At 73.0% G+C, this 53,196-nt stretch carries 60 protein-coding genes, 1 tRNA gene and 1 pseudogene (1 of these 62 only partly in view); 29 read left to right on the top strand and 33 right to left on the bottom strand.

Annotation, left to right across the window (positions count from 1 at the left end):
• On the top strand, positions 1-249 hold the 3' end of the coding sequence (locus AB0C17_RS23510) for a MarR family transcriptional regulator (protein ID WP_357480490.1). It extends 267 nt beyond the left edge of the window; the window shows 249 of its 516 coding nt (coding positions 268-516); the start codon falls outside the window, past its left edge; it ends in the stop codon at positions 247-249.
• A gap of 1 nt (position 250) precedes the next feature.
• Here the strand turns inward: AB0C17_RS23510 and AB0C17_RS23505 are convergent, their stop codons facing one another.
• From AB0C17_RS23505 to AB0C17_RS23495, 3 genes are all read right to left on the bottom strand, one after another.
• The gene (locus AB0C17_RS23505; protein ID WP_357480487.1) at positions 251-1,258 is read right to left on the bottom strand and encodes a cobalamin-dependent protein; all 1,008 of its coding nucleotides are present in this window, start codon (positions 1,256-1,258) and stop codon (positions 251-253) included.
• Positions 1,255-2,976, bottom strand: coding sequence for a PP2C family protein-serine/threonine phosphatase (locus tag AB0C17_RS23500; RefSeq protein ID WP_357480484.1), 1,722 nt, complete (start codon positions 2,974-2,976; stop codon positions 1,255-1,257). The genes AB0C17_RS23505 and AB0C17_RS23500 overlap by 4 nt, the downstream gene beginning before the upstream one ends.
• 78 nt (positions 2,977-3,054) lie before the next feature.
• The gene (locus AB0C17_RS23495; RefSeq protein WP_357480481.1) at positions 3,055-4,314 is read right to left on the bottom strand and encodes an ROK family protein; all 1,260 of its coding nucleotides are present in this window, start codon (positions 4,312-4,314) and stop codon (positions 3,055-3,057) included.
• A gap of 53 nt (positions 4,315-4,367) precedes the next feature.
• Between AB0C17_RS23495 and xylA the strand changes: the two genes are divergently transcribed.
• From xylA to AB0C17_RS23480, 3 genes are all read left to right on the top strand, one after another.
• Positions 4,368-5,555, top strand: coding sequence for a xylose isomerase (gene xylA, locus AB0C17_RS23490; RefSeq protein ID WP_357386182.1), 1,188 nt, complete (start codon positions 4,368-4,370; stop codon positions 5,553-5,555).
• Positions 5,556-5,566: 11 nt separating this feature from the next.
• Positions 5,567-7,012 (top strand): xylulokinase, encoded by a 1,446-nt coding sequence (xylB, locus tag AB0C17_RS23485; RefSeq protein WP_357386183.1) that lies wholly within the window; start codon positions 5,567-5,569, stop codon positions 7,010-7,012.
• 109 nt (positions 7,013-7,121) lie between these two features.
• Positions 7,122-8,555 (top strand): MFS transporter, encoded by a 1,434-nt coding sequence (locus tag AB0C17_RS23480; RefSeq protein WP_357386185.1) that lies wholly within the window; start codon positions 7,122-7,124, stop codon positions 8,553-8,555.
• Between the two features lie 45 nt (positions 8,556-8,600).
• On the opposite strand, the gene AB0C17_RS23475 is transcribed toward AB0C17_RS23480, so the two are convergent.
• From AB0C17_RS23475 to AB0C17_RS23455, 5 genes are all read right to left on the bottom strand, one after another.
• The gene (locus tag AB0C17_RS23475; protein WP_357480555.1) at positions 8,601-10,244 is read right to left on the bottom strand and encodes a glycoside hydrolase family 13 protein; all 1,644 of its coding nucleotides are present in this window, start codon (positions 10,242-10,244) and stop codon (positions 8,601-8,603) included.
• Positions 10,245-10,285: 41 nt separating this feature from the next.
• Positions 10,286-11,356 (bottom strand): LacI family DNA-binding transcriptional regulator, encoded by a 1,071-nt coding sequence (locus AB0C17_RS23470; RefSeq protein ID WP_357386187.1) that lies wholly within the window; start codon positions 11,354-11,356, stop codon positions 10,286-10,288.
• 60 nt (positions 11,357-11,416) lie between these two features.
• Positions 11,417-12,376: a carbohydrate ABC transporter permease gene (locus AB0C17_RS23465; RefSeq protein ID WP_357480478.1), complete on the bottom strand. Its 960-nt coding sequence runs from the start codon at positions 12,374-12,376 to the stop codon at positions 11,417-11,419.
• 1 nt (position 12,377) lies between these two features.
• Positions 12,378-13,427 (bottom strand): sugar ABC transporter permease, encoded by a 1,050-nt coding sequence (locus tag AB0C17_RS23460; RefSeq protein ID WP_357386190.1) that lies wholly within the window; start codon positions 13,425-13,427, stop codon positions 12,378-12,380.
• Between the two features lie 71 nt (positions 13,428-13,498).
• The gene (locus AB0C17_RS23455) at positions 13,499-14,839 is read right to left on the bottom strand and encodes an ABC transporter substrate-binding protein (protein WP_357386192.1); all 1,341 of its coding nucleotides are present in this window, start codon (positions 14,837-14,839) and stop codon (positions 13,499-13,501) included.
• Between the two features lie 235 nt (positions 14,840-15,074).
• On the opposite strand from AB0C17_RS23455, the gene AB0C17_RS23450 reads away from it, so the two are divergent.
• Positions 15,075-15,851, top strand: a complete 777-nt coding sequence (locus AB0C17_RS23450) for a peptidoglycan DD-metalloendopeptidase family protein (RefSeq protein WP_357386194.1) — start codon at positions 15,075-15,077, stop codon at positions 15,849-15,851.
• Between the two features lie 44 nt (positions 15,852-15,895).
• Here the strand turns inward: AB0C17_RS23450 and AB0C17_RS23445 are convergent, their stop codons facing one another.
• From AB0C17_RS23445 to AB0C17_RS23425, 5 genes are all read right to left on the bottom strand, one after another.
• On the bottom strand, positions 15,896-16,393 hold the full coding sequence (locus AB0C17_RS23445; protein ID WP_357480475.1) for a TspO/MBR family protein: 498 nt from the start codon (positions 16,391-16,393) through the stop codon (positions 15,896-15,898).
• 158 nt (positions 16,394-16,551) lie between these two features.
• The gene (locus AB0C17_RS23440; protein WP_013288160.1) at positions 16,552-16,698 is read right to left on the bottom strand and encodes a GPGG-motif small membrane protein; all 147 of its coding nucleotides are present in this window, start codon (positions 16,696-16,698) and stop codon (positions 16,552-16,554) included.
• Positions 16,699-16,740: 42 nt separating this feature from the next.
• Complete coding sequence (locus tag AB0C17_RS23435; protein ID WP_357480472.1) at positions 16,741-17,469, bottom strand: metallophosphoesterase; 729 nt, start codon at positions 17,467-17,469, stop codon at positions 16,741-16,743.
• Between the two features lie 10 nt (positions 17,470-17,479).
• On the bottom strand, positions 17,480-17,689 hold the full coding sequence (locus AB0C17_RS23430) for a hypothetical protein (RefSeq protein WP_225853111.1): 210 nt from the start codon (positions 17,687-17,689) through the stop codon (positions 17,480-17,482).
• 56 nt (positions 17,690-17,745) lie between these two features.
• Positions 17,746-18,327 (bottom strand): nucleotidyltransferase, encoded by a 582-nt coding sequence (locus AB0C17_RS23425; protein WP_357386198.1) that lies wholly within the window; start codon positions 18,325-18,327, stop codon positions 17,746-17,748.
• Positions 18,328-18,474: 147 nt separating this feature from the next.
• Here AB0C17_RS23425 and AB0C17_RS23420 point away from each other — a divergent pair, with 147 nt between their 5' ends.
• The gene (locus AB0C17_RS23420) at positions 18,475-19,233 is read left to right on the top strand and encodes a dTMP kinase (RefSeq protein WP_357386200.1); all 759 of its coding nucleotides are present in this window, start codon (positions 18,475-18,477) and stop codon (positions 19,231-19,233) included.
• Here the strand turns inward: AB0C17_RS23420 and AB0C17_RS23415 are convergent.
• A complete protein-coding gene (locus tag AB0C17_RS23415) occupies positions 19,218-19,895 on the bottom strand; it encodes an SDR family NAD(P)-dependent oxidoreductase (protein WP_357386202.1) in 678 nt (225 codons plus the stop codon). The genes AB0C17_RS23420 and AB0C17_RS23415 overlap by 16 nt on opposite strands.
• A gap of 265 nt (positions 19,896-20,160) precedes the next feature.
• Here AB0C17_RS23415 and AB0C17_RS23410 point away from each other — a divergent pair, with 265 nt between their 5' ends.
• The 3 genes from AB0C17_RS23410 to AB0C17_RS23400 all read left to right on the top strand — a co-directional run bounded on the left by AB0C17_RS23410 (position 20,161) and on the right by AB0C17_RS23400 (position 23,473).
• Positions 20,161-21,075, top strand: coding sequence for a MurR/RpiR family transcriptional regulator (locus AB0C17_RS23410; RefSeq protein WP_174533806.1), 915 nt, complete (start codon positions 20,161-20,163; stop codon positions 21,073-21,075).
• Complete coding sequence (locus AB0C17_RS23405) at positions 21,072-22,019, top strand: N-acetylmuramic acid 6-phosphate etherase (RefSeq protein ID WP_357386204.1); 948 nt, start codon at positions 21,072-21,074, stop codon at positions 22,017-22,019. The genes AB0C17_RS23410 and AB0C17_RS23405 overlap by 4 nt, the downstream gene beginning before the upstream one ends.
• A 464-nt stretch (positions 22,020-22,483) precedes the next feature.
• On the top strand, positions 22,484-23,473 hold the full coding sequence (locus tag AB0C17_RS23400; protein ID WP_357386370.1) for a sigma-70 family RNA polymerase sigma factor: 990 nt from the start codon (positions 22,484-22,486) through the stop codon (positions 23,471-23,473).
• Positions 23,474-23,546: 73 nt separating this feature from the next.
• On the opposite strand, the gene AB0C17_RS23395 is transcribed toward AB0C17_RS23400, so the two are convergent.
• Positions 23,547-24,512, bottom strand: coding sequence for an NlpC/P60 family protein (locus AB0C17_RS23395; RefSeq protein WP_357386206.1), 966 nt, complete (start codon positions 24,510-24,512; stop codon positions 23,547-23,549).
• 415 nt (positions 24,513-24,927) lie between these two features.
• Here AB0C17_RS23395 and AB0C17_RS23390 point away from each other — a divergent pair, with 415 nt between their 5' ends.
• Positions 24,928-25,446 (top strand): DUF6232 family protein, encoded by a 519-nt coding sequence (locus AB0C17_RS23390; protein WP_357386208.1) that lies wholly within the window; start codon positions 24,928-24,930, stop codon positions 25,444-25,446.
• Between the two features lie 7 nt (positions 25,447-25,453).
• On the opposite strand, the gene AB0C17_RS23385 is transcribed toward AB0C17_RS23390, so the two are convergent.
• A complete protein-coding gene (locus AB0C17_RS23385; RefSeq protein ID WP_357386210.1) occupies positions 25,454-25,783 on the bottom strand; it encodes a DUF3817 domain-containing protein in 330 nt (109 codons plus the stop codon).
• A gap of 25 nt (positions 25,784-25,808) precedes the next feature.
• Positions 25,809-26,282 carry a hypothetical protein gene (locus AB0C17_RS23380; RefSeq protein ID WP_357386212.1) on the bottom strand — a complete coding sequence of 158 codons (474 nt, stop codon included), beginning with the start codon at positions 26,280-26,282 and terminating at the stop codon, positions 25,809-25,811.
• 124 nt (positions 26,283-26,406) lie between these two features.
• Here AB0C17_RS23380 and AB0C17_RS23375 point away from each other — a divergent pair, with 124 nt between their 5' ends.
• Genes AB0C17_RS23375 through AB0C17_RS23365 form a run of 3 tightly spaced genes read left to right on the top strand, consistent with a single transcriptional unit; the run spans position 26,407 to position 27,594 of the window.
• Entirely contained in the window at positions 26,407-26,700 is a 294-nt protein-coding gene (locus AB0C17_RS23375; protein ID WP_357386213.1) for a DUF6158 family protein, read from the top strand.
• A complete protein-coding gene (locus tag AB0C17_RS23370) occupies positions 26,700-27,017 on the top strand; it encodes an SRPBCC family protein (protein ID WP_030502250.1) in 318 nt (105 codons plus the stop codon). Before AB0C17_RS23375 ends, AB0C17_RS23370 begins: the two co-directional genes overlap by 1 nt.
• 34 nt (positions 27,018-27,051) lie before the next feature.
• Positions 27,052-27,594: a DUF1360 domain-containing protein gene (locus AB0C17_RS23365; RefSeq protein ID WP_357386216.1), complete on the top strand. Its 543-nt coding sequence runs from the start codon at positions 27,052-27,054 to the stop codon at positions 27,592-27,594.
• 61 nt (positions 27,595-27,655) lie between these two features.
• Here the strand turns inward: AB0C17_RS23365 and AB0C17_RS23360 are convergent, their stop codons facing one another.
• From AB0C17_RS23360 to AB0C17_RS23350, 3 genes are read right to left on the bottom strand one after another with little or no spacing between them, the layout of a single operon-like run.
• On the bottom strand, positions 27,656-27,865 hold the full coding sequence (locus AB0C17_RS23360) for a hypothetical protein (RefSeq protein WP_354871007.1): 210 nt from the start codon (positions 27,863-27,865) through the stop codon (positions 27,656-27,658).
• A 25-nt stretch (positions 27,866-27,890) separates the two neighbouring features.
• The gene (locus AB0C17_RS23355) at positions 27,891-28,115 is read right to left on the bottom strand and encodes a hypothetical protein (RefSeq protein ID WP_269704453.1); all 225 of its coding nucleotides are present in this window, start codon (positions 28,113-28,115) and stop codon (positions 27,891-27,893) included.
• 49 nt (positions 28,116-28,164) lie between these two features.
• Positions 28,165-29,265 (bottom strand): 3-deoxy-7-phosphoheptulonate synthase, encoded by a 1,101-nt coding sequence (locus AB0C17_RS23350; protein ID WP_357386372.1) that lies wholly within the window; start codon positions 29,263-29,265, stop codon positions 28,165-28,167.
• A gap of 252 nt (positions 29,266-29,517) precedes the next feature.
• Here AB0C17_RS23350 and AB0C17_RS23345 point away from each other — a divergent pair, with 252 nt between their 5' ends.
• Positions 29,518-29,739, top strand: a complete 222-nt coding sequence (locus tag AB0C17_RS23345) for a hypothetical protein (protein WP_357480469.1) — start codon at positions 29,518-29,520, stop codon at positions 29,737-29,739.
• Here AB0C17_RS23345 and AB0C17_RS23340 read toward each other — a convergent pair.
• Positions 29,714-30,427, bottom strand: a complete 714-nt coding sequence (locus AB0C17_RS23340; RefSeq protein WP_357480466.1) for a phosphodiesterase — start codon at positions 30,425-30,427, stop codon at positions 29,714-29,716. The two genes, AB0C17_RS23345 and AB0C17_RS23340, sit on opposite strands and share 26 nt — an antisense overlap.
• A gap of 85 nt (positions 30,428-30,512) precedes the next feature.
• Between AB0C17_RS23340 and AB0C17_RS23335 the strand changes: the two genes are divergently transcribed.
• From AB0C17_RS23335 to AB0C17_RS23310, 6 genes are all read left to right on the top strand, one after another.
• Positions 30,513-31,802 carry a pitrilysin family protein gene (locus tag AB0C17_RS23335; protein WP_357480463.1) on the top strand — a complete coding sequence of 430 codons (1,290 nt, stop codon included), beginning with the start codon at positions 30,513-30,515 and terminating at the stop codon, positions 31,800-31,802.
• Positions 31,802-33,145, top strand: coding sequence for a pitrilysin family protein (locus AB0C17_RS23330; RefSeq protein ID WP_357480460.1), 1,344 nt, complete (start codon positions 31,802-31,804; stop codon positions 33,143-33,145). The genes AB0C17_RS23335 and AB0C17_RS23330 overlap by 1 nt, the downstream gene beginning before the upstream one ends.
• 97 nt (positions 33,146-33,242) lie before the next feature.
• The gene (locus tag AB0C17_RS23325) at positions 33,243-34,265 is read left to right on the top strand and encodes an aspartate-semialdehyde dehydrogenase (protein WP_357480457.1); all 1,023 of its coding nucleotides are present in this window, start codon (positions 33,243-33,245) and stop codon (positions 34,263-34,265) included.
• Positions 34,266-34,346: 81 nt separating this feature from the next.
• Positions 34,347-34,763, top strand: a complete 417-nt coding sequence (locus AB0C17_RS23320) for a CBS domain-containing protein (protein ID WP_357480454.1) — start codon at positions 34,347-34,349, stop codon at positions 34,761-34,763.
• Between the two features lie 160 nt (positions 34,764-34,923).
• Positions 34,924-35,295 carry an SCP2 sterol-binding domain-containing protein gene (locus tag AB0C17_RS23315; protein ID WP_357473331.1) on the top strand — a complete coding sequence of 124 codons (372 nt, stop codon included), beginning with the start codon at positions 34,924-34,926 and terminating at the stop codon, positions 35,293-35,295.
• Positions 35,295-37,355 carry a glycogen debranching N-terminal domain-containing protein gene (locus AB0C17_RS23310; RefSeq protein ID WP_357480451.1) on the top strand — a complete coding sequence of 687 codons (2,061 nt, stop codon included), beginning with the start codon at positions 35,295-35,297 and terminating at the stop codon, positions 37,353-37,355. The genes AB0C17_RS23315 and AB0C17_RS23310 overlap by 1 nt, the downstream gene beginning before the upstream one ends.
• 47 nt (positions 37,356-37,402) lie before the next feature.
• Here AB0C17_RS23310 and AB0C17_RS23305 read toward each other — a convergent pair whose 3' ends face one another.
• Positions 37,403-37,792 (bottom strand): VOC family protein, encoded by a 390-nt coding sequence (locus AB0C17_RS23305; protein ID WP_357386232.1) that lies wholly within the window; start codon positions 37,790-37,792, stop codon positions 37,403-37,405.
• A gap of 77 nt (positions 37,793-37,869) precedes the next feature.
• Here AB0C17_RS23305 and AB0C17_RS23300 point away from each other — a divergent pair, with 77 nt between their 5' ends.
• On the top strand, positions 37,870-38,622 hold the full coding sequence (locus AB0C17_RS23300) for a lysophospholipid acyltransferase family protein (RefSeq protein WP_357480448.1): 753 nt from the start codon (positions 37,870-37,872) through the stop codon (positions 38,620-38,622).
• Between the two features lie 40 nt (positions 38,623-38,662).
• Here AB0C17_RS23300 and AB0C17_RS23295 read toward each other — a convergent pair whose 3' ends face one another.
• The 4 genes from AB0C17_RS23295 to AB0C17_RS23280 form a co-directional block, all read right to left on the bottom strand.
• Positions 38,663-39,406, bottom strand: coding sequence for a hypothetical protein (locus AB0C17_RS23295; RefSeq protein ID WP_357480445.1), 744 nt, complete (start codon positions 39,404-39,406; stop codon positions 38,663-38,665).
• Positions 39,407-39,480: 74 nt separating this feature from the next.
• A complete protein-coding gene (locus AB0C17_RS23290) occupies positions 39,481-40,197 on the bottom strand; it encodes a response regulator transcription factor (protein WP_357386238.1) in 717 nt (238 codons plus the stop codon).
• Positions 40,167-41,321, bottom strand: a complete 1,155-nt coding sequence (locus tag AB0C17_RS23285) for a hypothetical protein (RefSeq protein WP_357480552.1) — start codon at positions 41,319-41,321, stop codon at positions 40,167-40,169. Before AB0C17_RS23285 ends, AB0C17_RS23290 begins: the two co-directional genes overlap by 31 nt.
• 31 nt (positions 41,322-41,352) lie before the next feature.
• Positions 41,353-42,528 carry an ATP-binding protein gene (locus AB0C17_RS23280; RefSeq protein ID WP_357386240.1) on the bottom strand — a complete coding sequence of 392 codons (1,176 nt, stop codon included), beginning with the start codon at positions 42,526-42,528 and terminating at the stop codon, positions 41,353-41,355.
• A 257-nt stretch (positions 42,529-42,785) separates the two neighbouring features.
• On the opposite strand from AB0C17_RS23280, the gene AB0C17_RS23275 reads away from it, so the two are divergent.
• The 3 genes from AB0C17_RS23275 (at position 42,786) to AB0C17_RS23265 (ending at position 44,584) form a co-directional block, all read left to right on the top strand.
• Positions 42,786-43,226 carry a hypothetical protein gene (locus AB0C17_RS23275; protein ID WP_357480442.1) on the top strand — a complete coding sequence of 147 codons (441 nt, stop codon included), beginning with the start codon at positions 42,786-42,788 and terminating at the stop codon, positions 43,224-43,226.
• Positions 43,223-43,624, top strand: coding sequence for a pyridoxamine 5'-phosphate oxidase family protein (locus tag AB0C17_RS23270; RefSeq protein WP_357480439.1), 402 nt, complete (start codon positions 43,223-43,225; stop codon positions 43,622-43,624). The genes AB0C17_RS23275 and AB0C17_RS23270 overlap by 4 nt, the downstream gene beginning before the upstream one ends.
• Positions 43,625-43,732: 108 nt before the next feature.
• Complete coding sequence (locus AB0C17_RS23265) at positions 43,733-44,584, top strand: aminopeptidase (RefSeq protein WP_357386246.1); 852 nt, start codon at positions 43,733-43,735, stop codon at positions 44,582-44,584.
• Positions 44,585-44,612: 28 nt separating this feature from the next.
• Here the strand turns inward: AB0C17_RS23265 and AB0C17_RS23260 are convergent, their stop codons facing one another.
• Positions 44,613-44,972: a MerR family transcriptional regulator gene (locus AB0C17_RS23260; protein WP_357386248.1), complete on the bottom strand. Its 360-nt coding sequence runs from the start codon at positions 44,970-44,972 to the stop codon at positions 44,613-44,615.
• Between the two features lie 74 nt (positions 44,973-45,046).
• Here AB0C17_RS23260 and AB0C17_RS23255 point away from each other — a divergent pair, with 74 nt between their 5' ends.
• Complete coding sequence (locus tag AB0C17_RS23255; RefSeq protein ID WP_357386250.1) at positions 45,047-45,775, top strand: SDR family oxidoreductase; 729 nt, start codon at positions 45,047-45,049, stop codon at positions 45,773-45,775.
• Between the two features lie 31 nt (positions 45,776-45,806).
• Here the strand turns inward: AB0C17_RS23255 and AB0C17_RS23250 are convergent, their stop codons facing one another.
• Positions 45,807-46,304: a hypothetical protein gene (locus tag AB0C17_RS23250; protein ID WP_357386252.1), complete on the bottom strand. Its 498-nt coding sequence runs from the start codon at positions 46,302-46,304 to the stop codon at positions 45,807-45,809.
• A 172-nt stretch (positions 46,305-46,476) separates the two neighbouring features.
• Between AB0C17_RS23250 and AB0C17_RS23245 the strand changes: the two genes are divergently transcribed.
• On the top strand, positions 46,477-46,899 hold the full coding sequence (locus AB0C17_RS23245; RefSeq protein ID WP_357386253.1) for an Imm10 family immunity protein: 423 nt from the start codon (positions 46,477-46,479) through the stop codon (positions 46,897-46,899).
• Positions 46,900-46,985: 86 nt separating this feature from the next.
• Here the strand turns inward: AB0C17_RS23245 and AB0C17_RS23240 are convergent.
• Positions 46,986-47,058 (bottom strand) — tRNA-Arg (locus AB0C17_RS23240).
• Between the two features lie 171 nt (positions 47,059-47,229).
• On the opposite strand from AB0C17_RS23240, the gene AB0C17_RS23235 reads away from it, so the two are divergent.
• Entirely contained in the window at positions 47,230-47,964 is a 735-nt protein-coding gene (locus tag AB0C17_RS23235; RefSeq protein ID WP_357386255.1) for a hypothetical protein, read from the top strand.
• Between the two features lie 64 nt (positions 47,965-48,028).
• Here AB0C17_RS23235 and AB0C17_RS23230 read toward each other — a convergent pair whose 3' ends face one another.
• Together AB0C17_RS23230 and AB0C17_RS23225 are read right to left on the bottom strand one after the other, a co-directional pair.
• Positions 48,029-49,045, bottom strand: a complete 1,017-nt coding sequence (locus AB0C17_RS23230; RefSeq protein WP_357386257.1) for an alpha/beta hydrolase — start codon at positions 49,043-49,045, stop codon at positions 48,029-48,031.
• Positions 49,046-49,202: 157 nt separating this feature from the next.
• The gene (locus AB0C17_RS23225) at positions 49,203-49,613 is read right to left on the bottom strand and encodes an HPF/RaiA family ribosome-associated protein (RefSeq protein ID WP_357386259.1); all 411 of its coding nucleotides are present in this window, start codon (positions 49,611-49,613) and stop codon (positions 49,203-49,205) included.
• 285 nt (positions 49,614-49,898) lie between these two features.
• On the opposite strand from AB0C17_RS23225, the pseudogene AB0C17_RS23220 reads away from it, so the two are divergent.
• Positions 49,899-50,063 (top strand): annotated as a pseudogene (locus AB0C17_RS23220) (single-stranded DNA-binding protein); the annotation flags it as partial.
• Positions 50,064-50,085: 22 nt separating this feature from the next.
• Complete coding sequence (locus AB0C17_RS23215; protein ID WP_357480434.1) at positions 50,086-51,636, top strand: recombinase family protein; 1,551 nt, start codon at positions 50,086-50,088, stop codon at positions 51,634-51,636.
• 132 nt (positions 51,637-51,768) lie between these two features.
• On the opposite strand, the gene AB0C17_RS23210 is transcribed toward AB0C17_RS23215, so the two are convergent.
• Complete coding sequence (locus AB0C17_RS23210) at positions 51,769-52,206, bottom strand: hypothetical protein (RefSeq protein WP_357480431.1); 438 nt, start codon at positions 52,204-52,206, stop codon at positions 51,769-51,771.
• Between the two features lie 67 nt (positions 52,207-52,273).
• Complete coding sequence (locus AB0C17_RS23205) at positions 52,274-52,735, bottom strand: hypothetical protein (RefSeq protein ID WP_357480428.1); 462 nt, start codon at positions 52,733-52,735, stop codon at positions 52,274-52,276.
• Positions 52,736-53,196 lie beyond the last annotated feature (461 nt).

Genomic DNA, 53,196 nt, shown 5'->3' with positions numbered 1-53,196 from the left:
ACGCCCGCCGCCATCCGGCTCCTCGCCGAGCTGCGCGCCGACCGGCGGCACCGGCTGGAGCGGATCCTGGCCGGGATGAGCCCGGAGGGCCGGCTCGCGCTGGTGCGCGGCATGCGCGAGTTCGACGAGGTGGGCCGGCGCGGGGAGGCCATGGTGGCGGACGGCTGGCCGATGCTGCAACCCTCCGGGGAACGGATCGGCGACCCGGCCCGGCCGTCCGGCGAGCCCTCGGTGGCCCGTACCGCCTGACTCAGCCGGCGTGGGCGGAACCGCCCGGCGTGCCCTCGCGGGCGGCCCGCAACCGCGCCGCCACCCGGGGATGCTCGGTCAACGCCCGTTCCAGCGTGTCGAGCACCTCGTCCAGCAGCGCCCGGCCGCCCCGGGATGTGAGCGCCTCCTCCTGCCACCCGACGAAGTCGCGCAGCAGCCGGTCGTCGTCCACCCGTACGGCCGCGATCAGCGCGTCCACCAGGTGCGCGATGCCGGCGGCGACGTCCTCGGCGGTCTCCTGTGGTGGGTTCACAGTGGACAGGGCGAGCCGGACCAGCTCACGCCGCCGGTGCAGCACCGCCACGTACGAGTCGTCGGGCGGGGGCGGCGGCGCACCGGTGTCCGTTGCCGAGCGTGGCCGGTCCAGCAGCGTGACCGCGTCCCGGGCGCTGGCGCCCCAGGCCGCCGCGCCGATCGTGGTGGCCCACCGGCCGTCCGAGCCGAAGCCGGGGCCACCGGCGAGCACCGGCACCCCGGCCGCGCGGCTGGCCTCCACCATCCGTGCCGCCCGGACCAGCCGGTTCGGCTGCACGCAGCTCAGCAGCACCGCGTCCGGGCCGGTCTGGTGCAGGTAGGTGACCAGGTGCCGGGCCGGCACGCTGGCCCCGAGGAACGTCACCCGCCAGCCGGCCGCCCGGACCACCTCGGCGACGATGCGGGCGGCCAGCGCGTGCCACTCGCCCTCGACGCAGGCCATCACGACGTGCCCGCGTCGCGGTGCGCCGATCGTCGCGCTCACCGCGTCCACCACCTGCTCGCTGACGTGGGTGGCGGCGTGTTCCTGGGCGACGCTCCACGACCCGGCCAGCCAGCGCCGGCCGATCTCCCGCTGCGCCACCGCGACCAGGTCGACCAGGACGTCCGCGACCGAGAAGCCGTCGGCCAGCAGGCCGCGCGCCAGTGCCACCGCACCGGCCCGGTCGGCGGCGTCCAGATGATCGAGGTACGCGGTGAGCGCCTCCGGCCCGATCCGGCGCTCGGCGCTCACCCGGCCGCCACGGCCAGCATGGCGATGTCGTCGTGGGGTTGCCCGTCCAGCCACTCGTCGACGAGCTGGAGCACTCGCTCGACGAGCGCGGCGGGCGGAAGCCCGGCACCGGTGGCGAGGGCCTGCCGCAACCGGGCGTCGCCGAACATGGCCGGCTCGGTCGGGCCGCCACGGGCCTCGGTCACCCCGTCGGTGTACGCCAGCAGCAGGTCGCCCGGCGCCAGCCGTACCTCGGTGCCGGCGATCCGGGCATCGGTGAGCGCGCCCACCGGCATGCCGCCCACCCGGACCGTCTCGACCTCGCCGCCGACACGGACGACGAGCGGTGAGGGGTGCCCGCCACCTGCGAGCCGGACCAGCAGCCCGCCGTCGGGTTCGCGGCGTAGCGCGCCGAGCAGGAGCGTGGTGAACTGGGCCCGGCGGGCCGCGTCGGGGGCGTCCAGCAGCGCCCGGTTGAGCAGCGCCAGCAGCTCCCGGGGGCGCTGCTCGACCAGGCGCAGGGTCTGCAACGACTGCCGCACCCGTCCGGTCAGCACCGCCGCGCCGACGCCCTTGCCGCAGACGTCGCCGAGCGCGAACAGGCCGCCCTCGCCGGTGGGGAACAGGTCGTAGAAGTCGCCGCCGATGCGCAGGCTGTCACCGGCGGCGCGATAACCGCCGGCGAGCGTCATCCCGGGCAGGCGGGGCAGCTCCGGCGGGAGCAGGCTGTTCTGCAGCACCCGGGCCAGGTGGGCCTGTTCGCCGTACAGCTCGGCGGCGGCCAGCGCGGCGCCGGCCCGGCCGGCGAACTCCCGGGCCAGGGCGATCTCACGCTTGTCGAAACCGGGCCGCTCCGGGCGGCGGGCCAGCACCAGCGCGCCGGCCGGACCACCGGCGCTGGGCATCGGGCTGATCAGCACGGTGCCGGGGCGGCCGAACCCGGCGGGCAGCACCTCGGCCAGGTCGGCCAGTTCGGCGTCCAGCCAGGGACTCGGTTCGGTGAGGTCGCCGTCGAGCGCCTCGACCAGGCCGGGCACGGACTCCACAGTGGGCCAGCCGGCCAGGCCGGCGACCGGGCCGGGGTCGCCGGTGGCGTACCGGATCCAGTGGGGTTGGTCCTCGGCGGGCGGCGGCGGGCGGTGCACCACCACGGCGGCGTCGGCCAGGTAGGGCACCGGCAGCGTCACCGCGGTACGCAGCGTCTGCTCCCGGTGCAGGGACAGCCCGAGCCGGCTGCCCGCCTCGGCGAGGAACGCGGTGCGGGACCGTTCGGCGAGCAGCGCGTCGGTGCGCGCGTGTTCCTCGGTGACGTCGCGGACGTACCAGGCGTTGCGGTCGTCGGCCAGGGGGCGCCGCAGGCCGCGCAGCCGCCGGCCGTGGTGGTCGGTCTCGAACGCGTCCGACCCGGCGACCGCCGCGTCGGCCAGGGCCGGCACCCGGCACGCGGCCAGGTCGACGCCGGGCGTCACCTCGGGGAGCAGGTCGGTGGCCATCGCGTTGACGAGCGTGACCACGCCGGCGTGGTCGATAGTCACGACCGCCTCGGCGAGCCCGTCCAGCAGCTCCCGGGCCAGATGGCCGTCAGCCGGGAGCGCGGCCTCGGCAAGCCGCCGGGGCCGTCTCCGCGGGGTGTGTCCGCCGCCGCTGACCGGCCCCGCGACACCGCCCCGGCGCGCGGCGGTCACCTCCGGTGGCCGGGCGCTTCGGTCGGTCGACCCCTGCGCATGCTGTCGGTGCACCCCTCGCTCGTGGACACGTTGCCTGGCGGCAAGCGTACCGAGCGCGGGCACGGAATGCCCGTCCAGGATCATCCAAGGTCAGGCGGCCCGTGCCAGCCATCCCACCGGCCGGTCGACGATCCGGCGCACCACCGAGCCGGCCCCGCCGACCGCCGCCGACTGCGCCCCGAGCACGGCCGGGCGTACCGTCACCGGCGCCCAGGCGGCGGTGAGCACCCGCTGGGAGACCTCCGCCTCCACCGGCGGCCGCAGCCAGGGCGCGAGCCGGGCATATCCGCCCCCGAGCACCACGGTGTCCAGATCCAGCAGGTTCACCACGCCCGCCACCGCGATTCCGAGGGCGGCGCCGGCGTCGGTCAGGGCGGTCAGCGTGGCCGCGTCGCCGGCCCCGGCCAGGTCGGCGAGCCGGGCGGCGGCGGTGTCGGCAGGCAGTTCCGCGCCGGGCAGCCCGGCGGCGGCCAGGATCGCCTCCTGGCCCGCGTACCGCTCCAGGCAACCCTGGCCACCGCAGCGGCACGGGCGCCCCTGCGGCTGCACCGGGAAGTGACCGATCTCTCCGCTCCAGCCGCGTGCGCCCCGGTAGAGCGAGCCGTCGAGCACGATGCCGGCGCCGATGCCGATCTCGCCGGTGACGTGCAGGAAGCTGCGCGGGCCGGCCGGGCCGGCGTACAGCTCGCCGAGCGCCGCCAGGTTGGCCTCGTTGTCGACCACCAGCGGCGGCACGCCGTCGACCGGCTCGGCCAGCGGGTGCCCGGCGAGCAGCGCCGGCACGTCCACGTCCCGCCAGCCCAGGTTCGGCGCGAGCCGGACCAGGCCGCCGTCGCCCACCAGGCCCGGCACGGCGAGCGCCGCGCCGGCCAGGGTCAACCCGTCGCGTACGGCGGCGGCGCGCGCCTCGGCGGCCAGCGCGGCGAGCCGGGCGAGCGCGTCAGCGGGGGAGACCGGGCGCAGGTCGGCGCGGCGGACCAGGTGGTGCCGGACGGCGCCGGTCAGGTCGACGACGCAGGCCGCCAGGTAGTCGACGTTCACCTCCAGGCCGAGCCCGGCCGGGCCGTCGGAGGCGAGCACCAGGCCGCGGGCCGGGCGGCCCGCCCCGGTACGCGGCTCCGGCTCCGCCTCGGCGACCAGCCGGCCCGCGATGAGGTCGTCCACGACTGCGGAGACGGTGGCCCGGGTCAGGCCGGTGTCGGCGGCGATCCCGGCGCGCGAGGGCGGTCGATCGGCGGCGGCGATCCGCCGGAGCACCACCGCGAGGTTCAACTCGCGCAGGCTGCCCTGCCGGACCGCCCCGGCGATGCTGGTGCTTGTCACCTCTTGACACTGCCACATTGCCGCCATTTAATTCAACCGCTGAACAAATCGCGGAAGACGCCACCACCTGGAGGTCTGCCATGGCACCCCGCCCCACCCCCGCGGACAAGTTCTCCTTCGGCCTCTGGACGGTGGGCTGGCCCGCCCGTGACCCGTTCGGCGACGCCACCCGGCCCGAGCTGGACGCCGTCGAGGCGGTGCACCGGCTCGCCGAGCTGGGCGCGTACGGCATCACCTTCCACGACGACGACCTGGTCCCGTTCGGCGCGGACGCGGCCACCCGCGACGCCCGGCTGAGCCGCTTCCGCAAGGCGCTCGACGAGACCGGCATGGTCGTGCCGATGGTCACCACCAACCTGTTCAACCACCCGGTGTTCAAGGACGGCGGCTTCACCAGCAACGACCGCGACGTACGCCGGTACGCGCTGCGCAAGGTGCTGCGCAACATCGACCTGGCCGCCGAGATGGGCGCGAAGACCTTCGTCATGTGGGGCGGCCGGGAGGGCGCCGAGTACGACGTCGCGAAGGACGTCCAGGCCGCGCTGGACCGCTACCGCGAGGCCGTCGACCTGCTCTGCGAGTACGTCGTCGACAACGGCTACGACCTGCGCTTCGCCCTGGAGCCCAAGCCGAACGAGCCGCGTGGCGACATCCTGCTGCCCACCGTCGGCCACGCGCTCGGCTTCATCTCCACCCTGGCCCGCCCGGAGATGGTCGGGCTCAACCCGGAGGTCGGCCACGAGCAGATGGCCGGGCTGAACTTCGCCCACGGCATCGCCCAGGCGCTCTGGCAGGGCAAGCTGTTCCACATCGACCTCAACGGCCAGCGCGGCATCAAGTACGACCAGGACCTCGTCTTCGGCCACGGCGACCTGCTCAACGCGTTCGCCCTGGTCGACCTGCTGGAGCACGGCGGCCCGAACGGCGGCCCGGCCTACGACGGCCCGCGTCACTTCGACTACAAGCCGTCCCGCACCGAGGACATGACCGGCGTGTGGGCCTCCGCCGAGGCGAACATGCGCACGTACCTGCTGCTCAAGGAGCGGGCCGCAGCGTTCCGCGCCGACCCGGAGGTGATCGAGGCGCTCGCCGTCGCCCGGGTGGCCGAGCTGGCCACCCCGACGCTCAACCCCGGCGAGGGCTACCGCGAGCTGCTGGCCGACCGGACCGCGTTCGAGGAGTTCGACCCGGAGGCCACCGGGGCGAAGGGCTTCGGCTTCGTCCGGCTCAACCAGCTCGCCGTCGAGCACGTGCTCGGCGCGCGCTGAGGCGGGCCGCCATGCCGCTCGTCGCGGGGGTCGACTCGTCGACCCAGTCCTGCAAGGTGGTCGTCCGGGACGCGGAGACCGGCGCGCTGGTCCGGCAGGGCCGCGCGCCGCACCCGCCCGGCACCGAGGTCGACCCGTACGCCTGGTGGGAGGCGCTGCGGGCGGCGGTGGCCGAGGCCGGCGGCCTGGCCGACGTGGCAGCCGTCTCGGTCGGCGGCCAGCAGCACGGCATGGTCTGCCTGGACACCTCCGGTGAGGTGGTCCGACCTGCGCTGCTGTGGAACGACACCCGGTCCGCCGACGCGGCCCGGGACCTGGTCGAGGAGGCCGGCGGCGGGGAGACCGGCCGCCGGTTCTGGGCCGAGGCGACCGGCGCGGTGCCGGTGGCCAGCTTCACCGCGACGAAGCTGCGCTGGCTGGCCCGGCACGAGCCGGACAACGCCGACCGGGTCGCCGCCGTCTGCCTGCCGCACGACTGGCTCACCTGGCGGCTCGCCGGCGCTCAGGGCCTGGACGCGCTGCGCACCGACCGGGGCGACGCCAGCGGCACCGGCTACTGGTCGCCGCGCACCGGCGAGTACCGGCTGGACCTGCTGGAACGGGCGTTCGGCCGCCGCCCGGAGGTGCCGGTCGTGCTCGGCCCGGCCGAGGTGGCCGGGCACCTGGACCCGGCGGCGCTCGGCGACGGCGCGGCCGGTCCGTCCGGAGGCCCGGGCGCCGGCGGCCGGATGCTCCTCGGCCCCGGCACCGGGGACAACGCCGCCGCGGCGCTCGGCGCCGGCGCCGGACCGGGCGACGTGGTCGTCTCGATCGGCACCTCCGGCACCGTCTTCGCGGTGGCCGACACCCCGGCCGCCGACTCCAGCGGCGCGGTGGCCGGGTTCGCCGACGCCACCGGCCGGTTCCTGCCGCTGGTGTGCACGCTCAACGCGGCCCGGGTGCTGGACGCCACCGCGACCCTGCTCGGCGTCGACCTCGACACGCTCGGCGAGCTGGCCCTGTCCGCCCCGCCCGGCGCGGACGGGCTGGTGCTGGTGCCGTACCTGGAGGGGGAGCGGACGCCGGACCGGCCGCACGCCACCGGCGAGCTGAAGGGCCTGACGCTGCGCACGTCGACCCCGGCGCACCTGGCCCGGGCCGCGGTCGAAGGCATGCTCTGCGGGCTGGCCGACGGCCTGGACGCGCTGATCGCGCAGGGCGCCCGCGCCGACCGGATCATCCTGGTCGGCGGCGGCGCCCGGTCCGCCGCGGTACGCCGGATCGCGCCGCAGGTCTTCGGCCGCCCGGTGGTGGTGCCGCCGCCGGGCGAGTACGTGGCCGACGGCGCGGCCCGGCAGGCCGCCTGGGTGGCGCTGGGTGGCGACACCCCGCCCGCCTGGTCGATCGGCGACACCGAGGAGTACACGGGTGAGGCGGTCCCCGCCATCCGCGAGCGCTACGCCCACGCCCGGGGGTAAGGAAGGGCCCCTTCTTAACGCCTGCGGTAGAGGAGGGGCCCCTTCTTAACACGCGCGCCGGCCGGGGGCGGTGTCCCGGATCCGGCCCGCACCTGATTGGCTGCCCTGCATGAAGGGCACCAGGATCTCCCGGCGCGGGAACACGGCACACCGGTTCTACAGCGTCGTGGTCTTCGTGGTGCTCGCCTCGCTGGACAACGTGGCGATCGGCCTGGTGCCCCCGCTGTACGGGCCGATCTCCACCGCCCTCGACGTGCCCCAGCGGATGCTCGGCCTGGTCACCGCCGTCAGCTTTCTGGTCAGCGCGGTGGCGGCGGTGGGCTGGGCGTACGTCGGCGACCGCACCAACCGCAAGCCGCTGCTCATGGTCGGCACGCTGCTCTGGGCCGCCGGCACCGGGGGCAGCGCGCTCGCCGGGGGGTACGTGACGTTCCTGGCCGCGCAGTTCGTCGGCGCTGTCGGCCTCGGCGCGGTGGGGTCTGTCGGTTTCTCGGTGGTCACCGACCTGATCTCGCCGCGCCGTCGCGGCCTGGTGATGAGTTTCTGGGGGCTGTCCCAGGGCGTCGGCACGCTGGCCGGGACGCTGCTCGGCGGCCTGATCGGCGCGACCGACTGGCGGCGGCCGTTTCTGCTGCTGACCGGCGTGGGCCTGGCCGCCACGGTGGCGTACCTGTTCACCTACGACATCCGGCGCGGGCAGAGCGAACCGGAGCTGGCCGGGGCGATCGACGCCGGGAACGAGTACGACTACCGGATCAGCCGCGCCGACCTGCCCCGGATCCTGGCCCGCCGGACCAACCGCTGGCTGATCCTGCAGGGGCTGACCGCGCAGGCCGCGTTCGGCTCGCTGGTCTGGCTGCCGGTGCTGTTCAGCCAGCGGGCCGAGGCGCAGGGCTACTCGCCCGCGACGGCAGTGGTGGTGGGCAGCGTCTTCGCCACCCTGTTCCAGCTCGGCGGCGTGCTGTCCATCGTGGGTGGCCTGGTGGGCGACGCGCTGCAACGGCGTACGCCCAGTGGCCGGGCCATGGTCGCGGCCGTGGGCATCCTCGCGGCGCTGCCGTTCTACCTGGTCCTGTTCTTCGTGCCGATCCGGATCGACGTGCCGGACGGCGCCGGTGCCGGCGCGGTGGTGACGGCCGTGCTCGCCAGCGTGCTGACCGAGCCGTCGGTGGGGCTGAGCCTGCTCACCGCGGTGGTGGCGCTGGCGCTGACGTCGGCGAACTCGCCGAACTGGTTCGCGTTGATCGCCGACGTCAACCCGCCCGAGCACCGGGGCACCGTCTACAGCCTGGGCAACCTGGTGAACGGCGTCGGCCGGGCGGCCGGCAACGGGCTGGTCGGGGTGGCGTTCGCCGGGCTGCGGGCGGCCTTCCCGCCGCCGCTGAACTACGCCGTCGGGCTGGCCGCGTTCCAGCTCTTCTTCATCCCGACCGGGATCATGTACTGGCTGGCCGCGCGTACGTCGCCCCGGGACATCGCGCAGGTGCACGACCTGCTGCACGCCCGCGCCGAGCGTTTGGAAGAGGGAAGGGCCCCTCGTTAACAAGGGGCCCTTCCTCTACCGCAGGCGTTAATAAGGGGCCCTTCCTTACACCCGGAACCAGACCGTCACGTCGGTCGGCACCACGTCGCCGTCCAGCGGCGCGCTCGACACCAGCACCGCGGCGCCGGCCGGCAACGGTGCCGCGTCCGCGCCGAAGTTGGTGAGCACAGTGACGTCGCCGTTCGTGAACGTGAGCACCTCGTCGCCGGAGGACAGGAACCGCAGCGGTCCCCGGGCCAGCGCGTGCTCGCGGCGCAGCCGCAGCGCGGTCCGGTACAGCTCGTACGTCGAGCCGGGCACGCCGCGCTGCCGGTCCAGCGCGTACTCGGCCCACACGGGCGGCTGGGGCAGCCAGCTCGCGTCGGTCGGCCCGAAGCCGTACGACGGGGCGTCGGCCTCCCACGGGATCGGCACCCGGCAGCCGTCCCGGCCGCGCTCGGTGTGCCCGCTGCGCTTCCAGGTCGGGTCCTGCCGGGCCTCGTCGGGCAGCGTGGTGTGCTCCGGCAGCCCCAGCTCCTCACCCTGGTAGAGGTAGGCGGAACCGGGCAGCGCGAGCATCAGCAGGCTGGCCGCGCGGGCCCGGCGCAGGCCCAGCGCGGCGTCCGGCTGCGGGTCGTCCACGCCGACGCCGTTGGCCCGGCCGCCGCCGCTGCCGAGGCCGAGCCGGGAGGCGTGCCGGACCACGTCGTGGTTGGACAGCACCCAGGTGGTGGGAGCGCCGACCGAGTCGGTGGCCTCCAGCGAACGGGTGATCACCGCGTACTGGGCCGGTGCGGTCCAGGCGGCCATCAGGTACTCGAAGTTGAACGCCTGGTGCATCTCGTCCGGGCGCACGTACCGGGCCAGCCGCTCGGCCGGCTCCACCCACGCCTCGGCGACGAGGATCCGCTCACCGGGGTACGAGTCGAGCACCCGCCGCCACTCCCGGTAGATCTCGTGCACGCCGTCCTGGTCCCACATGGGCGGGCGCGGCTTGTCCACCTCGCTGCCGGAGAGGATCTCCTGCGGCTCCTGCCAGTCGGCCAGGTCGGCCTGCTTGATCAGGCCGTGCGCCACGTCCACCCGGAAGCCGTCCACGCCCCGGTCCAGCCAGAAGCGCAGCACGTCGAGGAACTCGGCGCGCACCTCCGGGTTGTCCCAGTTGAGGTCGGGCTGGCCCGCGTCGAACAGGTGCAGGTACCACTGTCCGTCGGGCAGCCGCGTCCAGGCGGGGCCGCCGAACACGCTCACCCAGTCGTTCGGCGGCTCGGCGCCGTCCGGGCCCTTGCCGTCGCGGATCACGTAGCGCTGCCGTTCCGGGCTGCCCGGCGCGGCGGCGACGGCCTCGGTGAACCAGCGGTGCGCGGAGGAGGTGTGGTTGGGCACCAGGTCGACGATCACCCGCAGCCCGCGGGACTTCGCCTCGGCGATCAGCTTGTCGGCGTCGGCGAGCGTGCCGAACAGCGGGTCGACGTCGCGGTAGTCGGACACGTCGTACCCGGCGTCGGCCTGCGGAGACGGGTAGAACGGGGACAGCCAGACCGCGTCGACTCCCAGCTCGGCGAGGTGGTCGAGCCGGGACGTGATGCCCGGCAGGTCGCCGATCCCGTCGCCGTCGGAGTCGGCGAACGAGCGCGGGTAGACCTGGTAGATGACCGCCTCGGTCCACCAGCCGGTGCCCGGGGCCTGCTGCGTCGCGTCGGTGTTCAGCGCCTTACTCCTGTCTGGGTGGTGCGGGACGAGCGAGTTATTCAGTGTGCCCGGGGCGGCGCCGTCGATTCGCGCACCACCAGGCGAGTGGGCAGGATCACCGGGGGCGGCGTCCCGTCGCCCGTGTCGGCGCCGCGCGGCGTGGGCACCAGGCCGGGGTACGGCTCGGTGACCCGCACCCCCAGCGGGTCGAGCAGGATGCGGGCGGCGAGCACTCCCTGGTCGGCGGCGGGCTGGGCGATGGTGCTCAGGCCGAGCACGCCGGCCACGTCGTGGTCGTCGATGCCCATCACGCTCACGTCCTGCGGCACCCGAAGCCCGGCGTCGCGCAGCGCGGTGATCGCACCCATCGCCATCTCGTCGCAGGCGGCGAAGATGGCAGTCGGCGGCTCGCCCCGGGCCAGCAGCTCCGCCGTGGCCCGGGCGCCCCCGTCGATGGTGAACCGGGACTCGACGTCGAGGCTCGGGTCGGGTCGCAGCCCGGCGGCCCGCAGCGCCTCCTGGTAGCCGCGCCGCCGGTCCAGGTGGGTGGTGAAGGCCAGTTCGTCGTCCGGGTCGCCGGAGATGTGCGCGATCCTGGTGTGGCCGAGGTCGAGCAGGTGGCGGGTGGCGGTCCGGGCGGCGGCCACGTCGTCGATCCGGACACAGGGCCACCCGGGCACCTGGCCGCCGGAGCTGATCGTCACGCCCGGCAGGCCCAGCTTCGTCAGCGTGTGCACGTCGGCCGCCCGCAGCGGCGTGGCGACCAGGATGATCGCGTCCACGCGTTTGTGCAGGCTGGCCGTGCGCAGCACCCGCTGGCGGGTCCGTTCCCGGCCGCCGAGGTTGTAGAGCAGCAGGTCGTAGCCGCTGTCCTGGAGGAACTCCTCGACCGCCTCGACCACGGTGCCGAAGAACCATCTGGTGATCCGGGGCACCACCACCGCCACCGTGCCGGTCCGGCCACCGGCCAGCCGGCTCGCGCTGGGCGACACCGCGTACTGGAGCTGTTCGGCGGCGGCGAGCACCCGGCGGCGGGTCGCGGCCGAGACCGTCGGCAGGCCGCGCAGCGCCCGGGAGACGGTGGCCGTGGACACCCCGGCCAGTCGGGCGACGTCGTCAATCCTGGTCATCCTGGACTCCCCGCACTGACCCGGTCCCGCCGCCGGCACTGCCGGCGGCGGGACGCCGGATCAACCCTTGACGCTGCCGGCGAGCAGACCTCGCACGAAGAAGCGCTGGAGGGACAGGAACACGATCAGCGGTACGACGATCGACACGAACGCGCCGGCCGTCAGCCGCTGCCACTCGTTGCCCCGGGTGCCGGCCAGCTCGGCGAGCCGGACGGTCAGCGGGGCGGTCTCGTCGCCGCCGCCCGCGAAGATCAGCGCGACCAGCAGGTCGTTCCAGACCCAGAGGAACTGGAAGATGCCGAACGCCGCCAGCGCGGGCATGATCAGCGGCAGCACGATGGTGCGGAAGATCTTCGGGTGGGTGGCCCCGTCGACCCGGGCCGCCTCCATCAGGTCGCCGGGGAGCTGCGAGATGAAGTTGTGCAGCAGGAACACGGCGAACGGAAGCGCGAAGCAGGTGTGCGCGAACCACACCTGGGCGAACTTCTGCTCGTCGACCAGGTCCCACGCGGGGAGGATCTGCACGCCGGCGACTGTGACGCCGGTGGAGAAGAACCGCAGCAGCGGCACCAGGGCCATCTGCAGCGGCACGATCTGCAGCGCGAAGATCCCGATGTAGACCCAGTCCCGGCCCTTGAAGTTCATCCACGCCAGCGCGTACGCGGCGAGCGACGCGAAGGCCAGCGGGAACAGCACCGAGGGGATGGTGATCGCCAGCGAGTTGATGAAGTAGCTGGCGAGCTGCCCGGAGGAGCCGGAGCTGAACAGCACCTCCTGGTAGTTCTCCAGGGTGAACTGCGGTTTGCTGAAGAACGTCCACCAGCCGGTGGTCTTGATCTCGTTCTCCGGTCGGATCGAGGAGATGAACAGGCCGAAGGTCGGGATCGTCCAGAGCATCGCGATGACGATCGACACGAGCGTGGCGGTACGGCTGTTCAGGCGCTTGCGCACCCGGGCGCCCCGGGTGGTCGGCTCGGTGGCCTGGGCGCCGACTCCGACGGTGGGCGTGGCGGTGGTCATCTCAGCCCTCCCGCTGCTTGCGCAGGTTGCGGATCTGGTAGATCACGATCGGGATCACCAGGACGAACAGGAACACCGCCAGCGCCGAGCCCTGGCCGTTCTCCTGGTAGCGGAACGCCTGGTTGTACATCTCGGTCGCGATCACGTTCGTGTCGTAGTTGCCGTTCGTGGCGGTCCGGACGATGTCGAAGACCTTGAGCGTGGCGATCGAGATCGTCACCACCACGACGATCAGCGCCGGCCGGATGCTCGGAATGGTGATCCGCCAGAACATCTGCCACGCGGTGGTGCCGTCCAGCCGGGCCGCCTCGACGATGTCGGCCGGGATGGCCTTGATCGCGGCGGAGAGCACCACCATGGCGAAACCGGCCTGGATCCACACCATGATCACAATGAGCAGGAACGTGTTGAGCGGCGAGTCCAGCAGCCACTGCTTCGGTTCTCCGCCCAGGCTCACCACGATCTGGTTGAGCAGGCCGATCTGGTCGCCCTCACCCCGGTAGGCGTAGACGAACCGCCAGATGATGGAGGCGCCGACGAACGAGATCGCCATCGGCAGGAAGATCAGGGACTTGGCGACCGCCTCGAACCGCGCCTTGTCCACCAGGACCGCGTAGATCAGGCCGAACGCGGTGGCGACCAGCGGCACCAGCAGCACCCAGATCAGCGTGTTGATCAGGACCCGGACGATCGAGTCCTCGGCGAACATCCACCGGTAGTTGTCCAGGCCCACCCAGTTGCTGCTGCTGGAGTCCATGAAGGAGAGCAGCGTGGTGCGGACGGCGGGGACCACCAGCCCGACGGCGAGCAGCAGCAGCGTCGGCAGCAGGAAGAAGAACGCGAACGCGCCCTCGCGCTGCTGTGCGCGCCGGCGGGGCAGCGGCGCGCCGCTCGCCGAGGCCGCGACCAGCTGCGCCTCCCGGCGTCGGGCGAAGTACGAGGGCACCACGTCGAGGAGCAGGAGCAGTCCGCCCACCACCGCGACGAAGGCGATCAGCCCGTACATCAGCATGAGGAACTTCGGCTGCTCCGCCGCGAAGTCGAACTCCATCGACCCTCCTTCAAGGGCTCGGTTGCCAGAGGTGGCCCGGTCCGCGGACGCGGACCGGGCCACCTGCTAGATCACTTCCAGCTGCCCTCGATGTCGTTCAGGACGGAGGTGGTGTCCTTGCCGTTGATCCAGGCCACCATGCCCTTCCAGAAGGTGCCGGCGCCGACCGCGGCCGGCATCAGGTCCGAGCCGTCGAAGCGGAAGACCGTCTTCTCGTCCTGGAGGATGCCCACGGAGAGCTTGTCCACCGGGTTCGGGACGTTGTTGATGTCCAGCTTCTTGTTCGCGGACACCCAGTCACCGATCTTGGCGCGGCTGTTGGCGTACTCGCCGGAGGCCAGGTAGGTCTGCACCGCCTGGACCTCGGGCCGGTCGGCGAAGGCGCCGACGAACTCGCCGCCACCCAGCACCGGCTTGCCCTTGGCCGGGTCGATGGCCGGGAAGTAGAACGCGAAGACGTCGCCGTCCTCGGCCACCGTTGTGCCCTTGGGCCACTGGTTGGCGTAGAAGGACGCCTGGCGGTGCAGCGCGCACTTGCCGGTGGTGATCGGCGTGCCGCCCTCCTGGAAGGCGGTGGTGGAGATGCTCTTGACGCCGCCGAAGCCGCCGTTCATGTACTTCTCGTTCTTCAGGATGGTGCCGGCCCGGTTGAGCGCGTCGGCCACCTGCGGGTCGTTGAACGGGATCTGGTGGGTGGTCCACTTGTCGTAGACCTCCGGGCCGCCGGTGCGCAGCAGCACGTCCTCGATCCAGTCGGTGGCCGGCCAGCCGGTGGCGTCACCGGACTCGATGCCGGCGCACCACGGCTTGGTGCCGCTGGCCGCGATCTGGTCGGAGAGCTTGATCATGTCGTCCCACGAGGTGGGGACGGTCCAGCCCTTCTCCTTGAAGGTCTTCGGCGAGTACCACACGAAGGACTTCACGTTGGAGCCGAGCGGGGCGCCGTAGAGCTGGCCGTTGACGGTGCTGTACTTCAGCCAGTCGGGGGAGTAGTTCTGCTCGGCCATCGCCTTGGTGTCGGCGCCGACCGGCTTGAGCTTGCCCGAGTCGACGAAGCGCTTGAGCAGGCCCGGCTGCGGGATGAAGGCGAGGTCGGGAGCGTTGCCGCCGTCGACCCGGACCGGGAGCTGCGCCTCGAACTCGGCGTTGCCCTCGTGGTCGATCTCGATGCCGGTGCAGTCCTCGAACTCCTTCCAGGACTGGTCGAGGCGGTCGGCCTCGATCTCCCGGATGGAGGAGTAGATGGTCACCTTCTTGCCGTCGTGACCGTCGTACTTCTCGTATGCGGCGCACTCGGCCGATCCGGCCTTGTCGCTCTTCTTGTCGTCGCCGGTGCCACAGGCGGCGACGCCGAGCGCCAGCCCCAGGACGCCGGCGACCGCGAGCGTCTGGCGCGATCTGGCAAACGCCATGCCGATCTCCTTCCTTGCCGGCGCGTGGGGGGATCGAACCCGCGCCGGTCCGATGTCGTCCTCACATGTAAGCGCTTGCATCGTGTCGGGTCCACCCCTGGCCGGACACGGCCCGGTAACAATCCCGAAACCCTGAGCCGGGGGGTGGGCGCGCTCCCACGAATCTTCCCGGGAACGGAACTTTCTGTCAGGATGTCCTCAACATATTGAAGACTTTCAACATGGGAGGCAGTGGATGCGGAAGCGATGGCTCGCCCTCGGGGCGAGTGCGGCGGTCCTGGCGGCGACTCTCGTGCCGGCCGCGCCGGCGATGGCCGCGCCGACGTTCAAGGTCCCGTTCCCGTGCAACCAGTCCTGGTCCGGCCAGACCCGGACGAACCACAGCCCGGCGAACGCGATCGACTTCAACCGCACGGACGACGTCGGCGACCCGGTGGTCGCCAGCGCGCCCGGCACCGTCGACGTGGTCACCAACCTCGGCGACACCAGCTACGGCAAGTACGTCCGGATCAACCACGGCGGCGGCCACACCACCTACTACGCCCACCTGAGCGCCTTCAACGTCTCCGTCGGGCAGACCGTCGGCTACGGCCGTGTGATCGGGTACGTCGGCACGACGGGCGGCTCCACCGGCCCGCACCTGCACTACGAGCAGCGCGTCGACGGCAGCTCGGTGAAGATCAAGTTCAACGGGGTGCAGGCTCTCTACTGGGGCACCAAGACCTACACCAGCGACAACGGCTGCGGCGGGACGAACACCGGCGAGGGCACCGTGAACACGGCCGGCTCCCCGCTCACAGTCCGCTCGGGCCCCGGCACCGGCTACAGCTCGGTCGGCACGGTCGCCGACGGGGCGAAGGTGACGATCCAGTGCCAGACCAGCGGCACCAGCGTCAGCGGCACGTACGGCACCAGCTCGATCTGGGACCGGATCGGCTCCGGCCGGTTCATCTCCGACGCCTACGTCTACACCGGGTACGACGGCTACATCCCCGGCGTACCCCGCTGCTGAGCCCGGCGGGCGCGGGGGCGACCGGCCTTCGCGCCCGTAACCGGTCAGGAGTTCAGCCGCCACACCGCGAAGTTCAGCGCGGACGCGAACGTCACCCAGGCCCAGTACGGCAGCATCAGCAGCGTGGCCGGCCGGGAGACGCGCCGGAACAGGGCCACCGTCACGCCGATCGCCAGCCACATCAGCACGATCTCGGCGAAGGCCAGCCCGTACGCCCCGGCGCCGAAGAACAGCGGCGTCCAGATCGCGTTGAGCACGAGCTGCGCGACCCAGGCCCACAGCGCGGGGCCGAAACCAGCCCGGCGCCAGACCAGCCAGCCGGCGATCGCGATGAGCGCGTAGAGCACGGTCCAGACCGGGCCGAACAGCCACGACGGCGGCGCCCAGGCGGGCTGCTCCAGGCCCTGGTACTCGGCGGAGGTGCCCTGGACCCCCAGCCCGCCGATCGCGGCGGCGGCGAACGTGGCGGCGCCGAAGCCGAGCAGCGCCCACCATCTGCGGGCTCCGGTGGTGCGCCGGGCGACACTCTGCGACGTCTCCATCGTCGAGATGTTTCCGCTCGGCGGGCCCGGCAAACGCGGCACGGCCGCCGGGCCGCCGCCGGACACGGAAAAGGCCGGAGTCACCCGGCCCGGACGTTCGGCGTCCGGCAGGACGGAACGCCCGGGCCCGGCGACCCCGGCGGGTACGGGAACCTCGGTTACGTGTTGAAGATGCTGACGCCACCCGGGCCGACCAACAGGCCGACGACGATGAGGACGATGCCCCAGAGGATCTGCCGGCGGAACAGGGCGAGAATTCCGGCGACCACCAGTACGACTGCGAGAATCCAGAGAATCAGCTCCATGTCGGCTGAATACCCGGGCGCACGATCCCGGAAACCTCGCGCTCAGTCGAGCTGATCACCGCCCAGGTGGAAGACGCTGTACGCCTGCTTGATCACCGGGTGCGCCACGTTGCGGACCCGTACGCCGCCCGGCGTGGTGCCGCGCTCGGTGCCGTGGTGGGCGTGCCCGTGCAGCGCCAGCGCGGTGGGGGCGGAGTCGACCGCCTGGCCGAGCTGGTAGCAGCCGAGGAACGGGTAGATCTCCAGCGGCTCGCCGGCGAGCGTGTCCGGGACGGGGGAGTAGTGGGTGAGCGCGACGAGCGCGTCGCAGTCGAGCGAGAGCAACGCGTCGGCGAGCGCGTCGGCGGCCTCCCGGGTGGTGCGCACGAACGCCTTCATCTCCGGCTCGCCGAAGTCGCTGGCGCAGCGCCCGGCGAACCCGCCGCCGAACCCCTTCACGCCGGCCACCCCGAGCCGTCCGCCGGGGGTGTCCACCACGGTGCCCGTGCCCTCCAGCACGGTGATCCCGGCATCCTCCAGCACCTTCACCACCTGCGGCACCTCGTCGCACTGGTGGTCGTGGTTGCCGAGCACGGTGATCACCGGTACGCCGAGACCGCCGAACTCCTGGGCCACGCACCGCGCCTCGGCCTCGGTGCCGTGCCGGGTCAGGTCACCGGCGAGCAGCAGCGCGTCGGCGCGGCCGGGCAGTTCCTCCAGCGCCGGGCGGAACCGGCCCACCACGTCCTCGTCCAGATGCACGTCGCCCACGGCGGCGATCCGGATCACCATCGAACCTCCCTCACGGCAACTCCTCGACCTGGGTGGGCGCCTGGGTGCGGATCACCCCGATGTCGCTGGTCACGGGCGTGTCCGGGAAGCGCTCGGCCACCCGCCGCAGGATCTCCTCCCGCCGGTGCGGGCTCTCCACCTCGCCGTAGAGCACCAGCCCGTTCTCCCGCCGCACCACGGTGATGCCCTGTTCGGCCACGGTCGGGTCCTCGGCCAGCATGCTCTGGATCTCCGCCTCGACGTACTCGTCGGGGGGAACGTCGCCGGACAGTCCGGTCACAGGGTCTCCCTTCCGCCGGGCGTGCCGCCGGGCAGCACGTCCAGCCGGTCCAGCAGCACCAGGAACGCCTCCGCGTACGGCGAGTGCTGCGTCTCCTTCCGTACCCGTTCCCAGTCGATCTGTTCCCGCAGCGAGCGGGCCAGCGGCAGGGCGCGGGCGAAGTCGCAGTAGTGCTGGGAGAAGCTCAGCAGCTTGTGCACCATGAGCTGGCTGGCCGAGAGCACCGGCATGTGGATCGCGTCGACCGGGCGCACGATGGTGTCGGCGAACGTCTCCTCGGTGACCGGCGTCTCCACCGGCCGGTGGATCAGGTCCACCATCCGGTCCTCGTCGTAGACCTTCACCAGCCAGTCCTCCGGCGGGCGCTCGGCGGTGAAGCCGGCCTCGACGAGTGCCTCCAGCGCCCGGTCCACGTCCGCCTCGCGGAGCAGGAAGTCCACGTCGTGGTCGCTGGAGTGGCCGCCGTGGGCGTACACCGCGAAGCTGCCGCCGAGCGCGAACGGGATCTCGGACTGTTTGAGCACGGCGGCGACCTTCTTCAGCGTGTGCACCAGGGTCTCGTCCCCGCGCTCGGCCATCTGCGGCTCCCTCGTCGTATGGGCGGTGGGACCACGATGCGTACCCGGTGGACGCTTTGGTCACACCTGTCGCGGCGCGATCCGTGCGCCGGGGCAGCAAAGCGACGAACGGGGCCGGGCGAGCATCGGTCGGATAACCTCGGGAGGGTGGCCAGCTCACTGCGGACGCGGCGGGGCGGGGCCCGGCCGCGCATCGTCGCCCTGATCGGCATCGACGGCTCAGGCAAGACCACCCAGGCCCACCGGCTGGCCCAGGCGCTCACCGCCGCCGGTATCCCCGCCACCTACCACCGCAACGCCGGTGGCCGCCGCTGGCTCGGCCGGCTCGCCCAGCGGGTGGGCCGCCCGGACGCGCAGCGGCTCGTCGGGCGCGGCGGCCTGCTCGCTGTCGAGTCGGTGCTGCGGTGGCTGGCCATCGCGCTCGCCCTGCTCAGTTGCCTGGTGACCGGCCGGACCGCGGTGATGGACAGGTGGTCCGCCTGCCAGTACGCCAGCATCCGCGCGCACGGTGGGCAGCGGTGGGAGCGGTGGGCCCGGGCCGGCTACCGGATCTTCCCGGCGCCTCAAGTCACGTTCCTGCTCACCGTCGACCCCGCCGAGGCGTTCCGCCGGATCGAGCGGCGCGGCACCGACCACGAGAGCATGGCGTGGCTGACCGCCGCGGACGCCGCGTACCGGGCGCTACCCGAGTACGGCGGCTTCGTGGTGGTGGACGGCAACGGCCCGCCGGAGGACGTCGCCCGCCGGATCCGGGCACACCTGAGCGAGTGGCTGCCCGGCGACCCGTCCGCCGGCCCCGGCCCCGCGCCGGCCGGCCCGCGACGCCCGGCCGGCGGCACGGACCCGTCCGGTCCGGCCGGTGGCGCCGGACGGGACGGGCCGGTGCCGGTTCAGGCCCGCCCGTAGACCGGGATGCTCGCGCCGCTCGTGGGCGCGGACTCGGGGGAGGCCAGGAAGCGGACGACCTCGGCGATCTCGGCCGGCGGCACCCAGCGCCCGTGATCGGCGCCGGGCTGGGCGGCGCGGTTGGCCGGGGTGTCGATGACGCTCGGCAGCACCGTGTTGCACCGCACGCCGCGCTGCCGGTACTCGACCGCCACCGTCTCGGCGAACGCGCGCACCGCTGCCTTGGCGGTGACGTAACCGGAGGCGCCGGGGAACGGCGAGACCGCCGCCCGGGCCGAGACGCAGACCACCGCGCCGTCGCCGGACGCCATGAGGTGCGGCAGCGCCGCGTGGGTGACCAGGTACGTCGGGCGGAGGTTGAGCCGTAGCATCCGCTCGAAGTCCTCGACCGGGGTCTCGTGCACCAGCCCGCCGGCGGCGTACCCACCGACGAGGTTGACCACCGCGCGCAGCGGTGCGGCCGGCTCGTCGGTCGCGGCCTGGACCGCCCGCGCGGCCCCCTCCGGGGTCAGCAGGTCGGCCACGACCCGGACCGGGCCGTCGTCGGTCCCGGGCTCCCGCTGGGGTACGACCACCCGCCAGCCGGCGTCGAGGAAGGTGGCGGTGACCGCGCGGCCGAGCCCGCCCGTGCCTCCGGTCACCAGCACCGTGCGTCGCGTCATGGACACACGCTAGCCAACCGCCGTGCCCGGCCGACCGGTGACCCGCACCGGCCGTCCGGTCTGCCCGGTCGAGGCCGACCAGGCAGGCCGGGCGGCACGACGGGGGACCGGTCTGCCAGGCGGCAGGAGTGACTCGGCCGGACCGGATGAGGCGGTGGGGCTGGGAGAATGGGATCCTTGGCCCGGGCGGACACGGAAGACGGTAAATTTCCCGATACGCGGTGTCATGGTTGACGCTCACGCCTGGTGAAAGTAAGTTTCATCCGTGGCGAAGAGTCCGAAGATTTCTGCGAGTCACGAGCCCGGTGGACTGATCGTCCACATCAGCGGCCTGCTGCCCTCGCTGTCCCCGGCCGAACAGCGGGTGGCCCGGCTGGTCGTCGCCGATCCGGCGGACGCGGCCCGGCGTACGATCACCGACCTCGCCACCGCCGCGGAGACGTCCGAGGCGACAGTGATCCGCTTCTGCCGCTCGGTGGGCATGGACGGCTACCCCCAACTGCGGATCCGGCTCGCCGCCGAGGCCGCCCGCCGGGTCGAGCCGCCGGACGCGCGGGTGGTCGGCGGCGACATCCCGCCGGGCGCGGACCTCGCCCAGATCATCGCCACCATCGCGTTCAACGACGCCCGGGCCGTCGAGGAGACCGCCGAGCAACTCGACCCGGCGGTCTGCGAGCAGGTCGTCGAGGCGATCGGCGCGGCCGGCCGGATCGACGTCTACGGCGCGGGTGCCAGCGGTTTCGTCGCCTCGGACTTCCAGCAGAAGCTGCACCGCATCGGCCGCATCGCGTTCTACTTCCCGGACGTGCACACCGCGCTCACCTCCGCCGCCCTGCTGGGCCGGGGCGACGTCGCGGTCGGCATCTCGCACACCGGCACCACCTCCGACGTCATCGAGGTGCTGGAGCAGGCGCGGGCACGCGGCGCCACCACCGTGGCGCTGACCAACTTCCCCCGCTCGCCGATCACCGAGGTCGCCGACCACGTGCTCACCACCGCCGCGCGCGAGACGACGTACCGCTCCGGCGCGACGGCGAGCCGGCTGGCCCAGCTCACCGTGGTCGACTGCCTCTTCGTCGGCGTGGCCGCCCGCAGCCGGGCCCGGACGAAGAAGGCCCTGGAGGCCACCGCCGAGGCGGTCAAGTCGCGCCGGGTCGGTCCCGGGCGGAGGCGGGGATGACGGCGGGCCGGGTGGAGCGCGACGGCGTGGCGGCGATCCGGCCGGTGGTGCGCGTCGGCGCACCGACCGAGCGCCGCAACCCGCACAGCGTCGACCTCGACCTGATGTCCACCCGGGACGTGCTCACCGTGATCAACGAGGCGGACCGCCGGGTGCCGGCCGCTGTCGCCGCCGTGCTGGACGAGATCGCCGAGACCGTCGACCTGGCCGTGGCCGCGCTGCGCGACGGGCACCGCGTGCACTACTTCGGGGCCGGCACCTCCGGTCGGCTCGGCGTGCTGGACGCGGCCGAGCTGGCGCCCACGTTCAACTCGCCGCGGCACTGGTTCTGCTCGCACCTGGCCGGCGGCCCGGAGGCGATGTGGCGGGCGGTCGAGGACGCCGAGGACGACGAGCGCGGTGGCGCCGCCGAGGCCGCCGAGTGCGTACGCCCCGGCGACCTCGTGGTCGGCCTGGCCGCCAGCGGGCGCACGCCGTACGTCCTCGGGGCGCTCGCCGCGTCCCGGGCGCAGGACGCCGGTACGGTGCTGCTCTGCGCGAATCCGGAGGCCGAGGCCGCCGCGTCGGTGGACGTCTTCATCGGGGTGGACACCGGGCCGGAGGTGGTCACCGGGTCGACCCGGATGAAGGCGGGCACGGCGCAGAAGCTGGTGCTCAACACGTTCTCCACGGCCGTGATGGTGCGTCTGGGCCGGGTCTACTCGAACCTGATGATCGACATGGTGGCCACGAACGCCAAGCTGCGCGGCCGCATGATCTCGATCCTCGTGGACGCCACCGGCTGCGCCGAGGAGGTGTGCCGGGTCGCCCTGCGGGAGGCCGACGGCGACCTCAAGACCGCGCTCGTCGCGCTGGTGTCCGGCGCCGAGGTGCCGGCCGCCCGGGCCGCGCTGGCCCGCTCCGCCCACCAGGTACGCGGCGCGCTCGCCCTGCTCGCCTCCTGACCGTCCCCGCCCGCCCGATCGATCCACCCGCCGGCGCATCCGCCCGGCGGGTGCGACGCGTATCACGTGCGGGGAGGGGACGACCCCTCCCGCACGGATTGTTCAACGAGGCGGAGGGTAATCCTTGAGCATGGCTGAACCGGCCGGTCCGCAGCCGCGTATCTCGCAGTGAGCAGGATCGCAACGACCCGGTGACGCGGCTCGCTGTGTTCATGGAAGAGACAATGGTGCCATTCCATGGGCGAACGGTGATTCCGCGACTCCGGTATGCGTCGAAATCGGCGGCCGGGAGCCCCGGAACCGGGCCGGTAACAGGAAACATGGACCGGGCTCTCAGCTACTACTCAGGCATTCGTGACAGTTTCGACTCACGACATGGAATCCCCGACGCGTCACATCTGTTGTGTAGGTGTCAGCACCTACGGGCACAGCGGAGGTTACGGGGAGGGCTGATGAACGTGGGGATGGCAAGGAACCGGGCAACCGGCGCGAGCGAGGGGACCGTGGCAATCGTGGACAAGAACATCGGCATGCGTACCGACGAGGTCGCCGAGGAGCGGGACCTGGTCGGCGTCTACCTGCACGAGATCTCCCGGACGCCGCTGCTCGACGCCGCCCGGGAGGTCGACCTCTCCAAGGCGATCGAGGCGGGCCTCTACGCCGAGCACCTGCTCGACGAGGGGCGCATCCCCGACGGCGCCGACCGGGAGGACCTGGAACGGCTGGTCATCGAGGGCGAGCGCGCGAAGGACCTGTTCATCCGCGCGAACCTGCGACTGGTCGTGTCGATCGCCCGGCGCTACGTGCGCTCCGGCATGCCCATGCTGGACCTGATCCAGGAGGGCAACACCGGCCTGGTCCGGGCGGTCGAGAAGTTCGACTACGAGCGGGGCTTCAAGTTCTCCACCTACGCGACCTGGTGGATCCGTCAGGCCATCAGCCGGGCGATCGCCCAGCAGGAGCGGACCGTACGGCTGCCCGTGCACCTGGTCGAGGACGTCAACCGGATGCGCAACGTGGCCCGGCAGCTCACCCGCGAGCTGGGCAGCGACCCGGAGCCGGAGCAGATCGCGACCGCGCTCGGCGTGACCGTCGAGCGGGTGAACGAGCTGGTCCGCTGGTCGCAGGACACCGTCTCGCTGGACACCCCGGTCGGTGACGACGGCGACACCAACCTCGGTGACCTGGTCGCCGACAGTGACGCCCCGTCGCCCGAGGAGATCGTGCTGACCGGCCTGGAGCGGCAGCGGATCGAGGGCCTGCTCAACCACCTCGACGACCGCTCCGCGGGCATCATGCGGGCCCGGTACGGCCTGGAGGACGGGCGTGAGCACTCGCTGACCGAGGTCGCGTCGCGGTTCTCGCTGTCCCGCGAGCGCATCCGCCAGCTGGAGATCCAGGCTCTCGGCCGGCTGCGTGAGCTGGCTCGCGCGGAGGGGCTCCAGGCGGCCTGACCTGGTAACAATTGACGGCGAACGGCCGGCGTCCGACAGGGGGACGCCGGCCGTTCGCCGTCTTGCGGGCCGGTCAGACCCGCCCGTAGCCCTGGATCGACATGATGTTCATGCCGCGCTTGCTGACGTTGCGTCCGGCGCTCGGCGCGTCGATGATCTGGCCGTTGCCGACGTAGAGCGCCACGTGCCCGAGCCCGGAGTAGAACACCAGGTCACCCGGTTGCAGCTGGCTGCGGCTGATCCGGGTGGTGGCCTCCCACTGCCGCGCCGCGCTGTGCGGCAGCGACTTCCCGGCCGCCCGCCAGGCGGCGAGCGTCAGGCCGGAGCAGTCGTAGCTGCCGGGGCCGTCCTGGGCGTAGCCGTAGGGCTTGCCGACCGCGCCGTAGGCGTACCGCACGGCGGTGCCGGCGTCACCGGAGACGGCGGGCGGCTTGCCCGCCGAACTCGACTTGGCGGGTGCCTCGGTGGCCCGCCCGTACGCCTTGCGCCGCATCTCGTAGAGGCCGGACAGGTCCGCCTCGATCCGCGTCTTCGCGGACTTGAGTTGCCTGGCCTGCGCGGCCTCCCGGGCGAGCGTGACGTCCAGCCGGGTCTTCTGGTCGATCAGCCGCTGCTGATCGGCGGTGAAGCTGTTGATGGTGCGCTGCCGCTGGCGGGTGAGCTGGTCGAGCGTGCCCAGCCGCTCCGGCAGTGTGGCCTGGCCGCCCGGGTCCAGCAGGGCCGCCGCGGTGCGCATGCCACCGGTCTTGTACGCCGTCGCGGCCAGCACGCCCACGTCGGCGCGGCTGCGTTCGGCCTGTTCCTGCAACGGCCCGATCTGGGCCTCCAACTTGGCCGCGGTGGCCTTGTTGGCCTTGATGTCCTCGTTGAGCTTGTTGTAGGACTCGACGATTCGCTCCAGCTCAGTCGAGGACTTCTCGATCTGCTTCGTCAGCTCGGCGGGGGTGGGCTCGGCCCGGGCCACCTGCGCCGGGGCGAGCAGCGCGGCCGAGAGGCCGGCCACCGCCAGCGAGCGGAGCAGCATCCGTAAGGACGACAAGAGCGGAAAGCTCCTCTCCCACCGGTCGCCGGGCGCGTCTGCGGCCCGGCGACACCGGCCCGGGGCCATCCGGGTGGATGGCTGTCGACCGGGCCGACCTGGACAACCTAACCCGTGATCGCAGTGACCGGGAGTTCAAGCAGGGGCGAAAGTTGGCAAAGTGGCGGAAAGTGACGAGAGGGAGCCGGTGGGTGGATGAGGCGACTCGCCCGATTCGTCGTTCTGGGCGGATGTAGCCAGGCAACGGCGGGCAAAGTCACGACAAAGACGGAAATCGCTCTCTGTTTCCGGCTGGCACGGCCGGGCCGACGAGCCACGCGAGCGCCGAAAGCCCGAGGTCAGGTGGCGCAAGGCGACCACAATGAAGCCCGGACGGGAAATCCCACCACGGGATCCCTGCTCCCGGGAGGCCGCCGTGCAGACCGACCGCTCCGCCACCCAGCCGCCCCGTTCGCCGCGACCGGCCGCACCCAGGCTGCTCTACGCCCGGCCGGGCATCGTCGTCACCGCCGAGCGTTTCACCGTCGGCCGCAACACCTGGCCGGTGGCCGGGATCACCCAGCTCCGGACCGACCGCGGGCCGCACGACCGGCTCGCCGTCCGGGCCGTCGTCGTGTCCGCCGCGATGCTCGCCGCTGTCGGCCTGCTGCTCGGGTTCACCGGCGGCCTGCACCGGCTCACCGCCGGGGCGTACCTCGTGCTCGGCGCGGTCGGGCTGGTGCCGCTGCTGCTCGTGCTGATCGGCGACCGCGTGCGGCCCCCGGCGCACGAGCTGTGGGGCCGGGTGGACGGCACCGAGGTGCTGCTGTTCAGCAGCGACGACGAGCGGCAGTTCGGTCAGGTCGCCCGCGCGCTGGGGCGGGCCCGGGAGGCGTCGCGGCTGGGCGGCTGGGCCGACCCGCCGGCGGCCGAGCCGTGGCGGCCGGCCCGATGAGCCGCGGTCAGCCCGCGACCGGCTCCGGGGTACGCGACCGGCTCTCGGCGGCCACCCAGTGGCTCACCCGACGCTCGGCGTAGAACGAGACGAACGGCACGGTGCCGGCGAGCATCACCAGCAGCATCCGCTTCAGCGGCCAGTCCGCCCGGCGGGACAGGTCGAACGTGAGCGCCAGATAGAGCATGTACAGCCAGCCGTGCGCCACGCCGACCACGGCCACCACGCTCGGGTTGTCGAAGCCGTACTTCAGCGGCATGCCGATCAGGACCAGCACCACGAGCGCCACGCCCACGATCCAGGCGATCACGCGGTACCGGGTAAAGGCTCCGCCCACCGTCGTCCGTCCTTCCGCACCGGCCTCAGCCGGGATAGTCGCCGGGCCGGGCGCCCGGATTGGCGTTCAACCAGGATAGGTAGCGGTTGTACGCGGCCAGCTCGGCGTCGTCCGCCCCGTCGGCCGGAGCGGCAGGCACCCGCACGACGCGCACCGGCCGGCGTACCGCCGGGGTGGCGGTGGCCGGCCCGGCGCCGGCGGTCACCGACGGCGGGCGACCGGAAGGCGACGCCGCGTCGTCCGACGGCGCGGGGCCGTCCGACGGCGAGGCGGCATCCGGTGCCGGATCAGCGGCGCGCAGCGTCTGACGGACCTCACGCCACCAGACGAAGACCACGAAGGCGGCGAACACCGGCCATTCGATCGCGTAACCGAAGCTGAGCGCGTTCCCCCCGGCGGCGCGGGTGACCTGCCACCAGCCCAGCCCGAGGAAAGCCACCACGAGCACGACCATGGCCACGTGGCGGACGATCCACGCCGGTGTCCAGAGCCGATTCATGCAGACGAGAGTACCGGGGCCACCGGGTGTCTCCGACACGGCGTCGTAGTCCGGGCGGTGGTTTGGTGACACTCCCGCTGGGCATCCGGACAGGTGCCAACCCGAACGAGACGAGGGGGCGACGATGACCGAATCGGTACGCCGGGACGCGAGCCCGGAACAGCGGGTCGCGGAGTGGGACGGCGACCACGCCCGTACCGTCGACGGCGAGCAGCTCGGGGTGGACCCGGTGGAGCTGGGCGACGACGACCTGATCCGGGAGATGCAGAGCCTGCACCGCACCCGGCTGGACACGCTGCGGCACGCCACCGACTCGGCGCTCGCCAACCACCTGCGGCGCACCGCCGAACTGGAGACGGAGTACCTGGCCCGGCACCCCGGCCGGGAGGTCGACCCGAGCCGGCTGCGGGACGCCTGATGGCCAGCCACGCCGAGCGCGGCATGTCCGCACCGCCGGAGGTGGTGTTCAACACGGCGACCGACCCGGACCGCTCCTCGGCCTGGCTGCCCGAGCGGCTGCGCAACTCCGGCACCTGCCGGGTGGAGGTCGTCGACGCCGACGACATGCGGGCCCGGTGGAGCGCCGCGGACTGGTCCGCCGAGATCGACGTGGAGCCGGCCGGCGCGGGCGGCGCCCGGGTACGGCTGGACCTGGCCGGGCCGGACCACGACCTGGCCGACGAGATCCTGGCCAACCTCGACCGCGAGGTGGCCGACAACCTGACCGCCGGCTGAGCCCGGCCCGCACGACTAGGACGAGGAGGCCGGGTTGACCGGGAGTGGCCTGAAGCAGAAGGTGGCGCGCCTGCGCCAGGCGTACGCGCCGCACGAGCATCGGCCGCTGGAGGGCTACCTCAAGGCGATGGGCACGTACGCCGGGGTGACCGCTGCGATCGTGGGCCTGGTCCGGGCGACCGGCCGGCCGGTGCCCGAGCGGCCCACGCCCGCGGACGTGGTGCTGCTCTCGATCGCCACGCACAAGCTCAGCCGGCTGCTGTCCAAGGACGCGATCACCAGCCCGCTGCGGGCGCCGTTCACCCGCTACGACCACCCGATCGGCAGCGGCGAGGTGATGGAGCAGGTCCGCGACGAGGGCAGCCCGACCCGGCACGCGCTCGGCGAGCTGGTGAGCTGCCCCTTCTGCCTGGCGGTCTGGGTGGCCACCGGGCTGACCGGCGGCCTCGTGCTGGCGCCCCGGCTGACCCGGCTGGTCGCCACCGCGCTGACAGCCGTGGCCGCCTCCGACTTCCTTCAGATGGGGTACGCGGTCGCCCAGCAGGCGGCCGAGGGTGGTCGCCACCACCAGGAGTGAGAAGCAGACACGGAAGAGGGCCGGCGTTCGCGCGCCGGCCCTCTTCCGTGCCTCCCACCCGTCAGGTGGGGGTGGTGCCGTGGTCCTCGCCGGCCCAGCCGCGCGACGCCTCCGGCTCCCGCTCGTCCTCGTCCTCCCCGGTGACGATCTCCCGGTCCACGGCGGTGCGGTCGTGCTCGTTGGCGAAGTCCGGCTCGGGCAGGGTGTCGACGCCCTCCGGGGGCTGGCCGAGCGCCGCCAGGTGCTCGTGGTCGGGGTTGCGGTCGGTCATGTCGCGTCCTCTCGTCGGCGGGGGCTCAGGCGACCGTGCCGCCCAGCAGATCGGCCGCCTCGTCCGCCGCGTACTCGCCCTCGGGGAGCGCGGCGATCCGGGTGAGCAGTTCCGCGGGGAGTTCGGCGGCCACCGCCCGGCGGTAGATGTCCGCCTGGGTGATCCGCTCCTGGCCGTGGTAGATGTCGTCGAGCAGGTCGTCGAGCGGCCTGGTGTCCGGCTGCTCGGTAACGGGCGCGTCATCGGTCACGCCGACCACCTACCCGGCCCCGAACCGGTCAAACTCGCCCCAACCCCGCTCAGGTCCGCGCCGGGAGCGTGGCCCGGCGGGCCCGGACGGCCTGGGCCAGGTGCTCCAGGACCTCGGCCGTGGTGTCCCAGCCGATGCAGGCGTCGGTGACCGACTGGCCGTACGCCAGCTCCCGGGTCGGGTCCAGGTCCTGCCGGCCGGGGGCCAGGAAGCTCTCCAGCATGATCCCGGCGATCCCGCGCTGACCGGCGGCGAGCTGGGCGGCCACGTCGGCGGCGACGAGCGGCTGGTTGCGGTGGTCCTTGCCGCTGTTGGCGTGGCTGGCGTCGACCACCACGCGTTCCGGCAGGCCCGCGGCGCGCAGCAGCTCCAGCGCCCCGGCCACCGACTCCGCGTCGTAGTTCGGCCGGCCGCCCCCGCCGCGCAGCACCAGGTGGCCGTCCGCGTTGCCCCGGGTGTGCATGATCGCCGGGGTGCCGGAGACGTCGATGCCGGGGAAGACGTGCGGCACCCCGGCGGCCCGGATCGCGTCCACCGCGGTGGCGATGCTGCCGTCCGGCCGGTTCTTCATACCGATCGGCATGGACAGCCCGGAGGCGAGCTGCCGGTGCACCTGGCTCTCCACGGTCCGCGCCCCGATCGCGCCCCAGGCCACCGTGTCCGCGATGTACTGCGGGGTGATCGGGTCGAGGAACTCGCAACCCACCGGCAGGCCCAGTCGCAGCACGTCCAGCAGGAGCGCCCGCGCGGTACGCAGGCCGGTGTTCACGTCGCCGGAGCCGTCCAGCGCCGGGTCGTTGATCAGGCCCTTCCAGCCCACCGTCGAACGCGGCTTCTCGAAGTAGACACGCATGACCACGAGCAGGTCGTCGGCGACCCGCTCGGCGGCCTCGCGCAGCCGGCCCGCGTACTCGAGGGCGGCGGCCGGGTCGTGCACGGAGCAGGGGCCGACGACGACGAGCAACCGGTCGTCCTCGCGGTCCAGTACCCGGCCGACGGCCCGGCGGCCCGCCACGACGGCCTCGGCCAGCGGGGTGTCGAGCGGCAGGTGATGGTGCAGCAGGGCCGGGGTGGTCAGCGGCACCACACGGTCGATGCGCTGGTCGATGACCCGATGGGCATCCTGGGGGGAGGTGGTCACGGTGGGGATCCTTCCGCCGACCGTGCCCCCGTGCCGGCGCCCGGGGATCGAGCCGGCTGCTCGCGTGCGAAAGGCAAGGAAAACGATCCCTGCCCGGCCGGCTCGAAGAGGAAGTGACGTCAGCTCATGGTCGAGTCACCGGCTCCTCCAGCCGGCTTCCTAAACCATCGATACGACCGCGTCACGTCGGCCAGCCTACCCGACGCGCGCCGGAAAGCCCGCTGTCGTTCCGAAGTGCGGAACGCGGGGTATGAGAGCGCCATGACCACGAGCCACGACCCGAGTGATCAGGAACGAATCGAATCCCGAGCGCATCTGTTGCCGGAGGAGGCGGCGGCGGGCAGCGACGACGCCGAGGCGCAGGCCGACGCGATCCTCGCCGAGTCCGACACCCGCGAGGCGGACCAGAACGCCGCCCCCGACACGGTGCTGGAGCACCGCACCTCCGAGCAGACCGTCACCCCCATCGAGCCGCCCGACTGAGCCCCGCACCCCGGGCCCGGCGGGACCCCCGGTAGCTGTCGTCCCGCAGCCGGGCCAGCGGGCCGGTCAGTCGCAACCCCGGCGGTACGTTGCCGACCGGATCGAACGCGAGCGCGGCGTCCTCGGCGGCGCCGCGCTCGTCGTCGAGGCGTACCTCGCCGAACGGCCGCCAGCGGCCCACCGCCGAGGCCACCGCGAGCACCAGCCGGGCCTCGCCGCCCGCCACCACCGCGCCCGCCCCGGCCAGGCCACGGCCCAGGTCCGGTGAATCCGGGTCGGCCAGCACGGCCAGGAACAGCCGCCGCCCGCCGGCCCGGAACGGCATGATCGACGTGTACGTCCCGGTGAGGCGCCGCCGGGGCAGCGGCAGGTTCCGCAGCACCGGTGCGGCGCAGCTGGAACTCCACAGCAGGTCCACCGGCGGCTCGGGGTCGCGGTGCAGCCGTACCGCCACGCCCAGCACGTCCGGCCAGGCGCCCGGCGTCGGCACGCCCTTGGAGAGGCGGATCGTGGCCGGCCACCGGCCGGGTGAGTCGAGCAGCGGCACCCCGGTCGGCGGTCCCGGCGTACCCCAGATCCGGGCCTCGCCGCCGAACGTGCGCCCGGCCGGGTGCAGCAGCCGGGCGTGCCGGAGCCGGGCCAGCGCGGCGGCGGCGCGCTCGACGGCGGAAGACGTGGTGGTGGCCATGCCCGCACGGGTACCCCGGCGCGCACCGACGATGCTCCGGCGTGCGTGTCACCTTTCCGCCTCCGAGATCGGATAGCGTCGTCTCATGCCCGACAGCGGTTTCCCCTGGCCGATCGAGACGACCCGACTGGACAACGGCCTGCGCGTGGTGGTGAGCGAGGACCGCACCGCCCCGGCCGTGGCGGTCAACCTCTGGTACGACGTGGGCTCCCGCCACGAGCCGGCGGGACAGACCGGCTTCGCCCACCTCTTCGAGCACCTCATGTTCGAGGGCTCGGTGAACGTGGCGAAGACCGAGCACATGAAGCTGATCCAGGGCGCGGGCGGCTCGCTCAACGCGACCACCAACCCGGACCGGACCAACTACTTCGAGACGGTCCCGGCCGAGCACCTGGAGCTGGCGCTCTGGCTGGAGGCCGACCGGATGGGCGGGCTGGTGCCGGCGCTGACCCAGGAGACGCTGGACAACCAGCGCGACGTGGTCAAGAACGAGCGCCGGCAGCGCTACGAGAACGTGCCGTACGGCGACGCCTGGCTGCGCCTGCTGCCGCTGCTCTACCCGCCCGGCCACCCGTACCACCACGCCACGATCGGGTCGATGGCCGACCTGAACGCCGCCGACCTGGCCACCTTCCAGGAGTTCCACAGCACCTACTACGCGCCGAACAACGCGGTCCTCACGGTGGCCGGCGACACCACGGCGGCGGAGGTGTTCGCGCTCGCCGACAAGTACTTCGGCGGCCTGGCCGCGCGCGCCGACATCCCGGCCGCGCCGGACGGCCGTACCGTGCCGGCCACCGGCCGTCCCGCAGTGGAGACGGTCACCGCCGACGTGCCCGCCCCCCGCGTCTACCTCGCGCACCGCACCCACCCGTTCGGCACACCGGGGTACGACGTGACGACGGTGCTGGCCACAGTGCTCGGCAGCGGCCGGGGCAGCCGCCTCTACCAGCGGCTGGCCGACGGTGAGCGGATCGCCCAGCCGGACCTGGTCGGCGCGTACGGGGTGGATCTGGCGCACGCGCCCGCCCCGCTGATCGCCACCGCCACGGCCCGCCCCGGGGTGAGCGCGCAGCGGCTGCGCGACGGGCTGGCCGAGGTGGTCGACGAGCTGGCCACGGTGCCGGTGACCGCCGCCGAGCTGGACCGGGCCAAGGCGCTGCTGAGCACCATGTGGTGGCGGCAGATGGCCACTGTGGACGGGCGGGCGGACACGCTCGGCCGCTACGCCACCCAGTTCGGCGACCCGGCCCGCGCCGCCGACCGGCTGCCGGCCTGGCTCGCGGTGACCGCGGAGCAGATCGCCGAGCAGGCCGCCGAGCTGCTCGGCGCCGACGACCGGGTGATCCTGACCTACCTGCCCGAGGAGAAGTGATGTCGCTGATCACCACCCGTCCCGGCCCCGGCGCCGCCCGCGCCTACCGGTTCCCGCAGGTGGTCCGGCGGACGGTGGCCGGCGGCCAGGTGGTCGCCGCGCACCTGCCCGGGCAGAACCTCGCCGTCGCGCTGCTGCTGCTCGACGGCGGCGCGGGCCGGGAGCCGGTCGGCAAGGAGGGCCTCGGCGCGGTGCTGGCCAAGGCGCTGGAGGAGGGCACCGCGCAGCGGGACGCCACCGCGTACGCGCTGGCCATCGAGGCGCTCGGCACCGAGCTGGCGACCGGGCTCGACTGGGACTCGTTCCAGGTGAGCGTGCAGGTGCCGGTGGACCGGCTGAGCGCCGCCGTGGAGCTGCTGGCCGAGGCGGTCCGTACGCCCCGGCTCGACCCGGCCGACGTGCGGCGCGTACGCGACGACGAGGCGACCGCGCTGCGGATGGACTGGGCCAACCCCGGCCCGCGCGCCGACGCGGTGCTGCGCGCCGAGCTGTTCGGCGCGCAGCACCGGTGGGGCCGCCCGCTCTACGGCGACCCGGACAGCGTGGCCGCGCTGGAGGTGGACGACGTGACCGTCTTCCACTCGGAGTGGTTCATCCGCCCCGGCACGCTCGTCGTCGCCGGTGACCTGGAGCGGATCGACCTGGACGCGCTCGCCGCGACGGCGTTCGCCGGCACCGGCGGGGGACCTGTGGAACGCGGCGCCCCGATCGAGGTGCCGACGGCCGGGCAGCGGCGGATCATCCTGGTCGACCGGCCCGGCTCGGTGCAGTCCACTCTGCGCCTCGGCCACCCGTCCCCGCACCGGGCCCACCCGGACCACGTGCCGATGACGCTCGCCGGCACCGTGCTCGGCGGCGCGTTCACCTCCCGGCTCAACCACCTGATCCGTGAGGTACGCGGCTACACGTACGGGATCCGGGGCGACTTCGCCTCGTCCCGGCGGTTCGGCCGGTTCGCGGTCAGCTCCGGCGTGCAGACCGGGGTGACCGCGCCGGCGCTTGTCGAGTCGGTGGGCGAGATCTCGCGTACCCAGCTCACCGGCGTCACCGAGGACGAACTGGAGGTGGCGCGCTCCTGGCGGGCCGGGCAGCTCTCGGTCGAGTTGCAGAGCCCGCGGGCGATCGCCTCGGCCCTGACCACGCTCGTCGTGCACGACCTGCCGGACGACTACCACGCGCGGCTGCGGGAGCAACTGCTCGCCGCGACAGTCGAGGAGGTCTCCGCCGCTGCGTCGACGTACCTGCACCCCGAGTCGCTGACCATGGTGGTCGAGGGGGACGCGGCGGTCATCCGGGACGAGCTGGTCGCCAGCGGTCTCGGCGAGGTGGTCGACCACACCTGACCGGACGGGGCGGCGGGCCTGTGATTCCCGTCGCCCCCCATCCGCGCGGTGGGAAACGTTTCCCACCCGCGCCGCCCGGCTGGGTAGCCTCGCGGGCATGAGGATCGGCATTGTGGGAGCCACCGGCCAGGTCGGTGGCGTCATGCGGCAGGTGCTGGCGGAGCGCGAGTTCCCGGCGGAGCAGGTGCGCCTGTTCGCCTCGGCCCGGTCGGCCGGGCGCACGCTGCCCTGGCGCGACGGCGAGGTCACGGTCGAGGACGCGGCCACCGCGGACTACCGCGGGCTGGACATCGTGCTCTTCTCGGCGGGCAAGGGCACCGCGAAGGAGCTGGCTCCCCGGGTCGCCGAGGCCGGCGCCGTGGTGATCGACAACTCCTCGGCGTTCCGGATGGACCCGCGGGTGCCGCTGGTGGTGGCCGAGGTCAACCCGCACGCGATCGCGGACCGCCCGAAGGGCATCGTGGCCAACCCGAACTGCACCACGATGGCCGCCATGCCGGTGCTGCGCCCGCTGCACGACGAGGCCGGACTGGTCAGCCTCGTCATCTCCACCTACCAGGCGGTCTCCGGCGCCGGCCTGGCCGGCGTGGCGGAACTGGACGAGCAGGTCCGCAAGGTGGCCGAGGGCGCCACCGGGCTCGCCTTCGACGGCGGGGCGGTCGAGTTCCCGGCGGCGCGCTCGTTCGCCCGCCCGATCGCCTTCAACGTGCTCCCGCTCGCCGGCTCGATCGTCGACGACGGCTCCGACGAGACCGACGAGGAGCAGAAGCTGCGCAACGAGAGCCGCAAGATCCTGGAGATCCCCGGGCTGAAGGTCTCCGGCACGTGCGTGCGGGTGCCGGTCTTCACCGGCCACTCGTTGCAGATCAACGCCCGGTTCGCGCGGCCGATCGCCCCGGCCCGTGCCCGTGAGCTGCTCGACGGCGCACCCGGCGTGGCGCTGCGCGACGTGCCGACGCCGCTGGAGGCGGCCGGCCAGGACCCGACGTTCGTCGGGCGGATCCGGGCCGACGAGACCGTCGAGCACGGGCTCTCGCTGTTCTGCGCCAACGACAACCTGCGCAAGGGCGCGGCGCTCAACGCCGTGCAGCTCGCCGAGCTGGTCGCCGCCGAACGCTGACGCCGCCGTCGTGCGCTCCTCCGCGTTACCCCGGCTCGGCCGGCGGGTAGACCGCCGTGCCGACACCGAGAGGGGAGCACCATGACAACGGTCGGAGAGTTCATGACGACCCGGTTGGTGACGATGGACGGCAACGACACGCTCATCGCCGCGGCGCAGGAGATGCGGGACAGCGCCATCGGCGACGTGGTGGTGACCGACGGTGACAACGTGGTCGGCATCGTGACGGACCGGGACATCACGGTACGCGGCGTGGCGGAGGACATGGATCCCACCTCCACCCGGCTCAACCAGATCACCAGCCGGGACGTGGTGACCGTGAGCCAGAACGACGACGTCGTGGCCGCCGCCGACCTGATGCGCACGTACGCGGTCCGCCGGCTCCCGGTGGTCGACGACGGCCGTCTGGTCGGCCTGATCTCCATGGGTGACCTGGCGGTGGAACGGGAACCCCAGTCGGTGCTCGCGGACATCAGCGCCGACGACCCCAACAACTGACCTGTCCGCCGCGATGACGCCGGTCCCCGGTTCGGGGGCCGGCGTCGCTTGTCCGCGCCGTGCGCCGGGCTCACCCGGTTCGGGCGAGGTTGACCCCGGGCCGGGTGGGGACACGGAGCCTCGGACAGGTGGACCGCGGATCGCGGGAGGAGTCACCCGGATGGTGGACATGACCACGAGATTCTTCGAGGACCTGGATCGGCGCGGGTTCGAGCCGCTGCTGGCCAAGACATCCGGGACGCTCCGCTTCGACCTGCACGAGGGCCCGCACACCACGCACTGGCTGCTGGAGATCGACCACGGGAACCTGCGGGTCCGGCAGGAGGACGGCGAGGCCGACACTGTCGTCGGCACCGATCCGCGCCTGTTCGCCGAGATGGTCGGCGGCGAGGAGAACCCCATCGCGGCGCTGCTGCGCGGCGACATGACAGTCGTCGGGGACCTGCGGCTCGTGTTGCAGGTCGAGCGGGTCTTCCCCGGCCCGCCGGCCTCCCGGGGACCGCACCACACGTTCGCCGGGAGGGCCGCCTGATGCCCGGCGGGAACACCGTCCGGATCCTGGACGGCAACACGTTCGTGGTGAGCCAGGACACCGGCGACATCGAGGCCACACCGAGCGAGCCGACCGGCCTGTTCTCGCTCGACACGCGGTACCTGTCGAAGTGGGTGCTCACCGTCAACGGCGAGCGGCTCAACGCGTTGTCCTACGACGACCTGCAGTACTACGAGGCCCGGTTCTTCCTGGTGCCCGGCGTGGCCACGCACTACATCGACGCGAAGCTGTCGGTCATCCGGGAGCGGGCGGTCGGCGGCAGCTTCCGCGAGACGCTGACCATCCTCAACCACGACGAGAAAGCGGTCGACCTGGAGATCCGGATGGACGCCGGGGCCGACTTCGCCGACCTGTTCCAGGTCAAGGACGAGATCCTCAACAAGAAGGGCGAACACTACGCCGAGGCCGATCCGGACCGGCTGCGCCTGGGCTACCGGCGCGGCAACTTCCGGCGCGAGACGTTCGTCTCGGCCAACCGGCCGGCCCGCTACGACCAGCGCGGCTTCGCCTGGAGCATCCGGTTGGAGCCCAACGAACAGTGGGACGCCGTCATCGACGTGCAGACGTTCGCGATCGGCCCCGGCGGCCGGGACCTGCGGATGGGACTGCGCGCGCACGGCACCGAGCGGCTCGCGCTCCAGCACGACCTGGAGGAGTGGATCAGCCGGGCCCCGAAGCTGAACAGCGAGCACGAGGAACTCGCCGCCACGTACCGGCGGAGCCTTGTCGACCTCGCCGCGTTGCGCTTCTCGCCGCTGTCGCTCGGCGGGCAGACGCTGCCCGCCGCCGGCCTGCCCTGGTTCATGACCATGTTCGGCCGGGACAGCATCCTCACCTGCCTCCAGGTGCTGCCGTTCGCGCCGGAGATGTCGAAGACCACGCTGCGCATCCTCGGCGCGCTCCAGGGCACCCGGTTCGACGACTTCCGGGACGAGGACCCGGGCCGGATCCTGCACGAGATGCGGTACGGCGAGACCGCCGCGTTCGAGGAGCAGCCGCACTCGCCGTACTACGGCTCGGTGGACGCGACGCCGCTGTTCGTGGTGCTGCTCGACGAGTACGAGCGGTGGAGCGGCGACGGCGCCCTGGTCAAGGAGCTGGAACGGGAGTGCCGGGCCGCGCTGAAGTGGATCGACGACTACGCCGACCTGCTCGGCAACGGCTACATCTGGTACGAGCGGCGCAACACCGACACCGGCCTGGAGAACCAGTGCTGGAAGGACTCGTGGGACTCCATCTCGTACGCCGACGGCACGCTGCCGCCGTTCCCCCGCGCCACCTGTGAGGTGCAGGGGTACGCGTACGACGCGAAGACCCGGGCCGCCCGGCTGGCCCGGCTGTTCTGGGACGACCCCGCGTACGCCGATCAACTGGAACGCGAGGCGGCGGAGCTGAAGCGGCGCTTCAACGACGACTGGTGGGTCGCCGACCAGGGCTTCTACGCGCTCGCGCTGGACCCGGACGGCCGCCAGTGCGACGTGCTCAGCTCCAACATCGGCCACCTGCTGTGGAGCGGGATCGTGGACGAGGAGCGGGCGCCGAGGATCGCGGAGCATCTGCTCAGCCCCCGGCTCTGGTCCGGCTGGGGGGTGCGGACGCTGGCCGAGGGCGAGGTCCGCTACAACCCGATCGGCTACCACAACGGCACGATCTGGCCGTTCGACAACTCGTTCACCGCGTGGGGCCTGCGCCGGTACGGCTTCGCCGAGGAGGCCGCCACCGTGGCGAACGGCATCCTCGACGCGGCCACCTACTTCGACGGCCGGCTGCCGGAGGCGTTCGGCGGCTACCAGCGCGAGCTGACGAAGTTCCCGGTGGAGTACCCGACCGCGTGCAGCCCGCAGGCCTGGTCCACCGGTGCGCCGCTGCTGCTGTTGCGGACCATGCTGGGGCTGGAGCCGCACGAGGGGCACCTGGTGGTGGACCCGCGGCTGCCGGTGGGCATGGGGCGGATCGAGGTGCTTGACATCCCGGGCCGCTGGGGCCGGGTGGACGCGTTCGCCAGGGGCCGGCTCGACCTTGACGAACCGGCCGGCTGAGCCGGCTCAGCCGCCGGGCGGCGGCTCGGTAACCGGCCGGCGGTGGCTCAGTGGCCCGGCGGCGGCGCGGTGTGCGCCTCGTTCGGCGGCAGCAGGCAGAACTCGTTGCCCTCCGGGTCGGCCAGCACGGTCCAGCGCGGCAGCTCGCGCACGACTGTCGCGCCCGCCTCCAGCACCGCGGCCCGCTCCTCGGCGTCGCCGACCAGGTCGAGGTGGATCCGGCCGGGCGCCGGCAGCACGTCGGCCGGGCTGATCCACAGGTCCGGACGCCGGCCGTGCGGATCACGCAGCAGCACCGCCTCGGTCGGCGCGAGCGTGCCCTCGGTGAGCTTCACCCGATCCTCCTCGACCAGCGGCAGCCCGGTGACCGCACTCCAGAACGGGGCGAGCAGGTAGGGGTCGCGGCAGTGGATGACGATCGCGGCGAGGTCGGGCATGCCTCGAACCTAGTCGCCGGCGACGGCGGTCAGATCGGCCCTACGGTCGCGTAACCTACTCGGGGTAAAGTTTCGGCATGTCGGAACTCGTGTACCCCCCTGTGATCACCGCCGCCAAGACGATGTTCCGGCTGCTCGACCTGCGTCTGGACGTGTCCGGCAGCGAGCACGTGCCGGCCACCGGCGGCGCCGTCCTCGCGTCCAACCACGTGAGCTACCTCGACTTCATCTTCTGCGGCTACGGCGCCCACCCGGCGAAGCGGCTGGTCCGGTTCATGGCCAAGGACAGCGTCTTCCGGCACAGCGTCTCCGGTCCGCTGATGCGCGGCATGAAGCACATCCCGGTCAACCGCGCGGCCGGCGCCGGCTCGTACTCCACGGCTGTCGCCGCGCTGCGCCGGGGCGAGGTGGTGGGCGTCTTCCCGGAGGCGACGATCAGCCGCTCCTTCACCGTCAAGGACCTGAAGAACGGCGCGGCCCGGATGTCGCAGGAGGCCGGCGTGCCGCTGCTGCCGGTGGCGCTCTGGGGCACGCAGCGGCTGTGGACCAAGGGCCGCCCGCGTACGCTGACCCGCCGGCACACGCCGATCACCATCATCGTCGGCGAGCCGATGGACCCGGCCGCCTACCCGGACGCCACAGTCATGACCGCCGACCTGCGTACCCGCCTGTCGGCGCTCGTGGACCGGGCCCAGCGGGAGTACCCGGACAAGCCGTCCGGCCCGGACGACGCCTGGTGGCAGCCGGCCCACCTGGGCGGCGGCGCGCCGACCCCGGAGGAGGCGGTCGAGCTGGACCGGTCCGAGCGCCGCACCCGCAGCGCCTCCTGACCGCGCCCGCGCCCGGCGACCCGCCCGCGACGGGGGAGCGTCAGCAGGCGGAGCCGGGCCGGTCGTGCGCCGGGAAGCCGGACCACGACCACTGCGACGTCTCGGCCTCCGGCGAACGGTAGTAGTCGTCGCGGGACAGGAACTCCACCGGCAGCGAGCCCGGCAGCGTCACGGTGCCGAGCGTCGGGCCGGGGGAGGCGGCCACCCGGACGGCGAGCGCGTCCCGTTCCGGCCGGGACAGGTCGACCAGGTCGGCGTTCGCCAGCCGGAAACCGGCCACCGCGCGGCGCACCTGCCGGGCCAGCGCGGCCACCGTCCCGACCGGGCCGGTCAGCGCAAGCGCGGGCTGCCTGATGGTACGCAGCGCGTCGCAGACGACGCGCAGCTCACCGCTGCCGTCGCCGATCTCGGCCAGGTCCAGCCGGGACGGCCACTGCCAGCGGATCTGCGCGCTGACCAGGCGGGACAGCCGGCCCGGGCGCCGGTGCCGGGCGTCCGTCCGGCCGTCCCGCCCGGAGACCAGTGACAGCTCGGAGCCGGTGCAGACGTACGCGATCCGGCGGTCGGTCACGGTGACCGTCGCCGGGGTGGGCAGCGACCAGCAGCGGACGTCCTCGCTCGGGCCGAGCAGATGACCGGCGACGCGCAGGCGATGCTGGCCGAGCAGGCGTTCGCCCGGCTCGGGCACCAGCTCGTAGCGCCGGTCGAGCACGGGACGGGTGGGGTCGTCGTCGGCGTCGAACCGGTGTGGCCCGACGAAGAAGGGTGTGGCGTCCTCCGGCACGGTACGACCTCCCGATGACGGTTGGCGGTATCGGAGAGCCTGCCGGATTCCCGAGGTGACTGTCATGACGCCTGTTAGGGGGTCGGCCGGTCGGCCGACGCCTGCGACCGGTAGATGCCGATATCTTCCGGTCGGACGAGTCCGTCCTCGATCGCCCGGGCGAGCAGCGCCGACTTCGTGGCGGCCGGACGACCCGCTCGGGTGTACTTGATCCGCGCCCGGTCGACGTACTGCTTCACGGTGTGCTCACTGATCTGCATCCGGCGGGCCACCGACGCCTTCGACATCGACTGGAACCACAGCAGCAGCGCCTCCCGCTCCTTGTCCGACAGGGACGGACGGTCCGGCCGGGCGTCACCGACCATCGCGCCGGCCAGCGCCGGCGGCACGTACGGCCGGTCGCTCGCCGCCGCCAGCACAGTGGCCACACAGTGCTCCCGCCCCTCGTGCTTGGCCAGGAACGCGACCGCACCGGCATCGAGCGCGGCGAGCATGGTCTGCGGGTCGCTGTGCTCGGAGTAGACCACCACCCGGCGCCCGGCCGCGCTCAGCTCGGCCAGCTTGTCCAGCACCATCCGGCCGTGCAGGCGCAGGTCGAGCAGCACCACCTCGGCGTCCGGCGCGGCGCGCAGCACCTCGTCCGGGTCGTCGCCGGTGGCGAGCACCCGCAGCCGTGGTTCGCCGGACAGCCAGGCGCGCACCCCGTCGATCACCACCGGGTGGTCGTCCACGATCGCCACCCCGATCGGGGTGCCGGCGTTCACGTCCGCCGCCAGCGGGTCTGCGTCCATCTGATCTCCCCGTCGCGTTCGTGCAGGTGCTCCACCGGCCCGTAACCGCCGGCCGCCGGCTCGTCAGGGCCGTCGTGATCCGGTGTCACCAGGCTGACCACCACCTCGTCCGGGCCCGCGACCACAGTCAGCCGGGCCCAGCCCTCAGCCGCGGCGAGCGCCGCCGTGAGCGGGTCGGCCAGCCCGCGCCGGATCTCCACCGGCAGCTCCGGTGGCGTGCCGACCGACACCAGGTCGATCGGTAGTCCGTTGCGCTCGGCCAGGTCGGCCGCCGCGCGCAGTTCGTGCAGCAACGCGTCCGGCACGTCGTCCGACTCCGCGATCAGCCGGCGCAGCCGGGCCGCGGCCAGCACCGCGCGCCGCCGTACCGCCGGGTCGGCCGGGTCGGCCGCACCGGCCGCCAGCTCGGCCAGCACCTCCTCGGCGGTGCCGCTGACCAGGGCCAGGCGCGCCTGCCGTTCGGTGCGGGCATGCTCGGCCGCCTCCTGCTCCGCCGCCACGGCGAGCGTCGCCGCGGCGGTGGCCGCCCGCTCCCGGGCCTGCGCGGTGATCGCCGCCGCGCCGACGAAGACCGCCACCGGCAGGGTGGAGGTGCCGTAGACGTACATCGCGGTGCGGCTCAGGTCGGCCGGGGCGGTCGCCCCGTAGAACACCACAGCCGCCAGCGCGATCGCGCCGTGCGCGGTGAGCATGACCAGCAGCCAGCGCGCCGGCCGCTGCCAGATCGCCAGCAGGAAGAACCAGGCCAGGCCGCCCCACACCCAGTTGGCGGTGCTGAACAGGAACCGCTCGCCGGCCCCCGTGACCACCGCCGCGTCGACCACCAGCAGCACCGCGGCCAGCGGCCCGGCCGGCGGCAGTCCGCCGCGCAGCAGCCGTACCCCCGCGCCGACGCCGACCAGCGCGGTCACCAGCCAGCCCGCCGCCACCACGGCCGGGGCCGCCATGCCCTGCCCGGCCCGCGACACGGCCGGCAACGCGACCCCCAGATGCCAGGCCGCCGCGATGACGATCACCGCGATCCGCGCGCCCTGGTCGGACGCGTGGGCCACCGCGTGCGCCTCGGGCGGGGCCGTCGGCGCTCCGGATCGCGCCGCCGCACGAGGCCGGGGCAGCGGCCGCAGCGCGGGGCCGGCCGTCGCCGCCGTGCCCGACTCAGTCGCCACCGGACCACTCCAGCCGGATACGGGTGCCGGCGCCAGGGGCGGAAGTCACCACCGCCCGACCGCCCACAGTGCTCATCCGCCCGTGGATCGACTCGCGCAGCCCGTACCTGTGGGCCGGGACCGTCGCCGGGTCGAAGCCGGGACCGTCGTCGGCCACCTCGACCACGACGGTGTCACCCTCGCGGGCCAGGCGCAGCGCCGCCGCCGCGCCCGGCGCGTGCCGCGCCACGTTCGCCAGCGCGGCGGCGGCGCTGTCGGCGAGCGCCGTGACGACCTCCGCCGGCAGCCGGCACGGTTCCAACGTCGCGGTCACCGCCGGGCCGGGCGCACCGGCGAGCAACTCGCGCAGCCGTTCGTCCAGGTCGGCCTCGGCGGGTGCGCTCGCGGTCCGCGCCCCCGCCAGGGCGGTGAGGGTACGCAGGTCGTGCACGCACCGGTCGCGCAACGTCGCCGAGTCGGGCACCGCGCCGAGGCCGACCATGGTGAGCGTGCCCAGGACCGTGTCGTGCAGGTCGCGGTTGTGCCGCCGTTCGGCCTCGCGGGCGGCGCGCGCCACCACCGCCTCGCGGGACAGCCGCTGGTAGTCGGCGAACGCGGCGTCGGCGCGGGCGATCCGGCGGCGCATCACCGCTGTCATCACCGCCGTGCTGCCGGTCTGCACCAGCAGTGTCGCGACGTGCGCCCGCGCCTCGGCCGGGTTGCCGGCCAGCGTGGTGCCGGTGCCGTACGCGGCGGCGACCAGCAGGCCGGCCGGCACGGACCAGCGGGCCGGCGCGGTGGCCTGCGCGTTGATGATCGTCGAGCTGGCCAGCACCGCGATCCAGCTCGCCTCGCCCGGCAGCACCTCCGGCGCGACGAGCCACGGCACGGCGAGCGCGGCGGCGGTGGTCAGCGCCACGTCACCGGCGACCAGCGGGCCGTCGATGCCGTGCCGGAACGCCCGCCACGCGTACCAGACCGACCAGGCGGTGAGCACGACGACCGCGGGGATCAACAGCGCGACCCGCACCGGCGGCGTACGCACCGACAGCGCGACCACCGCGCCGACCAGGCCGCAGGTGAGCCGCAGCAGCGCCGGCAGGGTGGTGAAGATCAGGCTGAACGCGTCACCCGCCGGGCGGGCCAGCGGGGGCCGTGGCAGCGGCATGGCGGCAGCGACCGGCATCGGGGGGATGTCCTTCCGGCAGCGACCCGGCCGGGTCCGCGCGGGCTTAGATCGACGCCGGAGAATAACACGGTTTGTCGCAACTGGTCACCCTTGGTGGTTGACGAGTTTCGCTCCGCCGTAAAGTAGCCGCCCTCCGGCCCGGCGTTCAGCGGCGCGGATCCCGGGTGCGCTGTGCCGACATCGGTCGATGGCCGGCGAGAAGGGGAGGCCGGGTATCCGGTTAACGCTTGTCCGGGCCTCCTATCCTGCCGATCATGGCGTATCAGCAGCCCCCGGTCCCGCCCAAGAAGTCCAAGCGAACCCTGTTCATCGTCCTGGGCGTGGTGCTCGCGCTCTGCTGCTCCGGCGGCGTGTTCGGCGGATTCCTCCTGTTCCGCGTGGTGAAGGACGCCACCGGGCCGGCCCGATCCGCTGCGGAGACGTTCGCCGAGGCGATCGTCGACCGCGACTATCCGGCCGCGTACCGGCAGCTCTGCACCCGGGTACGCGAGCGGTTCAGCGAGGAGGAGTTCGCCCAGCAGCGGGCCTCGCAGCCGGAGTTCACCGGCTACGCCATCACCGGCATCAACGTGTCGAACAACAACGGTCTGGTGAGCGGGTCGACGACCATCCGCTTCACGCCGGAGGTCGGCAACAAGGTGACCCAGGAGTTCCCCATGGTCAAGGAGGACGGGGAGTGGCGGATCTGCGAGTGAGCCGGGCTGAGCTCGCGGCGGACGTCGCGGACCGGCTCGCCCGCGAGCGCAACGTCTGGCTCTGCACGCTGCGCCCGGACGGCTCCCCGCACGTCACTCCGGTGTGGTTCGTCCACACCGACGGCGTCTGGTGGATCGCCTGCGAGGGACGCAGCGTCAAGGCGCGCAACGTGACCGCCGACCCCCGCGTCTCGCTCGCCCTGGAGGACGGCGTCCACCCGGTCGTCGCCGAGGGCGAGGCCCGCGTGCACCATGCCGCCTTCCCGCCCGCGATCGTCGCGGCGTTCGCCGAGAAGTACGCGGGATGGGACATCCGGCAGCCGGTCACCACGGACGGGGACCGGGTGCTGCTGGAGGTGCCCGTCCGGCGGTGGCTGCTCGCCGGAACGGCACGCTAGTCCCGCTCGTCGACCGCCACCGCTCGGCGGCGTACGCGATCATGCCCAAGACCACCGACGAAAACGGCGGGTCCTCGCGGCCCGGATTCCTGTGCCACTCTCTCCGCCATGCGCTTGTCGTCGGGCCTGCGAGTCGCCGCGGTCGTCGCCGGTCTGCTGTCGGTCGGAGCCGCGCTGCTCGCCATGCGGGAGGCTTCGCTTCTGTGGGCGGTGGTCACGCTGGCGGCGCTGTGCGGCCACGCCCTCACGGCCTCCGGCACCCGCCGGGCGCGGTGGGGCGCCGCCGCCGGTGCCGGGCTGTTCGCCCTGGTGGCGGCCGCGAACATGCACCGGCACCGGGAGCAGGCGGCGGACGCGGGCGAGCCGCTACGGGGCCAGGCGGCGGCGCGGGCGTACCTGCTGGAGAGCTGGCAGGACGGCCTCGACCGGCAGCGGCTGACCGCGTGGGGCCTGGCTCTCGGCGTACTCCTGCTGGGTGTCGCCGTGTCGGCGGCTCCGGCGCGCGGCGGGCGGCGCGGTGTGGTGACGACGGTCCTGGCGGTGGTCGTGGTCGTCTGGTGCGTGGTGAGCGTGGCGCTGACACCCGGCGAACCGCCGCTGCCCGACCTGTTCGTGGCGGTGTGGCCGGCGTTGCTCGCCGTGCTCGTGACCGCCGGGGTGCTGGCGTCGTCCGGACGGCGGAGCGACCGGCGCGGGCTCCTCCCGGCGGGAATGGCCCTGCTGTCGGTGGTCGCGGTGTGGACCTGCGCGGATCTCGCCTCCACATGGGCGAGCTGGTGGACGTTCGTCGAGCCCGCGAAGGGCGCCTTCCTGCAACCCGGCGTCATGGTGAGCGTGGACGCTCCGGCGGCAGGCGCCCTTGAGGTGTCCTCGGCGGTGGAGATGGCTGTCGCGCTCGGCGGCGTGGGGCTGGCGGTCGTCGGCGCGCTGCGCGCCCGCCGGGAGGCCGAGGACCGCTGAGCACCCTGCCGGGTCCGGCGGGCCGCGCCTACGGGTGCGTGTCGGTGATCGCGATGACCTCGTCGAGGCGGTCCAGCGCGGCCCGGAGGTCGTCGACCTTGGCCTGGATACGCTCGCGCTCGGCGCGCAGCATGGCCCGCTGCCCGGGATCGGTGTGCCCGGAGTCCCAGCACGGCAGGAGTTCGGCGATCCTGCGGCTGGTCAGGCCGGCCGCGTACATCTGCTGGATGAAGCGCACCAGCGTGACCGTGTCCGGCCGGTAGAGGCGCTGGCCGGACGCGCTGCGCCGGGGGAGGAGAAGGCCCTGCTGCTCGTAGTAGCGCACGGCACGCACCGAGACACCGGCGTCGCGCGCCACCTCCCCGATGCGGATCAGCGGCTCGGTCACGGTGACCCCTCTCACCCCGGTGTCGGCGATCAACACTTGCCTCTGACGTCAACGTCAGGTTTTAGCGTACCGGCATGGACATCAACGAATCGGTAGCCCTCGTCACCGGAGCCAACCGCGGCCTGGGCCGCGCCTTCGCCCAGCGCCTGCTCGAACGCGGTGCCCGCAAGGTCTACGCGACCGCCCGCCGCCCCGAGACCGTCGACCTGCCCGGCGTCGAGGTGCTTCCGCTGGACATCACCAGTGCCGCGTCGGTGCGAGCCGTCGCCGCTGCCGCGCCGGATGTCACGCTGCTCGTCAACAACGCCGGGATCCAGACCGGAACCGACCTGGTGACCGGCTCGCTGGACGGGGTACGGCACGAGGTGGAGACCAACGTGCTCGGGCATCTGACGATGATCAGGGCGTTCGCACCGGCGCTCGCCCGGCACGGCGGCGGTGCGATCGTGAACGTGCTCTCCGCCATGTCGTGGTTCGGGACCAGGGGCGCCGGCGCCTACCACCTGACCAAGGCCGCCGCGTGGGCCATGACGAACGGCGTACGCCTGGAACTCGCCGACCAGGGCACGCTCGTGACGGCGGTGCACCTCGGCCTGGCCGACACCGACATGTCGGCGGGCTGGCCCGTCGACAAGATCGCGCCGTCCGAGCTGGCCGACGCGGCGCTCGACGGTGTCGAGGCGGGTTCCGCCGAGGTGCTGGCCGACCAGTGGAGTCGCGACGTCAAGTCCCGGCTGACGCTGAAGCCGGAGGAGTTCAACGCCGCGATGGACCGGGCCTTGGCGGCGCTGACGGCTGCCTGAGCGGGCTTCGGCCATCCAGTCGCGCTGACGATCACGGCTCGGCGACGTTCGACCGCCGGGCCCTGATCGTCACCCACGCCATGGTCACGAGGAGCACCACGGACACCACAGCCGCCCCGGCCACCAGCGGGTTGACGAACCCCGGCACCAACTCCGGCCCACACGTGGTGTCATGCAGTGGCCAGATGGACGACGACCCACCCGCTCGCTCCGGGTCGTACGGCATGTCGCCACGCATCGCGATCCGGCACCTGTCGTCGGGGTCGGTCGGCAAGCCGGACGCCATTCGGCTCAGCCCGTAACCGTATGTGGCAAGTGCCGTCAGCACCGGCCCGGCGATCAGCAACCAGCGGACACGTCTCTGTCGTCTGGCCGGGTCGGGTGTGCTCATTCGTCTTCGCGCGTTCACCAGGACGAGCAGACCCCACAGGGGCAGCGTCGCAGCGCCGACCGCGAGCAACGGCCACGCCAGCGTTAGCAGCACCAGGACGACGTAGGCCGACATCAACGCGAACCGGGTGAACTCCATGGCGGCCACAACCTACTAGCTGTCGCTCGCGATCTGGTGCCTGTGCCCGTACCGATGGCTGTACCGCACCTGTCTTGACCGAAGGCGGGACGCCACCATTCGTACGGAGGTTGCACGGCTCCTGACCGATGAGCAAGATCAGCGGCAGGACAGCCGACCGAAGGATGACGCGATGGGCACCTCACACGGATTCGCACCGTCGACCCTGCGCGACGTGGGTGAGGAAGACGATGGCGTCTACGTCATCGCGGTGGGCGACACCGGTGAACCAGAGTCCTGGCAACTGGCCCTGATGGAGTGCGACGAGGATGCCCTGGAAGACCCGCAGGAAATCGCCTTGGGCTTTGACACGTACTGCCTGGTGGTCGATCCGGGGCAGGCTACCCACTACGGCGGAGTCGTCGAATGTGAGGTGACCGGGACGCGGCTGAGGCTCAAGCTCACGAGCGAGGCGGCCCAGGCACTCGCGTTGCCGACCGATGCCACCTTCGGCCTGCACCTGACCGCTGATCAGGTTTCGATGCTCAAGCGTGGCCTGACCCGGGTTCTCACATCCGGCCGCAGCGACGCTCGACCCACGCTGCTGCTCAACTAGCTAGCTGCCCACCACCCGCGAACCGGAACCGTTCGGCGACTCCGTCTCAACCGGTGGCGTCAGCCGCCGACCTGCGGTGGTGGGGGTGCGCCCGGCAGGATTCGAACCTGCGGCCTTGGGATTAGAAGTCCCCTGCTCTATCCGCTGAGCTACGGGCGCGCGCCGACGATCGTCGCGCCAAGAGGGTACCGCCGCTCCCCACGTGTCCGGGGGTACGGGTCGGCGCGTCCGTTTCCGTCCCTCAGCGTCCCATGCCGGGGCCCGGACCGGCACCACAGTTCCGGCGGGTCCGGCGCGGGCCGGGCGGGCCGCGATCCGTACCCTCGTCGGATGCTGCTCGACCAGGAAACCGAGAACGAGATCGTCTTCGAGCTGTGCCAGCTCCTCGGGCGGGCCATTCTGCCCCTCACCGGCTCGGACGCGCCGGGAGCGCCGGCGGGCGTCGCCGGCACCGCCTTCTTCTACAGCGAGCTGGTCGGCGCCACCGACGACGGCGAGATCGCGCACGAGTGGCTGCTCACCGCCGACGCGCTGACCGGCCGGGCGTACGGCGAGATCGGGTTGCGGCCTAGCGTCACCGACCCGGCCGAGGGGGCGGACGAGCCGATCGACCTGCCCGGTTTCGCCGACCACTGGCTGCACCTGCCCGAACTGGGGATCGCCGCGATGCCGACCGGCGGCCTGCACGGCTACGCCGACGATCGGGGCTGGTGCTGGCGTACCCAGCAGGTCACCGAGGCGGTGGCCGCGCCGCCCGGCTCGGTCGCGCGGATCGGCGCGGCGCCCGCGTCGGCGTTCGTGCTGGCGCTCGGTGTCGGCGACGGCGGGTCGCGGCCGTTGGAGGCGGTGGTCGAGCGGGTCGCCCGGGACGGCGGCGAGGTGCGGGTCACGACGGAGCTGCCCGCAGGTTATGTGGGCGCGCCGGTGTTCGCGGTCGAGGCCGGGCCGGACGGCGGGCCCGTGCTGCGCTGCCTGGGCGTGGTGCTGCCGCCGCGCGCGGGCGGGCACCCGGTCGCGACGTTCGACCGGATCCGCGCCGCGCTCGCGGCGGTCGTCGCCGACTGAAGTGGCCGTCCGGCGGCGGGACGGCCGACCGAACCCGACGTCCCGGCGGTGGGACGGACCGGCCTCAGCCCTCGGCGTTCGCGTCGGCCGGCCTGCGCGGGGCGGGCGGCGTCGTCGGCTCCGGCTCGGTCGGCCCGGCGCGGAGGAAGCCCTCCGCCCACCGTCCGACCTCCGCGAAGACCTTCTCGCGTACGCCGGGACTGGACAGCGTGAGGTCGTGCAGCCCGCCGTCGAAACGGGCGAGCGTGACGTGCCGCCCGAGGCGGGGCGCCCAGCGCACCATGTGCTCGACGTCGAGCACCGCGTCGGCACCGGTGGCGCTGTCGTGCCACTTGGCGCCCCGGAAACTGCGCGTGGAACAGGCGAGCAGCACCGGCACCGGGATGTCCAGCCCGGCCCGCAGGCGGCGCTGACCGGCACGGATCGCGTTGATCCAGCCGGCCCGCACCGGGAATCCGGCGAGCGGCTTCCAGGCCAGGTCGTACCGCCACTCGCCCCGGTGGTCGGCGTGCAGGCTCTCGCCGTACACCGTGCCCAGGCCGAACGGCAGCACACGCCGCGGCGCCCGGCGGCCCAGGCGGGAGACGGCGGCCGCGAGGGGGCGGCGGACCATCCAGGGCGCGTTGATGTCGAAGAAGGGGCTGTTGAGCACGATCCCGTCGACCAGGCCCGCGTCGCGGCGGTCGTGCGCCCAGAGCGAGATGATCAGACCGCCGGTCGAGTGGCCCATGGCGAGCAGGGTGTCGTGGCCCTCCTCGGCGCGGATGATCTCCGCGGCGGCGTCCAGCTCGGGGAAGTAGTCGCTCAGGTCGCGGCAGAAGTTCGGGGTCTGGTGCGGGAGCAGGCTGCGGCCGTACTTGCGCAGGTCGAGCGCGTAGAAGTCCCAGCCGCGCTCGGCGAAGAAGTCGGCCACGTGGGTCTGGAAGAAGTAGTCGACGAAGCCGTGCACGTAGAGCACGGCGCGGCCGGTCGGGCGGTCGGTCCGCCGCCGCACGAGGGTCGCGACCACCGGCCCCTCGTCGTCGGTGCCCAGCTCGATCGTCCGCCGCTCGTAGGGGGCGCCCAGCACGTCCGGTTCCACGACCGCGACGGTACGCCGCCGCGCTACCCGGCGGTAGGGGTGGTGAAAGGAGGGGGCCCTTGTTAACGCCTCCGGTAGAGGAAGGGCCCCCTGTTAACAACGCCTCGGCGCAGGACGGCCCGCCCGCCGGCACCGGGCGGGCGGGCCGTGCCGGAATTCATGCGGTCTCGGCGTCCTCGCGCTCGGCGTCCAGCAACGGGGTTCCCTCGGGCTGGTCGACGGCGCGCAGGTGCTTGTTGTGGCGCGGCTCCTGCCGGGTCTTCGCGTCGTTGAGCTTGCGGCGCAGGTCGTCCCGGACGTCGTTGAGCGCGGCGTGCAGATCCTCCTCGGTCGAGGTGGTGACGATCTTCTGCCGCCCGGCGATCCAGCACTCCAGGGTCACCTTCTGGCCCCGGGCCTCGCGATCCTTGACGGACACCTCCAGCTCGGTGGCGTCGGCGTGGAAGCCGGCGAGCCGGGCGTCCAGGGTCCCGAACTGCTCGGCGATCCAGTTGCGGTCGCCCTGGGAGAACCCGGCGCCGACCCGCAGGCACTCGGCCACGGTCGCGGGGTTCGCCACGGCGCTCATCGCGCTGCCTCGCGGACGTCTCGGAGAAGCATCGGAGCTCCCTTTCTCTCGGTTGATCACAGACATACCCAACCGGCCTGATTCCGGAACGCCTGCCTGCCGGCTCCTCTCGATCATGCATCGCCGCAGGTCAGGCCCGTAGGGCCGGTCGGCCTAGCAGATCGGGACCTTGATCAGGTGGTTGTCCACAGGGCCGCCCGTCATCCACAGGTCCGGGCCGGCGGATGGTCCGGGCGGGGCATCCGGCCGACGCTCACCGGGACAAGCCGATCCCTGGGAGGGGCGATGTTCGATACGTACGTGACGATCGTCGGCAACGTGCTCACCGCGCCGGAGTGGCGCCGTACCACGCAGAGCGGAACGCTGGTGGCCAACTTCAAGGTCGCCTCGACCGCCCGCCGGCTCGACCGCGACAGCGGCCGCTGGGTCGACGGCAACAGCCTTCGGGTACTTGAGGTTACCATCTCCCACTATGGGCACGGCACTGAAAGACCCGCTCGGCCGCATTCGGGCGATCATCTACGTACGTCTCTCGTCGCACCGGGGCGACCTCGACCCGTCGACCTCGCCCGCGAGGCAGGAAGAGGTCTGCCGCGCGTACTGCGCGGCGAAAGGCTGGGACGTCCATCCGCATGTCGTGCGCGACCTGGACGTGAGCGGGTCCGACAAGGGTCTCAGACTCGACCGGCCGGGCCTCGGCGAGATCCGCGAGCGGTGGGGCGAAGTCGACGTCGTGATCTTCGCGAAGATCGACCGACTGGCGCGCAACGTGGTCGACTTCCGGACCTTTGCCGAGGAAGCCGAGCAGCACGCCGCGGCGCTCGTGAGCGTCGCCGAGTCGCTCGACCTGACCACGCCACACGGGCAGTTCGTCGCAACCATCATCGCCGCCTTCGCCGAGATGGAAGCGAAGACGATTGCGAAGCGGACGCTAGACGGGATCGCCGAGACCAGGAGGCTTGGCAGGTGGGCGGGCGGCGCGGCACCGTACGGGTATCGGGTGGTCGCGGCGGCGAACGGCCCCGGCTACGTCCTCGCCCCTGACCCCGAGGCGGCGGACGTCGTCCGCGAGGCGGCCGAGCGGGTGCTGTCCGGCGAATCGCTCTACCGGATCGCCCACGACTTCAACGCACGGGGCGTGCCGACCCGCTCGGCAATGCTGATTGCCCAGGGCCGCACACGGCGCACGAAGCCTGCGCCGTGGTCAACTCAGGTCATCTCACAGATGCTCGTCAACCCGGCGACCGTCGGTCGGTCGGTTTACCGGGGCGAGGTGATGCGCGGCGACGACGGTCTGCCTCGGCAGCTCTGGGAGCCGATTCTCTCGCTCGACACGTGGCACCAGTTGCGGGCAGCGCTCGCGGCCAACGGTGACGGCGTCGAGGGACGCGGGCGGCGGGTGCGGGCGGCGCGTCTGCTCTCCGGTATTGCGACGTGCGCGGGCTGCGGCAGAAAGCTCTACGCCTCGTCGCGGAAGCACGCGAGCGGGGCAACCGTGCCGACGTACGCCTGCGCAGCTCGGCGCAACGGGCAGGGCTGTAAGGGCGTTGCGATCACAGCCGAGATGACCGAGCAGTACGTCGAGCGCGAATTTCTGCGCATGGTCGGGCACTGGCCGGTCGTCGAGGTCGTGACGGTGGCGGTCGACGATGGACGGCGGGCCGACATCGAGGCGGCCATCGCCGACACGGCGCGGCAGATGACCGAGCGCGGCGCAGACGTTCCGGCGCTCGCGGCGCGGCTCGGCGAGCTGCACGCGGCGCGGGAGGCGCTACCCGCTACGGCGGTCACGGAGATGCGCGAGGTCGAGACCGGCGAGACGTTCGCCGAGGCGTGGCAGGCGCGAGACGTCGACGGGCGGCGCACGCTGCTTGTTTCCGCCCGCGCTCGTGTCGTTGTCCATCGCGCGGCGGTGCGTGGGCGAAAAGTCTTCGACGAGTCCCGCCTCGACCTTCAGCTCGGCGTCTTCGACGACCCAGAGGCGCAGCGGCTCGCCGAGATCGCAGCCGAAGAGGCGATGTAGCGCTCGCCGACGATCGCACGGCGTGATTGCCGGGGGCGCTCTCCGTATACGACGGCAACGCACGAGGGTTTGAACACGTCGAGGCCCGCCCTCACGCCTACTCAGGCGTTGAGAGCGGGCCTCATTCGTGCGTCAGCTCCGGCGGGCTCGCGGAACGCGAGTCGGGTACGGCGCGATCATGCGCTCGATGACGGTCCGGATCATCGCCTGCTCGACCGGGCTGATCGGCGACCCCTCGCCTAGAAGCGTGGCGAGACGAGTCAGCAGCGGGTCGAGCTGCCGCTCAGTGTGCGGCTCTGGTCTTGACTGAAGGGGGACGGTTGGGTCGGTGGTGTCGCGGGTGGCGTGTCCCGCAAGCACGAGTAGGTCAATCTCCGGTACCTGGAGTGCCTTCGCGAGTTTGGTCGCGCTCTGCGACGAGGGCCGCTCCTGGCCGTTGAGCCACTTCGACATCATGCCGTGATTGACGCCTGCCAATCGTGCGATGTGGCTCGGGGTCTCCGTACCGAGCTCCTTTGCGCGTGTCAGCACGTAGCGTCGAAAGCCCTCAGCGTCCCAGGTCGCTCCCATGAAAGGGACCGTAGATGATTGCGCCCACTGCTGACAGGAGGGACGCACCAAGCTCTGACGGCGGCGGTCACTCGGTCGCCTCGTCGTCGCCCAGGTCGCGAACGACGTACATACGCTCGCGGGCAGACCGCGCGGGCGTCGTCGGCGTCGGGCGGGCCTCGTCGGCGGCGCGGCCGATGACCCATCGGTGCGCTCGCATACCGGCGGCCGAGAGGCCGAGAGAGTCGCCGTACTGCCGCACGAGAGTCGACCTCGCGGCGAGCGCGCCCGGCAGCTCGGCGGCGGCGAGGTTACGCACGTAGAGGCCGACCTCGATTTCGAGGCCGAGGCGCTCCCATTCGATCGCTTGCGGCTTCGCCCAGAGGGCGGCCCAGAGTTCGGCCTCGCGGGGCGATGGGTCGAGCAGCGGGAACGGCGGCGGGTCGGCCTCGCGGCCCTCGGCAGGCAGCACGGTCCAGTCGGCGAGATTGGCGCGCAGTGACGTCGGCGAGGCGCGGCGACCGCCTCGGGCATGACCGCCTCGCGGCATGGTTGCTCCTAACAGAGTGTGACGGCGAAGCGCTCGCAGGGCCTCGCCCAAGACTTTTTGAAATGGCCGACTAGAGAGACGCCTCCCCGGCGGTCCCACGGCCTGCGGCTTTGGGAGGTGCCCCCCACCCCTCGGCGGGCGAGAGTCACGCAGGGTGAGCTGCGGCCTCACCGCAAGAGGTCGCGGTCGAGGTCGTGCCATGCACGCAGCGCTTTGCCGGCGAGCACGGCAGGTGACGCGAGGGCGAGCAGGCAACGCGCCTACCCGCCCTCGGTCGCGTGTGTCAGGTCGTCGGGTTGTCGCTGCCCTGCTCGGTCGCCTCGGTGCCCGGCACGCTCAGGCCACGCCGTGCGAGGCGAGCAGCCTTCGCCGCAGAGCGGTCGGCGAGGTGTGCCTCTCGGATCGCAGTCTCGTCGATGCGACCCTCGCGCAGCGCGGCGACGAGCTGCTCGGGGCGCAGC

Origin of the sequence: Micromonospora sp. NPDC048887 (genome assembly GCF_040649715.1) — a bacterium.
Taxonomy (GTDB): domain Bacteria; phylum Actinomycetota; class Actinomycetes; order Mycobacteriales; family Micromonosporaceae; genus Micromonospora.
The sequence above is the reverse complement of the archived record's forward strand: the minus strand, read 5'-3'. Positions and strand labels throughout refer to the sequence as shown.

Bases quoted from the DNA above. Each gene is read 5' to 3' on its own strand.
- AB0C17_RS23495 (WP_357480481.1), bottom strand. From the start codon at position 4,314: ATGGCGGCAATGTGGCAGTGTCAAGAGGTGACAAGCACCAGCATCGCC.
- xylA (WP_357386182.1), top strand. From the start codon at position 4,368: ATGGCACCCCGCCCCACCCCCGCGGACAAGTTCTCCTTCGGCCTCTGG.
- xylB (WP_357386183.1), top strand. From the start codon at position 5,567: ATGCCGCTCGTCGCGGGGGTCGACTCGTCGACCCAGTCCTGCAAGGTG.
- AB0C17_RS23480 (WP_357386185.1), top strand. From the start codon at position 7,122: ATGAAGGGCACCAGGATCTCCCGGCGCGGGAACACGGCACACCGGTTC.
- AB0C17_RS23470 (WP_357386187.1), bottom strand. From the start codon at position 11,356: ATGACCAGGATTGACGACGTCGCCCGACTGGCCGGGGTGTCCACGGCC.
- AB0C17_RS23465 (WP_357480478.1), bottom strand. From the start codon at position 12,376: ATGACCACCGCCACGCCCACCGTCGGAGTCGGCGCCCAGGCCACCGAG.
- AB0C17_RS23460 (WP_357386190.1), bottom strand. From the start codon at position 13,427: ATGGAGTTCGACTTCGCGGCGGAGCAGCCGAAGTTCCTCATGCTGATG.
- AB0C17_RS23455 (WP_357386192.1), bottom strand. From the start codon at position 14,839: ATGGCGTTTGCCAGATCGCGCCAGACGCTCGCGGTCGCCGGCGTCCTG.
- AB0C17_RS23450 (WP_357386194.1), top strand. From the start codon at position 15,075: ATGCGGAAGCGATGGCTCGCCCTCGGGGCGAGTGCGGCGGTCCTGGCG.
- AB0C17_RS23445 (WP_357480475.1), bottom strand. From the start codon at position 16,393: ATGGAGACGTCGCAGAGTGTCGCCCGGCGCACCACCGGAGCCCGCAGA.
- AB0C17_RS23440 (WP_013288160.1), bottom strand. From the start codon at position 16,698: ATGGAGCTGATTCTCTGGATTCTCGCAGTCGTACTGGTGGTCGCCGGA.
- AB0C17_RS23435 (WP_357480472.1), bottom strand. From the start codon at position 17,469: ATGGTGATCCGGATCGCCGCCGTGGGCGACGTGCATCTGGACGAGGAC.
- AB0C17_RS23430 (WP_225853111.1), bottom strand. From the start codon at position 17,689: ATGCTGGCCGAGGACCCGACCGTGGCCGAACAGGGCATCACCGTGGTG.
- AB0C17_RS23425 (WP_357386198.1), bottom strand. From the start codon at position 18,327: ATGGCCGAGCGCGGGGACGAGACCCTGGTGCACACGCTGAAGAAGGTC.
- AB0C17_RS23415 (WP_357386202.1), bottom strand. From the start codon at position 19,895: ATGACGCGACGCACGGTGCTGGTGACCGGAGGCACGGGCGGGCTCGGC.
- AB0C17_RS23405 (WP_357386204.1), top strand. From the start codon at position 21,072: ATGACGGCGGGCCGGGTGGAGCGCGACGGCGTGGCGGCGATCCGGCCG.
- AB0C17_RS23400 (WP_357386370.1), top strand. From the start codon at position 22,484: ATGGCAAGGAACCGGGCAACCGGCGCGAGCGAGGGGACCGTGGCAATC.
- AB0C17_RS23380 (WP_357386212.1), bottom strand. From the start codon at position 26,282: ATGAATCGGCTCTGGACACCGGCGTGGATCGTCCGCCACGTGGCCATG.
- AB0C17_RS23375 (WP_357386213.1), top strand. From the start codon at position 26,407: ATGACCGAATCGGTACGCCGGGACGCGAGCCCGGAACAGCGGGTCGCG.
- AB0C17_RS23370 (WP_030502250.1), top strand. From the start codon at position 26,700: ATGGCCAGCCACGCCGAGCGCGGCATGTCCGCACCGCCGGAGGTGGTG.
- AB0C17_RS23360 (WP_354871007.1), bottom strand. From the start codon at position 27,865: ATGACCGACCGCAACCCCGACCACGAGCACCTGGCGGCGCTCGGCCAG.
- AB0C17_RS23345 (WP_357480469.1), top strand. From the start codon at position 29,518: ATGACCACGAGCCACGACCCGAGTGATCAGGAACGAATCGAATCCCGA.
- AB0C17_RS23340 (WP_357480466.1), bottom strand. From the start codon at position 30,427: ATGGCCACCACCACGTCTTCCGCCGTCGAGCGCGCCGCCGCCGCGCTG.
- AB0C17_RS23335 (WP_357480463.1), top strand. From the start codon at position 30,513: ATGCCCGACAGCGGTTTCCCCTGGCCGATCGAGACGACCCGACTGGAC.
- AB0C17_RS23330 (WP_357480460.1), top strand. From the start codon at position 31,802: ATGTCGCTGATCACCACCCGTCCCGGCCCCGGCGCCGCCCGCGCCTAC.
- AB0C17_RS23325 (WP_357480457.1), top strand. From the start codon at position 33,243: ATGAGGATCGGCATTGTGGGAGCCACCGGCCAGGTCGGTGGCGTCATG.
- AB0C17_RS23320 (WP_357480454.1), top strand. From the start codon at position 34,347: ATGACAACGGTCGGAGAGTTCATGACGACCCGGTTGGTGACGATGGAC.
- AB0C17_RS23315 (WP_357473331.1), top strand. From the start codon at position 34,924: ATGGTGGACATGACCACGAGATTCTTCGAGGACCTGGATCGGCGCGGG.
- AB0C17_RS23310 (WP_357480451.1), top strand. From the start codon at position 35,295: ATGCCCGGCGGGAACACCGTCCGGATCCTGGACGGCAACACGTTCGTG.
- AB0C17_RS23305 (WP_357386232.1), bottom strand. From the start codon at position 37,792: ATGCCCGACCTCGCCGCGATCGTCATCCACTGCCGCGACCCCTACCTG.
- AB0C17_RS23300 (WP_357480448.1), top strand. From the start codon at position 37,870: ATGTCGGAACTCGTGTACCCCCCTGTGATCACCGCCGCCAAGACGATG.
- AB0C17_RS23290 (WP_357386238.1), bottom strand. From the start codon at position 40,197: ATGGACGCAGACCCGCTGGCGGCGGACGTGAACGCCGGCACCCCGATC.
- AB0C17_RS23280 (WP_357386240.1), bottom strand. From the start codon at position 42,528: ATGCCGGTCGCTGCCGCCATGCCGCTGCCACGGCCCCCGCTGGCCCGC.
- AB0C17_RS23275 (WP_357480442.1), top strand. From the start codon at position 42,786: ATGGCGTATCAGCAGCCCCCGGTCCCGCCCAAGAAGTCCAAGCGAACC.
- AB0C17_RS23265 (WP_357386246.1), top strand. From the start codon at position 43,733: ATGCGCTTGTCGTCGGGCCTGCGAGTCGCCGCGGTCGTCGCCGGTCTG.
- AB0C17_RS23255 (WP_357386250.1), top strand. From the start codon at position 45,047: ATGGACATCAACGAATCGGTAGCCCTCGTCACCGGAGCCAACCGCGGC.
- AB0C17_RS23250 (WP_357386252.1), bottom strand. From the start codon at position 46,304: ATGGAGTTCACCCGGTTCGCGTTGATGTCGGCCTACGTCGTCCTGGTG.
- AB0C17_RS23245 (WP_357386253.1), top strand. From the start codon at position 46,477: ATGGGCACCTCACACGGATTCGCACCGTCGACCCTGCGCGACGTGGGT.
- AB0C17_RS23235 (WP_357386255.1), top strand. From the start codon at position 47,230: ATGCTGCTCGACCAGGAAACCGAGAACGAGATCGTCTTCGAGCTGTGC.
- AB0C17_RS23225 (WP_357386259.1), bottom strand. From the start codon at position 49,613: ATGAGCGCCGTGGCGAACCCCGCGACCGTGGCCGAGTGCCTGCGGGTC.
- AB0C17_RS23215 (WP_357480434.1), top strand. From the start codon at position 50,086: ATGGGCACGGCACTGAAAGACCCGCTCGGCCGCATTCGGGCGATCATC.
- AB0C17_RS23210 (WP_357480431.1), bottom strand. From the start codon at position 52,206: ATGGGAGCGACCTGGGACGCTGAGGGCTTTCGACGCTACGTGCTGACA.
- AB0C17_RS23205 (WP_357480428.1), bottom strand. From the start codon at position 52,735: ATGCCGCGAGGCGGTCATGCCCGAGGCGGTCGCCGCGCCTCGCCGACG.